This window comes from Paraburkholderia sp. SSBN10T (assembly GCF_056619545.1).
In genome coordinates this window covers 167,992-224,027 of sequence record NZ_JBWQQI010000012.1, presented here as the reverse complement: position 1 = coordinate 224,027, position 56,036 = coordinate 167,992, and the positions used below count along the sequence as shown (strand labels likewise).

Sequence of the window (56,036 nt, the reverse complement as noted above, 5' to 3'; positions counted from 1 at the left end):
TTCCCACCTTAGTGACACAGCGCTCATCCACCCCACTCCGCACTGCGTGCGTCGCGGATGGGTCTGCATGGGAAAGCGGGTTTGCCTGAGAAAGCGGGCCTGTCAGGGAAAGGGGGCTATCAGGGTTTGAGGCCAATGGTCCGGTCGTGCAGCGGCACCAGGAACAATGGGATGGACTCCTCCTCACCTGGTTGGCACTCGGCATCAGCGACGTGGTTGACCGGTCGGCACGCCGCCGGCGCTACCGTACCGATAGCGGGCAAGCTAAAGATCGCTGGAATACCTACGGAGTATGCAGAAAGCGTTATGCCCCTCGGCGGGGCGCGCAGCGCAACGCTGGAACGAATGAGTGCCTTGTCACTAAGTAGGGTGGTGCGAGGGCCGGTCCTCGTGCGCACCACTCCGCGGCGGCCTGAGTGGTGGACACCTAAGAGCTAGCGGTTGTCAGCCCGCTTTCTTTTGCCTACTTTTCTTTGCGGCGGCAAAGAAAAGTAGGTGCCGCCCCGCACAGGGGCAACGCGAATAAACCAATAACACAGCAAGGAAAGGCCAAAACAGCAAGAACAACAACCAAAGCGCCGCACAGGCAAAAAAAAGCCTCAAACAACCACAGTCTGCGCCTCACCCTCAGCACTATTCCGAACAGTACCGATCTTCCAAACCTGCTCACCGGCGGCAGCCAACACCCCAACAGCCTTATCAGCATCCTCAGCCGCGACAATCACAGCCATGCCAATCCCGCAATTGAACACCCGATGCATCTCAGCATCGGCAACACCGCCATGCTTCTGCAACCACGAGAACAGCGGCGGCAGCGGCCAGGCCCGATGATCCAGTTCGGCCGTCAAGCCAGCACGCAAAACCCGCGGAATGTTCTCCACCAGCCCGCCGCCGGTGATATGCGCCATGCCCTTCACGGAAATCTGCTCCATCAACGACAGCAACGGCTTCACATAAATATGCGTAGGCGCCATCAGCGCATCGGCAAGCGAGCGGCCATCGAAGTCAGCCGAAAGATCCGGCTGCGCCCGCTCGATAATCTTGCGCACCAGCGAAAAACCGTTCGAATGAATGCCGCTCGAAGCCAGACCCAGCACAACATCACCCGGCGTAATCGTGCTGCCGTCGATAATCTTGCTCTTTTCGACCGCACCCACCGCAAAACCAGCCAGATCGTATTCGCCGTCGGGATACATGCCCGGCATTTCCGCCGTTTCGCCGCCAATCAGCGCACAGCCAGCCAGTTCGCAACCCTGTGCGATACCCTTCACCACCGTCGCGGCAGTGCCGACATCGAGCTTGCCGCAGGCAAAGTAGTCGAGAAAGAACAGCGGCTCGGCGCCCTGCACCAGGATATCGTTGACGCTCATCGCCACCAGATCCTGACCTACCGTATCGTGCTTGTTCAGATGAAACGCCAGCTTCAGCTTGGTGCCCACGCCGTCCGTGCCCGAGACCAGCACCGGTTCGCGGTATTTTTTCGGCACCTCGAAGAGCGCGCCAAACCCGCCGATGCCACCCAGCACACCGTCACGCAACGTCTTTTTGGCAAAGGGCTTGATCGCGTCGACAAGGGCGTCGCCCGCGTCGATGTCCACGCCGGCGTCGCGATACGACAGACCTTGGGCCGACTCAGTTGAATGCTGGGCGGATTTCGGTTGATTCATGGGGAAGAGCTCGAAGGTCGGTAAAATGCGATTTTACCCGATGCCGATCCAGAGTTGACGCTTTAGCGCTTACTCTGGTCCCATACAGAGCTGCCGGCCGCCTGGCTGGACTTTCCCCGCGCAACACCTCAGGAAACCCATTTTGCAGCAGAACTCCTCGATTCTGACACCGTATCAGCGCCGCGCCTTCGTCTGGGTCGCCATCGCGCTCGGCCTCGGCATCCTGCTCTGGCTGCTCAGCCCAGTGCTCACGCCGTTCCTGCTCGGGGCGATCCTCGCCTACATCCTGCAACCGGGCGTTGCGTGGCTGGTCCGGCGGCGCGTGCCGCGCGGCCTCGCCGCCCTGTTGATGATGCTGGTCTTCACGCTCCTGCTCACCATCATGATCCTGCTCGTGCTGGTGGTGATCCAGAAGGAGGGCCCGCAGCTCAAGCAGCAGGTGCCGGTACTGTTCGCGCACGTCAGCGCCTGGCTGCAACCCAAGCTCGCCCTGCTCGGCCTCGCCGATTCGCTCGACTTCGCCAGCATCCGCGACCTCGTGATGGGTCAGCTCGAAGGCAGCGCCCAAACCGTCGCGCTCTATGCGTGGACTTCGATCCGCACCAGCGGCAACGTGATGATCACCTTGATCGGCAACGTCGTGATGGTGCCGCTCGTGCTGTTCTACCTGCTGTACGACTGGAACCGCATGCTCGAGCGCGCCGAAAGCTTCGTGCCGCGCCGCTGGCTCGCCAAGACCGTGCAGCTCGCCCGCGACATGGATCAGATGCTCTCGCAATACCTGCGTGGCCAGTTGCTTGTCATGGGCGTACTCGCCGTGTTCTACGCGGTCGCGTTGACCATCGCCGGCTTCGAGATCGCGCTGCCGGTCGGTATTTTTACCGGCGTGGCGGTCTTCATTCCCTATATCGGCTATGCCACAGGTCTCGCGCTGGCGCTGCTCGCAGCGCTGCTGCAATTCGGCGACTGGTACGGTTTTGGCGCGGTCGCCATCATTTACGGTGTCGGACAGATTCTCGAGAGCTTCTTCCTGACGCCGCGCCTCGTCGGCGAACGGATCGGCCTGCACCCGCTCGCCGTGATCTTCGCCTTGCTCGCGTTCGGCCAACTGTTCGGCTTTTTCGGCGTATTGCTGGCGCTGCCCGTTAGCGCGATCCTGTCGGTGGCCCTGCGCGAGCTGCGGCAAGGCTATCTGTCGAGCACGCTCTACAAGAACTGACTATTTACCGGCTAACTCGCTCACCGACTGCTAGCGGTTCCATTTCCGGCTTCTACTACTGTGCTTCGTCAACTGACGCTCGATCTCGGCACCCCGCCGCCATCGACATTCGACAATTTCTTCGCCGGCGCCAACGCCGAGCTGGTCACGCGGCTGCGCGAGCTGGAAGGCGCGCTTGCGGCCGGCCCCGTGGCCGACCGCAGCTTCTACATCTGGGGCGAGGCCGGCAGCGGCCGCACCCACCTGTTGCAGGCGCTGGTCCATGAGGCGCAGCCCGGGCACGCCCGCTTTGCAAGCCCGCAGAGCAGCCTCGCCGCCTTTGCCTTCGATCCGCGCATCGCGCTATACGCGATCGACGATTGCGACGGCCTGTCCGGCGCACAGCAGATCGCCGCGTTCAACCTCTTCAACGAAGTGCGCGCCCACCCCACCAGCGCGCTGGTGGCGGCCGGCAATGCCGCGCCGATCGGGCTGGCGGTGCGTGAAGACCTGCGCACGCGGCTCGGCTGGGGTCTCGTGTTCCATCTCGCGCCGCTGCCGGACGAAGGCAAGGCCGCCGTGCTCAAGCACGCCGCCCGCGAACGCGGCATCGCGCTTGCCGACGACGTGCCGGCCTATCTGCTCACGCACTTCCGGCGCGACATGCCGAGCCTGATGGCCTTGCTGGACGCGCTCGACCGCTTCTCGCTCGAACAGAAACGGGCGGTCACCCTGCCGCTGTTGCGCACCATGCTGGCATCCCCGGCTGGCACTGAAGAATTGAGAACGGCAACCGTTTCACCCGCTTCAAGTAAAATGAGCCCCCATGGCTAATCTCGCTCTCTTCGACCTCGACCACACGCTCATCCCCACCGACAGCGACCACGAATGGGGCCGCTTCATGGTGAAACACGGCATGGTCGACGCCGAAAATTTCGCGCGTGAAAACGACCGCTTCTTTGCCGACTACAAGGCCGGCAAGCTCGATATTCACGCCTACCTCGTCGCCATGCTGACGCCGCTCGCAAAGTACTCGCGCACGCAGCTCGCCGAGTACCACCAGATGTACATGCACGAAGTGATCAAGCCCGCCATCGTGCCGGCCGCGCTCGAACTGGTGCGCCGGCACCGCGATGCGGGCGACCTGTGCTGCGTGGTCACCGCCACCAACGAATTCATCACCGGCCCGATCGCCGCCGTGTTCGGTGTCGACAAGCTGATCGCCTGCGAAGCGGAAACCGTCGACGGCCAGCCGCACTCGGACTACACCGGCCGTCCCACCGGCACGCCCAGCTACAAGGAAGGCAAGATCGTCCGTACCGAGGCCTGGCTCGCCTCGCTCGGCAAGACATGGTCTGACTTCGAGCACAGCTATTTCTATAGCGATTCCCACAACGACATCCCCCTGCTCGAAAAGGTCACCGACCCGATCGCGACCAATCCGGACGACACGCTGCGCGCCCACGCGCAAGCACACGGCTGGCGCATCCTAGAACTCTTTCAACCCACGTGATCAAAAAACTTATCCGCAAACTGTTCGGACAGGATCCGGCACCCGCTGACGCTACCGCACCCTCCGAAGCAGACCAGGCTGCACGCACGCAAGCCGGGGCCGCCCGCAGCGATGCCACTCCCGCCAAACCGCGCCGCAAGCCCGCCGCGCGCGACACCGCCAAGGCCGCACGCGATCCGGAAGCGCCGGTGATCATTTCCGCGGATGTGCACGGCATCAACCCCGCGCTGATCTCGCGCAATGCCATTCGCGTCACCGAAGGCCTGCAGCAGGCCGGCCACCGGGCGTTTATCGTCGGCGGCGCCGTGCGCGACCTGCTGCTCGGCATCGCGCCGAAAGACTTCGACGTCGCCACCGACGCCACCCCCGAACAGGTGCAGAAGCTGTTCCGCCGCGCGCGCATCATCGGCCGGCGCTTCCAGATCGTGCATGTGCAGTTCGGCCAGGAAATCATCGAAACCTCGACGTTCCGTGCGCTCGTCGATCCGCCCGCGGCCGACGCGGCGCCGCCGCGGCGCCTCAAACGCGACGAGCTCGATCGCCGCACTCACGCCGTCGACGCGAGCGGCCGCGTGCTGCGCGACAACGTCTGGGGCGAGCAGCACGAGGACGCCACCCGCCGCGACTTCACCATCAACGCGATGTACTACGATCCGGCCACGCAGACCGTGCTGGACTATCACAACGGCATGGCCGACATGCGCACCCGCCTGTTACGCATGATCGGCGACCCCGCCACGCGTTACCGCGAAGATCCGGTACGCATGCTGCGCGTGGTGCGTTTTGCCGCCAAGCTCGGCTTCGAGATCGAAGACGCCACGCGCGCGCCGATCAAGGAGATGGCCGACCTGATCAACAACGTGCCGGCTGCGCGTCTGTTCGACGAAATGCTCAAGCTGTTGCTGTCGGGCCACGCGCTCGCCTGCCTGCAACGTCTGCGCCAGGAGGGCCTGCATCACGGCCTGTTGCCGCTGCTCGACGTGGTGCTCGAACAGCCGCATGGCGAGAAATTCATCACGCTCGCGCTCACCAATACGGATAAACGCGTGCGCGCCGGCAAGCCGGTCTCGCCGGGCTTCCTGTTCGCCACGCTGCTCTGGCACGACGTGCAGCAGCGCTGGCAGGCATTCGAGGCGCAGGGCGAATATCCGGTGCCCGCGCTGCACCGCGCGATGGACGAGGTGCTCGACATGCAGACCGAGAAGCTGGCGATCCACAAGCGCTTCTCGTCGGACATGCGCGAGATCTGGGGCCTGCAGCTACGCCTCGAAAAACGTTCGGGCCGCAGCGCGCTGAAGCTGCTGGAACACCAAAGATTTAGAGCGGGGTATGATTTCCTCCTGTTGCGCTGCGAATCGGGCGAACTCGAGGAGTCGGTCGGTGCGTGGTGGACGGAGTTCATCGACGGAGACGCCGCTGCGCGCGAGACGCTGCTCACGCAAGGCGGGAGGGACCGGAGCCCCAAGAAACGCCGGCGGCGCAGTAGCAGCGCCAGAAACCGCAAGCCGGGCGACGGAATGGAGGGCGGTGCAGCCGTGGACCGCGCAGCAGACGACGTGAGCCATGGCGGCTCGCACGAAGACTGACGCGGCCGCGTTGCGGGCCGTCGAACGATAGTCGCAGGAAGTGATGCCATGACGGTTGCTTATCTCGGCCTCGGCGCAAATCTCGGGGACGCGCGCCAGACCCTGAAAGACGCGGTGGTGTGCCTCGCTCAACAGCACACCATCACCGTGCTCGCCAAGTCGAGCGTGTATCGCACCGCCCCGATCGACGCGGGTGGTGACGACTACTACAACTGCGTCGTGAAGCTCGAAACGACGCTGCCGGTTCGGCATTTGCTCTCGCTGTGCCACAAGATCGAGCTGCACTTCGGCCGCGAGCGGCCGTTTCGCAACGCGCCCCGCACGCTCGATCTCGATATCCTGCTCTACGGCGATCACTCGATCGACGAACCCGATCTGATCGTGCCGCACCCGCGTCTCATCGAGCGCGCGTTCGCTCTGGTGCCGCTGGTCGAACTCGACCCGGCTCTCACGATTCCCCAGCACGGCCGCGCGGACGCGTTCCTCACGGCCGTCGCCGATCAGCGCATCGAAAAGATGAGATCGCCGTGCCAGTGCCCGGTGCTCAATGCGCTCGGCGGTGGCGACAGGGAAGCCACCAAGGTCACCAAAGGCCCTTGCTCATGAACGCCTCCCCGCTGACGGTCACGGCGCCTCAGCTACACCCGCCGTTCCGCTACATTGCGATTGAAGGGCCGATCGCCGTCGGCAAGACTTCACTGGCGCGCCGTCTGGCCGAACGATGGTCGATGCACGCGTTGTTCGAGCGGCCCCAGGACAATCCGTTTCTCGAGCGCTTCTATCGCGACACCGCCCGGTACGCATTGCCCGCGCAACTGCATTTCGCGCTGCAGCGTGCGCAACAGGCACAGGAGGTGATGGCGCTGTACGCGTCCGGTACGCCCCTGATCGCCGATTTCATGACGCAGAAAAACGAGATCTTCGCGCGGCTCACGCTGCCCGAAGACGAATGGCAACTGTACCGCGCGCTCGCGAGGCGCATCGACGCGGGCACCGATCCCCAGGCGCCCCGAGCGGGCGCAGCGGGCAACCCGGGCGCGGCACCGGCACCGGATTTCGTCGTGTACCTGCAAGCCAGCCCGGAAGTGCTGTTCGCACGCATCCAGCGGCGCGCCGTACCGATGGAACTGCAGATTTCGGATGCGTACCTGCACGCCCTGTGCGATGCGTATAACGAGTTTTTCTATCACTACGACCGCACCCCTGTGCTGACGGTCAACGCCGAACACCTGAATCCGCTCGACTCGGACGCGGACCTTGCACTGCTCGTCGAGCGCATCGGGACGATGCGCGGGCGCAAGGAATACTTTGTCAAAGGCACCTCGCTTTAAGCGACGTCGCCGTCCTCTTTCTTCAACGGATGACCTCATGACCTATTTGCAGGAAACGAGCCGCAACGCCATTACGGTACCGAAGCTGCAGGCGATGCGTGATGCCGGCGAGAAGATCGCCATGCTCACCTGTTACGACGCGAGTTTTGCGGCGCTGCTGGATCGCGCGGGGGTCGACGTATTGCTGATTGGCGACTCGCTGGGCAACGTGGTGCAAGGCCAGACCACGACGCTGCCGGTCACGCTCGCCGAGATTGCTTATCACACCGCCTGCGTGGTGCGGGCGCGGCCGTCGGCGCTGGTCGTTGCCGACCTGCCGTTCGGCACCTACGGCACGCCGGAGGCGGCGTTCGCCAGCTCGGCGGAATTGATGCGCGCCGGCGCCCAGATGATCAAGCTGGAAGGCGGCGAGTGGCTGGCCGATACAGTGCGCTTCCTGGTGGAGCGGGCGGTTCCGGTGTGTGCTCACATCGGCCTCACGCCGCAATCGGTGCACGCGTTCGGCGGCTTCAAGGTGCAGGGCAAGACGGAAGCCGCCGCCAGCCAGTTGCTGCGCGATGCGCTCGCCGTCCAGCAAGCGGGCGCGCAACTGCTGGTGATGGAAGCGATCCCCACCCTGCTCGCCGCCGAAGTGACCAAACAGTTGCGGATTCCCACCATCGGCATCGGCGCGGGCGTGGATTGCTCGGGTCAGGTGCTGGTGCTGCACGACATGCTGGGGATTTTCCCCGGCAAGCGGCCGCGCTTCGTGAAGGATTTCATGCAAGGGCAGCCGAACATCGGCGCCGCCATCGAGGCGTATGTCCGCGCCGTCAAGGATGGTTCGTTTCCGGGACCGGAACATACGTTTTGAGATCGCTGCCGGGCGACCGCCGCGGTCGCCCATCGAGGTAACGCATGTCGAAATACTGCGGCACGCGTGTGATCTACCAGGACTAACCGCGGCTCATGTGAGCCGCGCCGTACGCTACAGGACGCGCGCCTGCACGGCGCCGCGCAAGGCGTTGCAAACGAGCAGCGCCTCGCCATTCAGGATGTCGGCGCGCGTTAGCACACGCTCAGCCGCATTTAGATCCGCATCTTCCAGCAGCACGCCGCGCATCACGCCAGGCAACACCCCCGACGACAACGGCGGAGTCCACCAGCGTCCGGCCAGCTTCACGAACACATTCGAGCGGCCGCCTTCCGTCAATTCGCCGCGCTCATTGAAGAACAACGTGTCGAAGGCGCCGAGCGCCTCCGCATTGCGCCAACCGCGGTCGTAGTCCGCGCGGCGCGTGGTTTTGTGACGCAACAGCGCATCGCCGGCCTGGGTCGCGGCGAAGCCGTGATCCGGTGCGAGCAGCACGCCGACTACGCTGTCGGCGAGCGGCGTCAATGGTGCAGCGCTAAGTTGCACGGCGCCGCTCTTGGCGAGCGCGAGCCGCACGCGATGCGGCATTCCCGCCGGGAGTTCCGCGCACTGCGCTTCGACGCGCGCCCGCAAGCCGGCTTCGTCGAAACGGAAACCGAGCCATGCCGCGCTCGTCGCGAGCCGCGCGAGATGGCGTGCAAGGTGCCGGACGCCGTCCTCATGCGTCGCGTACATTGTCTCGAATAGCTCAAAGCCGGGATCGGCATCGGTCAGGAAGCTGGCTTTCAATTGGCACTCCGCATATTCATCGGCAGCGACACTATCCAGTACGATCCCCGCACCCACGCCCATGCTGCCCCGGCGCTCGCCGGCGCTGCGCGCCGGCGCATCGAGCACCAGGGTTCGAATCGCGACGGACAGGCAGAAATCGCCGCAAGCGTTCTGGGTTGCGTTGGACAGAGCGGGAGCGCTCGTCTGGGACAAGCCTTCCGGCAGATCCGGGGAGCCGGGGGCGGCCGCTACGTCTGCTACGGCCGCTGCGTCGAGCCAGCCGATCGTACCGGTATAGAGGCCGCGCGGCGTGCTTTCGAGCGTGTCGATCAACTGCATCGTGCGATGCTTCGGCGCCCCGGTGATCGATCCGCAGGGGAACAAGGCGCGCAGCATGTCGGCAAACGAGGTTCGCGCGCGTAACGTCGCTTCCACCGTCGACGTCATCTGCCACACCGACGCATACGGCTCGACCGAAAACAACGCCGGCACCTTGACCGAACCTGTCTCGGCGACCCGCGAGAGGTCGTTGCGCAACAGGTCGACGATCATCACGTTTTCGGCGCGATTCTTGGGATCATTGGCAAGAAATTCCGCAGCGCGCCGATCGGCGACGGAGTCGTGCGGCGCACGCGGCGCGGTGCCTTTCATGGGACGCGCGCGCAGCCTCGCCCCCGCCTTCTCGACAAACAGCTCCGGCGAGCACGACAGCACCCAACGGTCGCCGGGCAACGCGATCAGCGCGCCGAACGGAACCGGCTGCCGCTCCCGCAGACGCCGGTACAGCCCAGCTGGCGTGCCAAAAACATCGAATCCGAGCCGGTAGGTGTAGTTGACCTGGTAGGAATCGCCGATCCGCAGCGCTTCATGGATCGCGCCGATCGCTGCTTCGAATTGCGCCCGATCGACGCTGCTGCGCACGCCAGCCGTCCCGGCCACTGACGGCTGCGCGGCGCCGCCGTCGCATTGCATCAGCCATGCATCGGCTTCGTCACGCGAGAGCTTCTCGCAGCGTTCGAACAATAAAAAACGCAGCGTGGCATCGCCACACTGCGTTTTCTGTTCACAAACCGACTCGCTATCGGGTAAAGGCGAGGCGTCGCCCGGCGAAGCGTCGCCCGGCGAAACCTCATCGCGGCCCGAAGCCAACCCCTCGCGAGGCCGCGGCTGCCCGGCACACCCGGAGGTCTCTGCCGCACGCTCCAGTACAAGCTGACGGCCGAACTCATAATTGCCCAGCACCACAGCGTGCAAACCACGACGCAGATCGGCCGCGACGGCAGCGCACACCGCATCGAGCTGCGCCTCGTCCGCGCAGACCCGTTCATGCAAAAACCGCGTGTAGAGACGGCTCGAGCGCCGCGCCGCCGTCGCGTCGCAATCGTCGAGCAATGCGAACACGGCGCCGCGATCATCAACCATCTTGCCTGCCGCCGACTTCAAACTGCCATTAATCGAAGAAGCTCTTCACGCGATCAAACCAGCTCTTGCTTTGCGGACTATGGCGCGCACCGCCCTCGACCAGCGATTTCTCGAACTGCTGCAGCAACTCGCGCTGCGGCTCAGTGAGCTTGACCGGCGTCTCGACCTGCACGTGCACGTACAGGTCGCCGGCAATGCTCGAACGCAGCCCCTTGATGCCCTTGCCGCGCAGACGGAACGTCTTGCCCGACTGGGTGCCTTCCGGCACGGTGAAGCTCGCGCGGCCCGCCAGCGTCGGCACTTCGATCTCGCCGCCGAGCGCCGCGGTGGTAAACGGAATCGGCATCTGGCAATGCAGGTCGTCGCCGTCGCGCTCGAACACCGAGTGCTGCTTGATATGAATCTCGACGTACAGGTCACCCGACGGACCGCCGTTGATGCCCGGCTCGCCGTTGCCGGCCGAGCGGATGCGCATGCCGTCGTCGATACCTGCCGGAATCTTCACTTCCAGCGTCTTGGTTTCCTTCACCTTGCCCGCGCCGTGGCAATGCACGCAAGGCTCGGGAATGTGGCTGCCGGTACCGTGACACTTCGGGCAAGTCTGCTGGATACTGAAAAAGCCCTGCGACATCCGCACCGAACCCGCGCCGTTACAGGTGGGGCAGGTTTCCGGCTTGGTGCCGGGCTTCGCGCCCGAGCCATGACAGATTTCGCACGATACCCAGCTCGGCACGCGGATTTGCGTGTCGTAGCCGTGCGCGGCCTGTTCCAGCGTGATTTCCATGCTGTAGCGCAAATCAGCGCCGCGATACACCTGCGGACCGGCACGGCCACCGCCGCGCGCGGCGCCGCCGGCCGCCTGGCCGAAAATGTCGCCGAAAATATCGCCGAATGCATCGGCAAACCCGCCGAAGCCCTGGGCGCCGGCGCCGCCCATGTTCGGGTCGACGCCTGCGTGGCCGTACTGGTCGTACGCCGCACGCTTCTGCGAGTCCGACAGCATTTCATAGGCTTCCTTCACCTCTTTGAAATGCTCTTCCGCATCCTTGTTGCCCGGATTGCGGTCAGGGTGATGCTTCATCGCAAGCTTGCGATAAGCCTTCTTGATTTCGTCGTCGCTCGAGTTCTTTGCGACGCCCAGAACCTCGTAGTAATCCCGTTTCGCCATATCGGTTCAACGCCCTCCGCGCAGCAAGGCACGGCGGCTCCTCTTGAATGCTGGAGTCTCGCGACTCGTCCGGCCGCCGCTCGCCCGTCATTTATACGGTTCGAGCAACGCCTCCATAAAACAAATGTGCCCGGAGAGCCCAAAAGGCTCACCAGGCGCGATAACCGCTTTGCAGGCTGACGCACCCGAAACGGGTGCAGACCGTTTTTCTGCCAGGCCGCACACATTGCTGTGTGCGGCTTTACGGTCAAATTGCAACCTGGCTTTAGTCCTTCTTCACTTCCTTGAATTCGGCGTCGACCACGTCGTCTTCCGGCTGGCTGGCGCCACCGGCCGAAGCACCGCCGCCCGGTGCAGCGCCCGCGGCACCTGCCGCCGCGCCTGCTGCACCTTGCGCAGCCTGCATGTCGGCGTACATCTTTTCGCCGAGCTTCTGCGAGGCCGTTGCCACAACTTCGATCTTCGCTTCGATCGCCGCCTTGTCGCTCGAACTGCTCTTCAGCGTTTCTTCGAGGTCCTTCAGCGCAGCTTCGATCTTGTCCTTCTCAGCCGCGTCCAGCTTGTCGCCGTATTCGGTGAGCGCCTTCTTCGTGCTGTGCACCAGCGCATCGCCCTGGTTGCGGGCATCGGCCAGCTCACGCAGCTTGTGATCTTCTTCCGCGTTCGCTTCGGCGTCCTTCACCATCTTTTCGATCTCGGCTTCCGACAGACCCGAGTTCGCCTTGATGACGATGCGGTTTTCCTTACCCGTCGCCTTATCCTTCGCGCCGACGTGCAGAATGCCGTTCGCGTCGATGTCGAAGCTCACTTCGATCTGCGGCACGCCGCGCGGTGCCGGCGGAATGCCTTCGAGGTTGAACTCGCCCAGCAGCTTGTTGCCGGCTGCCATTTCGCGTTCGCCCTGGAACACCTTGATCGTCACGGCGCCCTGGTTGTCATCGGCCGTCGAATACACTTGCGCGTGCTTGGTCGGGATCGTGGTGTTCTTGTTGATCATCTTCGTCATCACGCCGCCGAGCGTTTCGATGCCGAGCGACAGCGGAGTCACGTCGAGCAGCAGCACGTCCTTGCGGTCGCCCGACAGAACCTGGCCTTGAATCGCGGCGCCCACGGCCACGGCTTCATCCGGGTTCACGTCACGGCGCGGGTCCTTGCCGAAGAATTCCTTAACCTTTTCCTGCACCTTCGGCATACGCGTCATACCGCCGACGAGAATCACGTCGTCGATCTCGCCGACCTTCACGCCCGCGTCCTTGATAGCCAGACGGCACGGTTCGATGGTGCGTTCGATCAGTTCTTCCACCAGTGCTTCGAGCTTTGCACGCGTAATCTTCAGGTTCAAGTGCTTCGGACCCGACGCGTCTGCCGTGATGTACGGCAGGTTGATTTCGGTTTGCTGGCTCGACGACAGTTCGATCTTCGCCTTTTCAGCCGATTCCTTCAGGCGTTGCAGCGCCAGCACGTCCTTCGACAGGTCGACGCCCTGTTCCTTCTTGAACTCGCCGATGATGTAATCGATGATGCGCTGGTCGAAGTCTTCGCCGCCGAGGAACGTATCGCCGTTCGTCGAGAGCACTTCGAACTGCTTTTCACCGTCGACGTCTGCGATTTCGATGATGGAAATGTCGAACGTGCCGCCACCGAGGTCATACACCGCGATCTTGCGGTCGCCCTTTTCGTTCTTGTCGAGACCGAACGCGAGCGCTGCGGCGGTCGGTTCGTTGATGATCCGCTTGACTTCCAGACCGGCGATGCGGCCGGCGTCCTTGGTAGCCTGACGCTGGCTGTCGTTGAAGTACGCGGGAACCGTAATCACCGCTTCGGTGACCGGCTCGCCGAGGTAGTCTTCAGCGGTCTTCTTCATCTTGCGCAGCACTTCCGCCGAGATTTGCGGCGGAGCGAGCTTCTGGTCGCGCACTTCGACCCATGCGTCGCCGTTGTCAGCCTTGACGATCTTGTACGGCATCAGGCCGATGTCTTTCTGCACTTCCTTTTCTTCGAAGCGGCGGCCAATCAGGCGCTTGACCGCATACAGCGTGTTGCGCGGGTTCGTGACCGACTGACGCTTCGCAGGCGCGCCGACGAGAATCTCGCCGTCTTCCATGTAAGCAATGATCGACGGCGTGGTGCGCGCACCTTCCGAGTTCTCGATCACCTTGACCGAATTGCCTTCCATGATCGCCACGCACGAGTTGGTCGTGCCGAGGTCGATGCCGATAATTTTGCCCATTTTCACTAATCTCCTGACTTTGATCGCTGCAGTAGGTTGCCTTGTGCCCTTCTGGCGGCAAGGCAACCCGCCTTCAATTCAAACCTGCACTCAACATAAGTGCGTCTGTATCGTTTTCAAGACCTTGAACCCAATACGGTCTTTAATTTTTTTCAATCGCCTGCAACTTCGGAATGGGTAGGGCCGCGATCGGCGCTGCCGGCTGCTGTGAGCGCCGCGTCGAACGAGTCGGCGCTCAACTCCTGCATCCCGAACACGGCAAAAGCCGTGGCGTCGACGGGAAGGTTGGCCATGATAGCGGGGTGCCGGCCCGGGAGCGCCTGAGCTATGCCTTACGCTTACTTCGGCTGGGAGACGGTGACAAGCGCCGGACGCAGGACGCGGTCGGCAATCACGTAACCCTTCTGCAGCACGGAGACGACTGTGTTCGGATCCTGCTCGGCCGGCACCATCGAAATAGCCTGGTGACGATGCGGGTCGAACTTCTCGCCGGCCGGCGGATTGATCGCGACCACACGGCCCTTCTCCAGCGCACCGCTCAACTGACGCAGCGTCAGTTCGACGCCTTCGCGAACCTTCTGCAGATCGTCGGACGAGTGGGCAACGGCCGCCTCGAGACTGTCGACCACCGGCAGCAGATGCTCGGCAAAGCTTTCGATGGCGAACTTGTGGGCCTTGGCGACGTCTTCCTGCGCACGGCGGCGCACGTTTTCGGTTTCGGCCTTGGCACGCAGGAAGCTCTCCTGCAATTCCGCGATCCTGGCCTGCGCTTCGGCCAGGGCGGCTTCGGCGCCAGCCGGCGCGGCAGCCTCAGACGCAGCTTCAGCCGGGTTGGCTTCCGGCTGGGCCGCGGCGGCCTCGGCGGCCTGGCGCGCGGCTTCTTCGGCGGACGTGGGATTCTGGCTCGTCGGATTCTCTTGCGTGTTTTCCATGTCGCTGAAAGTCTTTAAAAATTAAAAGCCAAAGGGTGGCCGCACGGGTTTCCGAGGGGCTCGCTCGAGCGTTGCGGAAACGCCACACACCACCGCTCATCGTCGCTGCAGTTGGGGGCTCAAACCACGATTTCAAGGCGTCAAAAGGAACTTTTTGCACCGCAGCAGTGCGGTAGAAATGCCTCGTTACAACCATTACTCTGACTTCATCAGAATGAGATTGAGCGTGCTCGTGGACTGACCTACACTCCAGTTATCGTCGGGAAACGCACGTTAACCCTAACCCGGCATATACCACTCCATCTAGCTCAACGCGCGGGTTCGTACTGCATCCTTTCGGGGGAGTACCGTGAAACTGACCTTTGCAATATCCGTGGTCGCCTTGGTGCTCATCGCGGGAACCACGACTATCTGCATGTCCGGCGCCGTCAACGACAATACGACGGAGTATGGCGGCGTGCATGCCACCATGGAACAACTGTTCAATCCCCACCTGAAAGTTTGTCGATAATGCGCCGGTCGCGCTTGGTCGGGCGCCCGTGCAAAGCGGCGGCCGGTTCGCGAAAAGTCTTGCGCCGCTCCTGCTCCACCTGCCGCTTCAGCTTGCTGTCCTCAGTCTCTGCATAAAGCGTCTGCGCCACACTCGCCGGACCGCGCACGTCGCACACGCCCAGCACCTCCACCTGCCAGACGATCCGTTCGATCTCGATCTCAACGAGGTCGCCCACCCGCACGTCCTTGGCCGGCTTGACCGCCGCGCCGGCAATCCGCACATGGCCTTTGTCGACGGCGTCGGCCGCGAGCGAGCGAGTCTTGAAGAAACGGGCAGCCCATAGCCATTTGTCGATGCGCAAACGCGCACCGGGTTCAGTTGAAATCTTGTAGTTCATCGGTCAGTCCGGCGCCGCAAGCGGCGCACCAAGCGCTTTGAAACGATGCCGCACGGAAAACTCACGCCGTCACCGCACCTTGCACAGCCGCTGCCTGCACCGGCCAGCCCTGCAGATTCTGGGCGACGATCTCGCCCAGCGCGGCAATCCAGGCCTGCGAGGCGTTCAGGCAGGGAATCCGGTGAAACTCCTTGCCGCCGGCATGCATGAACTCGTCGCGAACCTCCATACCGATTTCCTCAATAGTTTCGAGGCAATCGGCAGTAAAACCCGGACAAAACACATCCGCACGGCGCACACCCGCCGCGCCGAGCTCCTTCAGTGTCGGCGCAGTGTAAGGCTGCAGCCACTCGGCCTTGCCGAAGCGCGACTGGAACGTGACACGGCACTCCACCGGCGTCAGCTCGAGCGCCTGCATCAGCAGCGCGCCGGTTTGCTGGCACTGGTCGTGGTACGGATCGCCCAGATCGAGCGTGCGCTTGGGTACGCCGTGGAAACTCAGCACCAGCTTATCGCCGGCCGCGAAGTCCGGGCGGCCGTGCGTGTGCCAGTAATGGTGCACTTGCGCGGCCAGCGCCGCGATATAGGCGGGATGGTCGGCGTATTGGCGGATGGTGCGGATTTCCGGCTGGTTGCGCATGCGCTTGAGCGCGGAAAAAGCGTCGTCGAAGGCCGTCGCCGTGGTGGACGACGAGTATTGCGGGTACATCGGCACCAGCAGCACACGCTCGGCGCCGGCCAGCTTCAACTGGTTCAGCATGGCCGGGATGCCCGGCATGCCGTAGCGCATGGCGTACTCGACGATCACCGTGTAGTCGTTCACCTGCAGCAGATGCCTCAGCCCTTCCACCTGCTTCTCCGTGAACACGCGCAAGGGCGACCCCTCCGGCGTCCACACCGCGGCATATTTCTTCGCCGACGAGAGACCGCGCGACGGCAGGATCAAAAGCCGCAGGATCACCTGCCAGATGACGGCCGGAATCTCGACCACCCGCGGGTCGGACAGAAACTGCGCCAGATAGCGGCGCACGGCCCGCGGCGTCGGGGCGTCCGGCGTGCCTAGATTGATCAGCAAGACCGCAACACGATGGGATGTGGCGGGCTGCGAAGGCCGCTCTAGATCGAAACGCATAGGCAACAGGGTTGGCCGCGTGCAGCCGGGAAACGGTTCAGGTGGAACCCATTATAGCGGGGCGGTCCGCCACGCATACCTGGCCATTCGGCCGATTGGCAAGCTCCCCGCCGCCCTGCATCATTGACGCCATGGCGTTGCGGCACGGGCCGGGCGGTTTGCACCGCCGGCGGCGCGCCAGCGCGGGCGGCTAGCCGGCCGCCGCTCGCGAGAACCGGCGCTTACTGCTGGCTGAGCGTCAGCGAGAGCAGCCGTGCCGTAATGTCGACGATCGGAATCACGCGGTTGTAGGCCATCCGCGTCGGCCCGATCACGCCGAGCGTGCCGACGATCTTGCCGTTCACTTCATACGGCGCGGTCACCACGCTCATTTCTTCGATCGGCACGAGATTCGATTCGCCGCCAATGAAAATCTGCACGCCCTGGGCGTGACTCGATACGTCGAGCAACTGAAGGAGGCTGGTCTTTTGGTCGAATACATCAAACAGCTTGCGCAGCCGCGCCATGTCGGAGGACAGGTCGGCGACTTCGAGCAGGTTGCGCTCACCCGAGATCAGCACGGTCTCGCCGGTGTCGGCTTCGTCGGTGCTCGCCGTCACGGCGGCGTGCATCAGCGTGGTCATGTCGCCGCGCAATGCGTCGATCTCTTCGCGCAGGCGCCGGCGCACTTCGTCGAACGACAGACCGGCGAAGTGGGCATTGATGTAATTGGAGGCCTCCACGAGCTGCGACGGCGAAAAATCGCGCTGGGTAGCCATGATGCGGTTCTGGACGTCGCCCTCAGGCGTAACGATGATGAGCAGGATGCGCTTGTCGGACAGGCGCATGAACTCGATCTGCTTGAACACGTGGCTGCGCCGCGGTGTCAGCACCACGCCGGCAAACTGCGACAGGTTGGACAGCACGCTCGCTGCCGCCGCTACGATCTTCTGCGGCTCGCCCGCCTGCAGCGTGGTCTTGACAGTGCGCGTGACGGCTTCTTCGTCAGCGGCCGACTCCACCGTCAGCATCGTGTCGACGAACAGGCGGTACCCACGGGGTGTCGGAATCCGGCCCGCCGAGGTATGCGGACTGATGACGAGCCCCAGCTCCTCCAGGTCGGACATCACGTTGCGGATAGTCGCCGGGCTCAGCTCGAGGCCGGAGTAGCGCGACAACGTGCGCGAGCCGACCGGCTGACCCTCGGCGATGTAGCGCTCGATCAACGTTTTGAGGAGGGTTTGTGCGCGGGGATCTAGCATGACGGAAAATTTTAGCCTAACGACGCAACGACCGCGAGCGCTAACAATTCTAGCGTTTCTGGCCACCTTACCCGAGCAGCGCGGACCGGGTGGGCCGCCCACCGCCTCGCACAAACCCGCTACTGCGGAAAGTGCGGGTTCGGCACGGCCTACGCCGCCTCCAGTCCCACGCAATTTGCTTGCGGTCATCAGGACTTCACCATTCTAACGACAATCCTGCGCTGACCGGACGGCGTACCGCTCACCCGCCCCGCGCCCGCCACCCAAGTGGCCGCGGACGGTTCTTTTCAGCCCCCACCTATGGTGTAATGCCGGCATGCAAGTTACCAGCCAGTTCAAGACCGTCGCGCTCGTCGGGCGCAGCAATACGCCAGGCATCGGCGAGCCGCTGACCGCGCTTGCCTCGTGCATCGCCAGGCGCGGCTTCGAGGTGGTGTTCGAAGCGGAAACCGCCGCGGAAATCGGCGTGACCGAATACCCCGCCTTGCGCCCGGCGGAGATCGGCGCGCGCGCCGACGTGGCTGTGGTGCTGGGTGGCGACGGCACGATGCTCGGCATCGGGCGTCAGCTTGCGCCCTACCGCACGCCGCTGATCGGCATCAACCACGGGCGAGTCGGCTTTATTACCGATATCCCGATTTCCGACATGCAGGAAATCGTCCCGCAAATGCTCGGCGGCCACTTCGAGCGCGAGGAACGCATGCTGCTGGAAGCGCGCATCATGCGCGACGGCAATCCGATCTACCACGCGCTGGCGTTCAACGACGTAGTGGTGAACCGCAGCGGCTTCTCGGGGATGGCGGAACTGCACGTGGCCGTCGACGGCCGCTTCATGTACAACCAGCGTTCGGACGGGCTGATCGTCGCCACGCCGACGGGCTCGACCGCGTACGCCCTGTCGTCGTCCGGGCCTATCCTGCATCCGCAGTTGCAAGGCATCGTGCTGGTGCCGATTGCGCCGCACGCGCTGTCCAACCGCCCTATCGTGCTGCCGGACGACTCGAAGGTCAGCATCCAGATCGTCTCCGGGCGTGACGTGAACGTCAATTTCGACATGCAGTCGTTCACCGCGCTCGAACACGCCGACACGATCGAAGTACGCCGCTCGCGCCATACCGTGCCGCTGCTGCACCCGATCGGCCACAGCCATTACGCGACGCTGCGCAAGAAACTGCACTGGAACGAATACCCGTCGCACGAAGACGACATCAAGCCCTGAACGGATCCCGAGCACCTGGCCGCAGCCGGTAACCCAAGCCACCACAGAACCTCCATGCTTCGCCACCTCTCGATACGCGACTTCGTCATCGTCGCCGCGCTCGATCTCGAATTCGACAGCGGCTTTACGGTTTTTTCGGGTGAAACGGGCGCCGGCAAGTCGATCCTGATCGACGCCCTGGCGCTGGCGCTCGGCGCCCGCGCCGACGCCGGCGTCGTGCGCACCGGCGAAGCTCGCGCGGACATCACCGCCGAATTCGAAACCCACGCGCAGATCGACCAGTGGCTCGACGAGCAGGCATTCGCCACGCCGGGGTCCACGGGTGCCTCAAACGGCGCCGGTGCTGCAGACGGCGCCGACCCGCACGGCAACACCGTCATGCTGCGGCGCGTGGTGGATGCGAACGGCCGCTCGCGCGCCTTCATCAACGGCACCGCGGCGACGCTTGCGCAACTGCGCGAGGTCGGGGAAATGCTGGTCGATATCCACGGGCAGCACGCCCACCAGTTGCTGATGCGCCCGGACGCGCAGCGCGAGCTGTTCGACACCCACGCCGGCCTCGTCGACAAGGCCGCCGTCGTGAGCCGCGCATGGCGCGCGTGGCGCGACAAGGTGCAGGCGGTGGAAACCGCCAGGACGCGCGACCGCGAACTGCAGCTCGAGCGCGAGCGTCTCGCCTGGCAATTGGCCGAACTCGACAAGCTCGCCCCGCAACCGGGTGAATGGGAAGAGGTCAACGCCGAACACAATCGCCTGTCGCATTCGGCCAATCTGATCGACGGCGTGCAAGGCGCGCTCAACGCGCTATCCGAGTCGGACGAGGCGATGATCACGCATCTCGCGTCGATCGTCTCGAAGCTGCGCGACCTGGCGGAGATCGATCCCGCGCTGAACGACGCCCTCGCCGCGCTCGAGCCGGCCGAGATCCAGTTGCAGGAAGCAGCCTATTCGCTGAGCCACTACGCGCAGCGGCTGGAACTCGATCCTGAGCGCCTCGCCCAGATCGAGAAACGCGTCGACGCCTTGCATTCGGCCGCGCGCAAGTTCCGCCTGCAACCAGAAACGCTGCCCGAGGAACACGCGGCCCGGCGTGCGCAGTTGGCTGCGCTCGATGCCGCCGCGGATCTGGAAGGTTTGCACGCCGCCGAGGCGAAAGCGAAGGAAGCCTATCTGGCCGAAGCCAAGCTGCTCTCGAAGGCACGCGCCAAGGCAGCCAAGGCATTGGGGACGGCGGTCACGACCGGCATGCAGGAACTGTCGATGAAAGGCGGCAGCTTCGAAGTCGCCCTGGTCGCACTGCCGGAAGGCGGCGTACACGGTCTGGAGCAGGTCGAGTTCCGCGTGGCGGGCCATGCCGGCGTGCCGCTGCGGCCGCTCGCCAAGGTCGCCTCGGGCGGCGAACTGGCGCGCATCAGCCTCGCGCTTGCCGTGATCGCCAGCGCCGCCAGCCCGACGCCGACCCTGATCTTCGACGAAGTGGATACCGGCATTGGCGGCGGAGTCGCGGAAGTGGTCGGACGGCTGCTGCATCAGCTCGGGCAGGCTCGCCAGGTGCTGTGCGTGACGCACTTGCCGCAAGTGGCCGCGCGCGGCGACCATCATTTCCAGGTGGCGAAAGCGTCCGATAATAAAGGCGGCACGGTCAGCAGCGTGACCTCGCTCGACAAGACAAGCCGCATCGAGGAAGTGGCGCGCATGCTGGGCGGGCTGGAAATCACCGCGACCACCCGCAAGCACGCCAGGGAAATGCTGGCGGCATAGGCCGCGGCTGGCTGCGGGCCGTAGCCGGCGCGCCCCTGCCATCAAGACAGCCCCCAAGCATCACCCAAACACACGCTTCCATAGTGCGAGTACTGCCTGCCGCTCCGCCTCGACCACGGCGGGCTCGACCCGCGCCTTTTCCATGCCGTCCAGGCGCAGCTTGTGCTGCAGCTTGCGATAAGTGCGATACGCCGCGCCGACCGTCTCGGCCTCTTGCTCGCTCATCATCCCGAAGCGCGATACCTCGCGCAGCAACGCAATATTGCCGGTATTGCGGATCAGTTCAGGGTCCCGCGCCGCGTGCAGCAGCACCCAGTACTGCACGGTGAATTCGATATCCACCATCCCGCCGCGATCGTGCTTCAGGTCGAATAGCTCGGTGCGGTTCGGATGCCCGGCTTCGACGCGCTCGCGCATCTCGACAATCTCTTTCGCGAGCGGCCCGGCCTCGCGCGGCGTGGTCAAGACCTGCTCGCGGATCGCTTCGAAGCTGGCGCCGATCTCGGCATCGCCCGCGCAATAGCGCGCCCGCGTCAGCGCCTGGTGCTCCCAGACCCATGCGGTATTGGCCGCATCGCCTTCGCGCAACTGGTAACGCCGGAACGCATCCAAGTCCGTGACGAGCAGGCCCGATTCGCCGTTTGGCCGCAGCCGCAGGTCCACGTCGAACAGCGTGCCGGCGCCGGTGGCCATCGTCAGCCAGGTGATGAGGCGCCGTGTGAAGGTCGAATAGACGTCCGCCGCCGCATCGTCCGGATCGTCGTAGAGGAAGATCAGGTCGAGGTCGGACGCATAGCCCAGCTCCTTGCCGCCCAGCTTGCCATACGCGATCACGGCGAAGCGCGGCACTTCGCGATGCCGTTTGGCCAACTGATTCCAGACCGCTTCGAGCGTCACGTCGAGCACGGCGTCCGCGAGTTCGGAGAGCCGGTCGCTCACGTGCTCGACGCTCAGCTTGCCGGCCAGATCGATCAGCAGGATGCGAAACACTTCGGCCTGGTGAGCGTGGCGCAGCAGGTCCATCTGCTGTTCGACGCCGTCCGCCGCCGCGAGGCGCAAGCGCAGCGTGCGCTTGAACTCGGGCCAGTCGAACGGGCTGGCGATCACCTCGTCGTCGAGCAGTTCGTCGAGCAGTTGCGGATGCCGGATCAGATAGCCGGCTGCCCAGTGCGAGGCGCCCAGCACCGACAAGACGCGGTGCAACGCCTGCGGATATTCGGTGAGCAACGCCAGATACGCGCCGCGCCGGCTCACGGCTTCGAGCAGGTCGAACAGGCGCGCCACGGTAACGCCGCGCCGTGCGGGCGGCTCGAGCGTGCGCGCGGCTTCGAGCGCACGCTGCGCGACGATGTCGAAGCGCTGCCTGCTGCGCTCGGCAAGCCCCGCGTAGCGCGACGAATTCCAGATGGCGCGTAGCCGCGCGAGCAGCTCGTCCGGCTCGGCAATCCCCAGCTCGACCAGACGTGCACGCAGGGCAGCGTCTGCGCTGTCGTCGGCAAGCGCGCTGCTCCAGATCCAGGCCGCCGCACCGTCTTCCGGCGCAGCGCAGCCGCCGCGGCCGTTCACCTTGTCGGCGAAAATCTGGTCGAACTGCTGCTCGACCAGTTCGCGATGCGCGTCGAGCTTCGTCATCAGCGCCGCGTAATCACTGAAGCCCATGGCATGTGCAAGTGCAGCACGTTCGTTTGGGTCGACCGGCATCGCGTGGGTCTGCGCGTCATTGCGGTACTGCAGGCGATGCTCGAGTTCACGCAGAAAGCGGTAAGCCTGCGAAAGCGCCACGCACACGGCCGGCGCGATCAGGCCGTGGGTTGCGGCGTGGCGCAGCACAGCCAGCGTCGGCCGCACCCGAAAGCCCGCGTCCTGGCCGCCGCGGATCAACTGGAACACCTGGGCACTGAACTCGATCTCGCGGATACCGCCGCGGCCGAGCTTGATGTCGTCGGCCTTGTCCGGCCGCATCGAGGCGCGGCGCTGTGCTTCCTGGCGGATCTGCAGGTGCAGGGCGCGAATCGCGCTAATGACGCCGAAGTCCAGATAGCGACGGTAGATGAACGGCGTGACGATCGCATCGAGCTGCTTGCGCAAGCGGCGCGCAGCGTCGCTGCCGCCTTCGGAGACGAGCCGCCCCTTGATCCATGCGTAGCGTTCCCACTCGCGGCCTTGCACGTAAAAGTATTCTTCCAGCATGCCAAGGCTACATACCAGCGGGCCGGAATCGCCGTTTGGGCGCAGCCGCATATCGACGCGAAACACGTAACCGTCGGCGGTCACCTCGGCCAGCGCGCCGATCAGCCGTTTGCCGAGGCGGGTAAAAAAGTCCTGGGTGGCGATCGGCGAACGCTGGCCGCCGGCGGTTTCGCCGTCTTCCTCATAAACGAAGATCAGGTCGATATCCGACGATACATTCAGTTCGCGGCCGCCCAGCTTGCCCATGCCGACCACCCCGAGCGTCAAGCGCTCGCCCTCGGGGCCACGCGGCTCGCCGTAGAGCACTTCGAGATCGGCGGACAACACCGCCATCGCCCGCTGGATCGTGGCTTCAGCGAGGTCCGTCATTGCGCCGGTCACCTCGGCGACGTCGGCCCGGCCAGCCAGATCGCGCTCCATCACGGCGCAGAACACCTCGGTGCGCAACTGGCGCAACGCGCGCTTAAGGGCGTCCTCGCTCAACGAGCCGCCGTCGGCAGCCGCCAGCGCCGCGCACAGATCGTCGAAGCGGGCCTCGATGCGCTCGCGCGTGAGCGGCGCCTGCGCCAGTTCCGCGATCCGCCCGGCAAGTTCGGGACGAGCTGCGAGCGCACGCGCCGCGTAGTGTGAATAGCTGGAACTCAGGAGGCAGGCGTCGGTCATCGAAGGTCTAAAGCGCTCATTGCAGCATTTGTCTTGTCATGGGCCAGGCGCCGCGTCGCGCAGGTCGCGAGGCGGCGTGGGCACTGGCTTTGACGGATATCGTCGGTGCAGGCCCGTGTGTTACATTTCGTGGTCAGATCGCAAAACTACCACACGCCTACCCCCGCCGCAGCATGTCCGAGCGAAACGAATCCGCCGAGCAACAGGAAGCCGGACAAGTCAGGCCCGTGAGCGGCGACCACCACGTGGTGCTGCGTCACACCCTGAGGGTGCTGCTGGCCATCGCGCTCGTCGTCTACTTCATTGCGGCGGGTCTGCTGGTGGGTCTGCGCTACGGCTTGCTGCCGCACGTCGATGCGCTCCGGCCGCGTATCGAAGCCCTCGTCTCCGAGAAAATCCACGCCCAACTCTCGATCGGCAAACTCGCGCCGCACTGGATCGGCTTCCAGCCCGGCATCGACGTCACCGATCTGACGATTCGCGATCACGACGGCAAGATCGGGCTGCACGTCCCGCACGCCACGGCGACCGTCTCGTGGAGCTCGTTGTGGCAGCTCAAACCGATTCTCTCCACCCTGATCGTCGATCAGCCCGACTTGCTGATCGAGCGCGGCTCCGACGGCTCGCTCTCGGTCGCCGGCGTCACCGTGCCGAGCACCCACACCGGTAACGACACCTTCACCTCCTGGTTGCTGCGGCAGCAGGCGATCGTGCTGCGCGGCGGCACGCTTCGCTGGCGCGACGCGAGCCACGACGCGCCCGAGCTCGCGCTGCAGAACATCCGCCTCGCCATCCTGAACGACGGCTACGAGCACCATTTCGCGCTGCAGGCGCCGCCGGACGGCAACGTGCTGCATGGCCCGCTCGATTTCCGCGCGCACTTCAAACACGCGCGGCTGTCGGCCATCGGCAAGCCGATCAACTGGACCGGTCAGGCCTATATTTCCACCGGCCCCGTCGATCTGCCCGCGCTCGCGCACTACATGGATTTCCCGATCGAAACCTACGCGGGCCGGATCGACAACGCTATCTGGATCGACTTTGCCCAAGGCCAGATGAAGTCGGCGAGCGGCGAGTTGTCCGGCACCAATGTCTCGATGCGCGTACGTCCGACCCAGCCGCGCCTCGATGTGCCGGTCGCCAGCTTCTCGTGGAAGCTCGGCATGGAACCGGGCGACTACACGCTGCAGCTCGATCATCTGCACGCCGAACTGGGCCAGCCGCCGCTCGCGGACGGCACGCAGTTGACCCGCATCCTCGCGCTGACCACGCTGACCGGTCACTACCGCCGGGCGACCGTACAGCACGGCCAGTTGATCAGCGTGGCCGGCGACCGGGTCGACCTCGGGATACTCGCGGAGTTCAGCCGCGCCTTGCCGCTCTCGAGCCGCCTGCTCAACGAACTGGTGCGTTTCGATCCGCGCGGCCTGGTGACGAACTACCTGATCGAGGTCGAACGGGCCAAGCCGGATTCGGGCGAGGCGGCCAGCGAGCACAACGTGAGCGGCTCCGAGCCGATCGTGCGCTACCGCTTCAAGGCGGATCTGCAGGGCATCAGCGTCGCGGCCCAGGAACCGCCGCCCGGACTGACGCCGCTCGGCCACCCGCGGGCCGGCCTGCCGGGTGTCGAAAATCTCTGGGGTAGCGTGGATGCCGACGAGACCCACGGCGTCATGGCGATCGACACCAACAACGTCGCCGTCACGCTGCCGGGTGTGTTCGACGACCCGCGCCTCAAATTCGACCGCCTGCACGGCCGCGGCAGTTGGGCCGTCAAACCGGCCGCGCCGGGCGAGGCGCACAAGGCGTTTACCATTTCCGTGCCGGAACTGAGCGTCGTCAACCCGGACGCAGTCGCCACGGTCACGGCGGACTACAGCAATCCCGGTCACGGCCGCGGCTCGCTCGACCTGACGGCAAAGTTCGAACACGCCCAGGTCACGCGCATCACCCGTTACCTGCCCACCAGCATCGGCGAGAAGCTGCGCACCTACCTCGGTCACGGGCTGCAAGCAGGCGTCTCGCGCGGCGCGGTGATCGAGGTGCACGGCGATCTCACCAAATTCCCCTACTCGCGCGACCCGAGCGCCGGCGTGTTCCATATCGTCGCGCCGTTCAAAGGCGGCAAGTTCGACCCGTCGCCGTATCCGCCGCGCAAGATGAAGGACGGCGTGACGCCAAACGTATGGCCGCCGCTGGACGACATCGACGGGACCTTCGAGCTGAAGGAGAACCTGCTGCGCTTCGATATCGATCGGGCGCGCTACAAGCGGGTCGCGCTCAACAAGGTCAGCGGCAAGATCGACGATCTCGGCACCAAGGCCTCGAGCCTCGTGATCGAAGGCGACGGCCATGGGCCGCTCGCCGACATGATCGACTACGTCAATACGAGCGCGCTCGGGAGCCTCTCGAAGCACGTCGGCGAGAAAGTCCGCGCCGAGGGGCCCGCGTCGCTGGCGCTGAAGCTGACCGTACCGCGCACGCCGAAACCGCATATCACCGTCGAGGGTGCGGTGGGCTTCCAGAACAACCGTCTGAGCATGGACAACGTGCCGCCGCTGTCGCAACTGACCGGCAAGGTGCGCTTCACCGAACACACGGCCCAACTCGACCGGCTCGCCGGCCAGTTCCTCGGCGGCGACGTGCATGCCAACGGCGGCGTGCGGAACAACGGCAGCTATGCGCTCGATTTGAACGGCCATATTGCCGTCGACGCCGCCCGCGGTCTGAACCTGCATGGCCCGGCGGCCCAGGTGCTGACGCGCATGAGCGGCAGCGCGCCGTATGCCCTGAGCGTGAGCGGCGCCAAGGGCCGCCTGCCCGACGTCACCGCCAACTCCGACCTGAGCGGCCTCGCGCTCGACTTCCCGGCGCCGTTCGACAAGCCGCTCGGCAAGCCGATGCCGCTGCACTTCACCTTCAAGCCCGCCACCGCGGATAGCGACGCCGGCCTGCAGCGCGCCGATCTGCAATTCGGCCCGATCGCCGCCACCTATCTGCTGCGCCACACGCCGAACCAGCCGCCGGCGGTGGTGGTCGGCGCGGTCGGCGTCAACAAGCCCGCCGAGTTGCCGACCGAAGGCGTGATCGCCGCAGTCGACATCGACACCTTCGACGCCGACCAATGGCGCGCCCTGGTGACCCAGATGCGCAGCAAGGAAGCCGCCGCGTCCGCCACGCCGGCCACCCCGGCGAGCGCGCCCAGCCCGACGCTCACGCAGTTCCTGCCGAACCGCTTTGCCGTGCACATCGGCACCCTGACGCTGCTCAAACGTCACTGGGAAAGCGTGATCGTCGGCGCCTCGCGCGATAACGGCACCTGGCAGGCCAACGTCGCCTCGAACCAGGTGTCCGGGCACGTCGCCTGGCTGCCCGGCCCGACCAAGGGTTCGCCCGGCACGCTGCAGGCGCGCCTCGCCCGGCTGGTGATTCCCTCGGCCACCGAAAACGACCTGCTCGGTCAGGCGATCTCGGCGCCGGCGCAGAACATGCCGTCGATCGATCTGCTGGTGAACGAACTGATCGTGCGCGGCCACAATTTCGGCAGTCTCGAAGTCGACGCGCACAACTTCGAGGAAGACGGCGTACCGGTCTGGCAACTGGACAAACTCGACATCAGCAACCCGGCCGCGACGCTGACCGCCACCGCCAACTGGCGCACCTCCACCCGGCTCGGCGCCGGTGCCGACGAAGACACGCCGAAGCGCACCGTGTTCGATTTCAAGCTCGACATCAAGGATGCCGGCGCGCTGCTCGAACAGGCCGGCCAGCCTCGCACGCTCAAGGGCGGTAGCGGCACGCTGTCGGGCAAGGTGGTGTGGCGCGGCGGGCCGACCCAGATCGACTACCCGACGCTGAACGGCAACCTGTCGGTCGATCTGCGCCATGGCCAGATTCTCAAGGTCGATCCGGGCGTCGCCAAGCTGCTGGGCGTGCTGAGCCTGCAAAGCCTCGCGCGCTTTGCGACGCTGAATTTCCGCGACGTGATCGGCGAGGGCCTGCCGTTCGAGAGCGTGACCGGCACGGGACAGATCAGCGACGGCATCGGTCGCACGGACAACTTCAAGATGGTCACCGCCCCGGCGCGCGCCGAGATGTCGGGATCCGTGGACCTCGCCCAGGAAACCCAGGACCTGCACGTGCACGTCGTGCCGACGGTCAGCGCCGGTGCGGGTGTAGTCGCCGCCACGGTGATCAATCCGCTGTTCGGGCTCGCCGCGCTGGTCGCCGATTTCGCGCTGTCGAAGTCGATTTCGAAGGCATTCGCGCTGGACTACGCCATCACCGGTTCGTGGTCGAAACCGCACGTCGAGCGGGTGCGCGACGATCGCGGTAAGATGGACCTGCCGGCTTCGACCGTGGAAGCGCAGTGAGGCCTGAGTCAGCGAACTCAGCGAGCCCACGCCGCCCCCGGTGGTGGGCCGGCGAAGGTATCGCCTTGATCGACGTATGCAGCGCCTGCGCCTCACGCTGCCCAGCCGGGAGTCTTTCGAAACGCTCATGAGCGAACAACACGCCTACTCCACCTCTCCTAGCCCGTCCTTTCGCGTCGCCGCGTTGCAGATGGTGAGCACGCCGGATCGCGAGCGCAATCTTGCCGAAGCGCAGCGCCTGATCGCCGAGGCCGCCGCCGACGGCGCACAACTGGTCCTGCTGCCCGAATACTTCTGTTTCATGGGCTTCAAGGACACCGACAAACTCAGCATCCGCGAAGCCTATGGCGACGGCCCGATCCAGCGCTTTCTGGCGGACGCGGCGCGCCGCCACGGCGTCTGGGTGATCGGCGGCACGCTGCCGCTGACCGCCCCGGAGGCCACCCGCGTACTGAACACCTCGCTGGTGTTCGACCCGCAGGGCAAGGAAGTCGCGCGCTACGACAAGATTCACCTGTTCAACTTCGAAAAGGGTGACGAATCGTTCGACGAGGCGCGCACCATCCGCCCCGGCGACGAGGTCCGCACCTTCGAAGCGCCGCCCGGACGGGTCGGCCTGTCGGTCTGCTACGATTTGCGCTTTCCGGAGCTGTACCGCCGGATGGGCGATTGCGCGCTGATCGTGGTGCCGTCGGCCTTCACGTATACGACCGGCCGCGCGCACTGGGAAATGCTGCTGCGCGCCCGCGCCGTGGAGAACCAGTGCTACGTGCTCGCCGCGGCGCAAGGCGGCAAGCACGAGAACGGCCGCCGCACGTGGGGACACAGCATGCTGGTCGACCCGTGGGGCGAGATCGTCGCGGTGCGCGACGAAGGCGCCGGCGTGGTGGCCGGCAATCTCGAACGGGCCCGCATCGACGAAGTCCGGCAAAGCCTGCCGGCCTGGCGCCACCGCGTGCTGACGAGCTAACCCCGAACCTGACATTGAAAGTCCGACGCCGCCCACCCATGTATGCGATGCGCGTGCGCCAACCGAACCCCTTTGTATCGAGCAGAACACACTTCGCATGAACATCATCGAACCCGGTATCCGTAATCTCGCCACCGCCAAGGACGTGCTCCTGACGCCCTACGGCCTCGACGAAGCCCTGCTCACCCGCACGCTCGCCGAGATCTTCACGCACCGCATCGACTACGCGGACCTGTATTTCCAGGCCACCCGCAGCGAAGCCTGGAGCCTGGAAGAAGGCATCGTGAAATCTGGCAGCTTCAGCATCGATCAAGGGGTGGGCGTGCGCGCCGTCTCGGGCGACCGGACCGCGTTCGCGTACTCGGACGATCTGTCGCCCGAAGCGATCCGCCAGGCCGCGCTGGCCACGCGCTCGATCGCCAAGGCCGGCGGCGGCAAGCAGAAGATCAAGGTGGCCTCCTCGCTGACCGGCATCGCCGGGCGCGACCTGTACCTGCCGTCCGACCCGGTGCATTCGCTTGACGCGACCGCCAAGGTCAAGCTGCTCGAGCGCATCGAACAGATGGCGCGCAGCCGCGATCCGCGCATCACCCAGGTGATGGCAGGCCTTGCCGGCGAATACGACGTGGTGCTGGTCGCCCGCAGCGACGGCGCGCTCGCCGCCGACATCCGGCCGCTGGTGCGCGTCTCCGTCACGGTCATCGCCGAGCAGAACGGCCGCCGCGAGATCGGCAGCGGCGGCGGCGGCGGCCGCTTCGACTACGGCTATTTCACCGACGACGTGCTGTCGAAGTACGTCGACGACGCGGTGCATGCCGCATTGGTCAACCTCGACGCCCGCCCGGCCCCGGCCGGCGCGATGACCGTCGTGCTGGGACCGGGCTGGCCCGGCGTGCTGCTGCACGAAGCGATCGGCCACGGTCTGGAAGGCGACTTCAACCGCAAGGGCTCGTCGGCGTTCGCCGGACGCATCGGCGAACGGGTCGCGGCGAAGGGCGTCACGGTGGTCGACGACGGCACGCTGCCGAACCGCCGCGGCTCGCTCAACATCGACGACGAAGGCAATCCGACCCAGTGCACCACGCTGATCGAGGACGGCATCCTGAAGGGCTACATCCAGGACACGCTCAATGCGCGCCTGATGAAGATGCCGGTAACGGGCAACGCACGCCGCGAATCGTACGCCGCGCTGCCGATGCCGCGCATGACCAACACCTACATGCTCAACGGCGACAAGGACCCGCAGGAAATCATCGCCTCGGTGAAGAACGGCCTGTATGCGGTGAATTTCGGCGGCGGCCAGGTGGATATCACCAACGGCAAGTTCGTGTTCTCCGCTTCCGAGGCGTACATGATCGAAAACGGCAAGGTGACCTATCCGGTCAAGGGCGCGACGCTGATCGGCAGCGGACCGGAATCGCTCAAATACGTCAGTATGATCGGTAACGACATGGCTCTCGATTCGGGCGTCGGCGTCTGCGGCAAGGAAGGCCAGAGCGTGCCGGTGGGCGTCGGTCAGCCGACGCTGCGGATCGAGAAAATGACGGTCGGCGGAACGGCCTGACCCGCATAACGACGCACACTTCGCGCATCAGTTGCTTGAAGGGTGCGGATTATCCGCATTTTTATCACCCCCTGGTTGTCAATCGAGACAGCACGGGTTATAAAGTCAGTCACCCTTTTTGACCAGCGACCTTACTTTCGCCATGTCCGCCAAGTTTTACTTTTACTTTTTCTGGCATCTCAGACCGCTGGCGGATCGAGAGGGGTGTTAGTGCACGTAAGGCACCCAAAATTCCCGAAAAACCGCCAGCGAGTCTGGCGGTTTTTTTTCGCCCCGAATATCCAGGAGAACAAGCATGCCCCCGCACAACACCGACGATGTCCGTATTCGAGAATTGAAAGAACTCACACCGCCGGCCCACCTGATCCGCGAATTCGCTTGTGAAGAAGTGGTCTCGGACCTGATCTACCATTCGCGCCAGTCGATGCACCGCATCCTGCACGGCATGGAAGACCGCTTGATCGTGATCATCGGGCCGTGCTCGATCCACGATACCAAGGCAGCGCTCGAATATGCGGGACGCCTGGTCGAACAGCGCAAGCGCTTCGCCGGCGAACTCGAAATCGTGATGCGGGTGTACTTCGAAAAGCCGCGCACGACCGTGGGCTGGAAGGGTCTCATCAACGACCCGCACATGGACAACAGCTTCAAGATCAACGACGGTCTGCGCACCGCGCGCGAGCTGCTGTTGCACATCAACGAGCTCGGCCTGCCGGCCGGCACCGAATACCTCGACATGATCAGCCCGCAGTACATCGCCGACCTGATCTCGTGGGGCGCGATCGGCGCACGCACCACCGAATCGCAGGTGCACCGCGAACTGGCCTCCGGCCTGTCGTGCCCGGTAGGCTTCAAGAACGGCACCGACGGCAATGTGAAGATCGCCGTCGACGCCATCAAGGCCGCCTCGCAGCCGCACCATTTCCTCTCGGTGACGAAGGGCGGTCACTCGGCGATCGTCTCGACGGCCGGCAATGAGGACTGCCACATCATCCTGCGCGGCGGCAAGACGCCGAACTACGACGCGGATAGCGTCAACGCGGCGTGCGCCGATATCGGCAAGGCCGGCCTCGCGGCACGCCTGATGATCGACGCGAGCCACGCCAATAGCTCGAAGAAGCACGAGAACCAGATTCCGGTGTGCGCGGACATCGGCCGCCAGATCGCCGGCGGCGACGAGCGGATCGTTGGCGTGATGGTCGAATCGCATCTGGTCGCCGGCCGCCAGGACCTGAAGGAAGGTTGCGAGCTGACCTACGGCCAGAGCGTGACCGATGCCTGCATCGGCTGGGACGAAAGCGTCGCCGTGCTGGAAGGTCTTGCCGAAGCGGTCAAGCAGCGCCGCATTGCGCGCGGCAGCGGGAATTAAGCGCAAACCAGGCGGGGAAACGCACCCTCGCAACGCGGTCGCACGAATCATCCGCGCGCACCGCGTTCAGCCTCTATAAACACGGCCCAGCCGGCTTACGCCGGTTGGGCCGTTTCCTTTTCCGTTGGCCAATTGGCCGAATGTTCGTTCGTCTCACGCCCCTGTACCGTAACTCTCCATGGTGGGACAGGGAGCCTCTTGCCCTTCCCGGATGACTGGTATACAATTTTATACATGAAGGGCGTGCATGCAGCGTGATAAAGAAATTCGCTGGATGGGTTCCAGCTTTAACGACTTACTGACCTTTCCAGACGAGGCACGTCGGCAGGCTGGTTTTCAACTCGGTAAAGTCCAGGCCGGTCTCGATCCGGACGACTGGAAACCCTTTGATGCCGTTGGCGCGGGTACGCGCGAAATTCGCATCAAGGAGGCCAACGGTATTTACCGGGTGATGTACGTGGCGAAGTTTGTAGAGGCGGTTTATGTACTGCACTGCTTCCAGAAACAGAGCCAGGTCACGAGCCGGCATGACCGGGACATTGCCGAGGCGCGCTATCGCGCGGTGATTAACGAAAGAAGGACATAGCCATGACCATCGACACCAAAATCCGTCACGTGACGAAGCCGGGTGCAAATCTGTTCCAGGAACTGGGTTTCCCTGCCGAGGAAGCGACCCGGCTGCACGCCGCGTCGCAGAAACAGATCAACGACACGCGGCTGCTCAAGGAACAACTGATGACCGAACTGTCGAGCTGGATCGACGAGCACCATCTGAAGCAGGCTGAAGCCGCCGAGATCCTGATGGTGTCGCGCCCGCGCGTGTCGGACGTGGTCAACAAGAAAACCGCCAAGTTCACCATCGACACGCTCGTCGAAATGATGAGCCGGATCGGCAAGCCCGTTACGCTGGCGGTCGGCTGACGCGCCGCTGCACGGCTGGTTCGGCAGAACCCTCGCGCAACCTCCGCCGCACAGCTTCTCCGTCGCACAGCTTATTTCGCGCCGCGCTCGTGGTGCCAGAGCACATCGCTGCCGCCGTCCGCGCAGTTCAGCACCCGCGCCAGCACAAACAGCAGATCGGACAGGCGGTTCACATACTGACGAGGCGCGGCGTTGATGGCCTCGTTCTGGCCCAGCGCCACGATAGCCCGCTCGGCACGGCGGCACACGGTTCGGCAGACATGTGCAAGCGCGGCCGCGCGCGAACCACCGGGCAGAATGAACTCTTTGAGCGGCGGTAACGTCGCGTTGTAGTCAGCAAGCCAGCCGTCGAGCTGGGCAAGATGCTTGTCCGTGATCATCGTATGGCCCGGAATGCACAACTCGCCGCCCAGGTCGAACAGGTCGTGCTGAATGGCGGTAAGGGCCGAGCGCACGTTCTCCGGCAGGTTTTCGCACAGCAGCACGCCGAGATTCGAGTTGAGCTCGTCCACCTCGCCGATCGCCGCAATTCGCGCGTCGTCCTTGCGTACCCGGCGGCCGTCGCCGAGGCCCGTGGTGCCGTCGTCGCCGGTGCGGGTGGCGATCTTGCTCAAGCGGTTGCCCATGATAGATGCCGTCCTTTCAGTGGCGGATACGCGGCGCTGCCTGCCGCTCACGCGCATCCCGGTGTCGCCGTCATTATAGGTATAGGTTCGGCCCGCGGCTGCGCCGGGCTGGCGGTGTAAAGCCCGGGGATCGGCGTAAAATGAATTACAAGCTACAGACGCCATGCCCGTCATCAGGAGACACGTGTGAATCATCCCGCGCCGCCAGCCCCTCTGCGCCGTCCCTTCCCCGCTGAGCTGCTCACCTCGCTCAAGTCGGCTTTTGGCGAGCGCGTCTCGGTTGCCGAAGCCGTGCGTGCTCATCACGGGCGTGACGAATCGCCGTTCGATCCGCAATTGCCCGACGCCGTGGTCTTCGCGCGCACGACGGAAGACGTGCAAAGCATCATCAGACTATGTGGGCAGCACGACGTGCCCATTATTCCCTACGGCAACGGCTCTTCGCTGGAAGGGCATCTGCTGGCGGTCCAAGGCGGCGTCTCGATCGACCTGTCGGAGATGAACCGCGTGCTGTCGATCAACGCAGAAGACCTCACCGTCACCGTCGAGCCGGGCATCTCACGCAAGCAACTGAACGAAGCGCTGCGCGATACCGGCCTGTTCTTTCCGATCGACCCGGGCGCGGATGCGAGCATCGGCGGCATGTCGGCAACGCGCGCCTCGGGCACTAACGCCGTGCGCTACGGCACGATGCGCGAAAACGTGCTCGGCCTTACCGTGGTGCTGGCGGACGGGCGCGTCATCAAGACCGGCACCCGGGCCCGCAAGTCGTCGGCGGGATACGACCTGACGCGCCTGTTTGTCGGCTCGGAAGGCACGCTCGGCGTCATCACCGAAATCACCTTGCGGCTCTATCCCCAACCGGAGGCGGTCTCGGCAGCCATCTGCGCGTTTCCGTCGATGGGCGATGCGGTGCGCGCCGTCATCGAGACCATTCAGATAGGCGTGCCGATCGCGCGCGTGGAGTTTGTCGATGCGCTCGCCATTCGCTCGATCAACCGTCACTCGAACCTCACGCTGCGCGAGGCGCCCACGCTGTTCTTCGAATTCCACGGCACGCAGGCCGGCGTGCAGGAACAGGCGGAAACGGTGCAGGAGATCGCTGCGCAGAACGCCGGTGAGGGCTTCGAATGGGCCACCCGTCCGGAAGACCGCAGCCGTCTGTGGAACGCGCGGCACAACGCCTACTTCGCCATGCTGCAACTGAAACCCGGCTGCCGCGCGGTCACCACCGACGTCTGCGTACCCATCTCCCGGCTCGCGGAATGCGTGGTCGAAACCGAACAGGATCTGCTGGCTTCCCCGCTGCCCTGCCCGATCGTCGGCCATGTGGGCGACGGCAATTTCCACGTCGCGATCCTGATCGACCCGGCCAGGCCCGAAGAACTCGCCGAAGCCGAACGGCTCAACCACCGCATCGTGCAGCGCGCGCTGCGCATGGACGGCACCTGCACGGGCGAACACGGCGTCGGCCTGCACAAGATGGGCTTTTTGCTGGAAGAGCACGGCGAGGTCGCCGTCGATACCATGCGTTCGATCAAGCACGCACTCGATCCGCGCAATCTGATGAACCCCGGCAAGATTTTCTCGTGGGCGGCCTAGGCCGCGCCCACTGGCATCTGTCATACCTCGCGCGGCACGACCGCGCGCCCGGCGCCACGGAGTACGAGGAGAGCAAAGATGAATGCACCCGCCGAGCTGTCGGCTGAAGTGCTCGCACAGCGCCAGCGCGAGGTCGTGCAGGCGCTGATGGCCGTGCTGCCGACCCACTGCCTGCTGTACCGGGAGGAAGACACCGTCGCCTATGAGTGCGACGGGCTGGCCGCCTACCGCCGGCTGCCGCTGGCGGTGGCCTTGCCGGAAACCGAATCGCAGGTACAGCGCATCGTGCAGATCTGCCACCGGCTCGACGTGCCGATCGTCCCGCGCGGCGCCGGCACGGGCCTGTCGGGTGGCGCCATGCCGATCCGCCACGGCGTGGTGGTGTCGCTGGCGCGCTTCAGAAAGATCGTCGAAGTGGATTCGTACGCGCGCACGGCAACGGTTCAACCGGGCGTGCGCAACCTCGCGATCTCGGAAGCCGCCGCGCCTTACGGGCTCTACTACGCCCCGGACCCCTCCTCGCAGATTGCCTGCACGATCGGCGGCAACGTCTCGGAAAATTCCGGCGGCGTGCACTGCCTGAAATACGGCCTCACCGTGCACAACGTGCTGCGCGTGCGAGCCATTACGATGGAAGGCGAAGTGGTCGAATTCGGCTCGCTCGCGCCCGACGCACCAGGGCTCGATCTGCTGGCCGTGCTGATCGGCAGCGAAGGCATGTTCGCCATCGTCACCGAAGTCACCGTCAAGCTGATCCCCAAGCCGCAGACCGCCCAGGTCATCATGGCGAGCTTCGACGATGTGGTGAAAGGCGGCGACGCGGTCGCCGGCATCATCGCGTCGGGCATCATTCCGGCGGGGCTGGAAATGATGGACAAACCCGCGACCCGCGCCGTCGAGGAGTTCGTCAACGCCGGTTACGACCTCGACGCCGCGGCCATCCTCCTGTGCGAATCGGACGGCACACCTGAAGAAGTGGCCGACGAAATCGTGCGCATGACGGCGGTGTTGCGCGAACACGGCGCGACGCGCATCCAGATCTCGCGCTCCGAGCAGGAACGGCTGCGCTTCTGGTCCGGGCGCAAGAACGCTTTCCCGGCTGCGGGCCGCATCTCGCCGGACTACTACTGCATGGACGGCACGGTTCCGCGCCGCAGTATCGGGCCGCTGCTGGCGCGCATCGAGGTCATGGAGAAAAAGTATCAGTTGCGCTGTATCAACGTCTTCCATGCCGGCGACGGCAACATGCACCCGCTGATCCTCTTCAACGGCAACGATCTGGACGAGTGGCACCGGGCCGAGGCGTTCGGTTGCGACATCCTCGAAACCTGCGTCGAGCTGGGCGGGACGGTGACCGGCGAACACGGCGTGGGCATCGAGAAGATCAATTCGATGTGCGTGCAGTTCTCGCCCGAAGAGCGCGACGCGTTCCATGCGGTCAAGCGCGCCTTCGACCCGCCCGGCCTGCTGAACCCGGACAAGGGCATCCCGACGCGGGCCCGCTGCGCCGAGTACGGCAAGATGCACGTGCGCGGCGGCTTGCTGCCGCATCCGGATCTGCCGCGCTTCTAGGCGCAATTTCGCGGCGCGGGCGGGGCGGGCGTGGCGGACGCCTCGTCTGCCCGCGGCCGCCCGAGCCCGTTCCCTGCCGCCTCCGCCCGACCAGCCGCTAGGGGTCCGCTCCGGGTTGTCAGTACGTCCCCGCCCGGTACAATCAAGCGAAACACAACGACGCAGGACACCATGGAAGAGGACGACATCGTCGCCGCATGGTCCGAACGCATCCGTTCGGCCACCGCCGAAAGCCGCCCGCTACGCATCCGCGGCGGAGGCACCAAGGACTGGTACGGGCAGACGCTGGAGGGAGACATCCTCGACACGCGCGCGCATCGCGGCATCATCGCCTACGATCCTGCCGAACTGGTCATCACCGCGCGCGCCGGCACGCCGTTGCTGGAAATCGAGGCGGCGCTCGCCGATCACGGCCAGATGCTCGCCTTCGAACCACCCCATTTCGGGCCCAACGCCACCTTCGGCGGCTGCATCGCGGCCGGCATCGCCGGGCCGCGCCGGCCGTCCGCCGGCGCCCCGCGCGACTTCGTGCTCGGCGCGGTGCTCATGAACGGCCATGGCCAGGTGTTGCACTTCGGCGGCCAGGTCGTGAAGAACGTGGCCGGCTACGACGTGTCGCGGCTCTTGGCCGGCTCGCTCGGTACGCTCGGGCTGATCCTCGAGTTGTCGATCAAGGTCCTGCCGCTGCCAAAGGCTGAAGCCACGCTCAAATTCGACATGAACGGCACCGACGCGGTCCGCAAGCTCAACGAATGGGGCGGCCGGCCGCTGCCGATCACGGCCAGCGCCTGGCGCCACGGCACGCTCGTGCTGCGCCTCGCAGGCGCCGAAGCGGCGGTCAAAGCGGCGCGCTCCACGTTGGGCGGCGAAGTGGTCGACGCGGTCGAAGCCGAACGTTTCTGGGCCGGCCTGCGCGAACAAACCGACCCGTTCTTCGCCGCCATTGCGCCGAAAACAGCCCTGTGGCGCCTCGCGCTGCCGTCGATCACCGAGCCGCTGCAATTGCCGGGCGCCCAGTTGATGGAATGGGGCGGCGGCCAGCGCTGGTGGATCACCGATACGGACGCGCAGACCGTGCGCATCAGTGCCAAGCAGGCCGGCGGCCACGCGACGATTTTCCGCACCGGGCATGGCTACGACCGCAGCGCCGGTGTGTTCACGCCGCTGCCCACGCCGCTGATGAAAATCCACCGCGGCCTGAAGGCCGCGTTCGACCCAGCCCGGATCTTCAACCGCGGCCGGCTGTACCCCGACTTCTGAGCGCGCGATGCAAACCAACCTCGCCGACTTCATTCGCGACACCGCCGACGGCGCCGAAGCCGACGCCATTCTGCGCAAGTGCGTGCATTGCGGCTTCTGCACGGCCACCTGCCCCACCTACCAGTTGCTCGGCGACGAGCTCGACGGACCGCGCGGGCGCATCTATCTGATCAAGCAGATGGTCGAAGGCGCGGAGGTGACGCGCAGCACGCAGACGCATCTGGACCGCTGCCTGACCTGCCGCAACTGCGAGACCACCTGCCCGTCCGGCGTGCAGTACGGGCGGCTGGTGGAAATCGGCCGCAAGATCACCGAAGAGAAAGTCGCCCGACCCTTCGGCCAAAGGCTGCTGCGACGGTTGCTGGCGAGCTTTGTGCCGAACAGCGCGCTGTTCACGCCGACGATGCGCCTCGGCCAGCATGTGCGCGCCTTCCTGCCGAAGAAGCTGCGCGACAAGGTGCCGGCGCGCCAGCGACCGCTCGAATGGCCGGACGCGAAGCACGCGCGCAAGATGTTGATGCTCGCAGGGTGCGTGCAGCCGTCGATGATGCCGAACGTCAATATCGCCACCGCGCGCGTGCTCGATGCGCTCGGGGTCGAGACGATCGTGGCCCCCGAAGCCGGTTGTTGCGGTGCGATCCGCCTGCATCTCGGCTACAACGAGGAGGCGCTCGACGACATCCGCGCCAACATCGACGCCTGGTGGCCGTACGTCGAGCAAGGCGTGGAAGCGATCGTGATGAACGCCTCCGGCTGCGGCGCGACCGTCAAGGAATATGGGCACCTGCTGCGCAACGACCCGGTGTACGCCGGGAAAGCGGAGCGCATTGTCGCGCTGACCCGCGATATCGCCGAGATCCTGCCCGAGTTCGAGGAAGCGCTTGCCGCGGTGACGCGCCGCCGCGCCGTGCACACGGTGGCGTTCCATCCACCGTGCACCCTGCAGCACGGCCAGCAGTTGCGCGGCAAGGTCGAGCACATCCTCACGGCGCTCGGTATCGAAGTGCGCCTGCCGGCCGACAGCCATCTGTGCTGCGGCTCGGCCGGCACCTATTCGCTGACGCAGCCGACGCTGTCGTATGCATTGCGCGATCAGAAGCTCGAAAAGCTGCAGGCACAGGAGCCGCAGGTGATCGTGTCGGCCAACGTCGGTTGCATCGCCCACCTGCAAAGCGGCACCTCGACGCCGGTGGCGCACTGGATCGAACTGGTCGAGCACATGTTGTATGCGTGAGGGGCAAGCCGGGCGGCCGTCCGTATAATCCGGTACATCGCCCCTGTGCAGATTTCTTCAGACGTCGCCTCATGCCCGATATCGCCCACAACCTCGCCGAGGTCCAGCAGCGCATCGCCGTTGCCGCGCAGCGCGCTTCCCGCGACCCGCGCTCCATCACGCTGCTGGCGGTCTCGAAAACGTTTCCCGCCGAGGCTGTGCGCGCCGCGCATGCGGCCGGTCAGCACGCGTTCGGCGAGAACTACGTGCAGGAAGCGGTGACGAAAATCGCGGCGCTGGCGGACCTGCGCGCGTCGCTTGAATGGCATTTCATCGGACCGCTGCAATCGAACAAGACTCGCCCGGTGGCGGAAAACTTCGACTGGGTGCATTCGATCGACCGCCTGAAAATTGCGCAGCGGCTGGCGGAACAGCGTCCGCCGGATTTGCCGCCACTCAACGTGTGCCTGCAGGTGAACGTCAGCGGCGAAGCGTCCAAGGCCGGTGTCACGCCGGCCGAAGCCGCCGAGGTCGCACAGGCGATCGCCGCACTGCCCCAGTTGCGCCTGCGCGGCCTGATGTCGATTCCGGAGCCGGCCGAGACCATCGACGCTCAACGCGTCCCGCATCGCCAGCTACGCGAACTCTTCGAACAGTTGTGTGCCGGCGGACTCGCACTGGATACGCTTTCGATGGGCATGTCGGCCGACCTCGAAGCGGCGGTGCTCGAAGGCTCGACTATTGCGCGCGTCGGCACGGCGATTTTTGGCGCCCGCGACTACTCCCACTGAACTCTCCCGGAACATCATGAAAATTGCCTTTATCGGCGGCGGCAACATGGCCGCTGCAATCATCGGCGGCCTGATCAAGCACGGCGTCGCGCCGGCCGACCTGTACGCAATCGACCCGAACGAAGACGCATGCCGGCGCAACGAGCAGCAATTCGGCATCCGCACCGGTGCCGCGGCAGATGCCGCGCTCGCGCCGTTCGACGCGATCGTGCTGGCCGTGAAGCCGCAGGTTCTCAAAGCCGTGGCGCAAGGACTGGCGCCGCATCTGGGTGCGGCACAAGTGGTCATCAGCATCGTGGCCGGGATTCGCACCGCCGATCTGGCGCGCTGGCTCGACGGCCATCAACGCATTGTCCGCGTGATGCCGAATACGCCTGCGCTGATCGGCATGGGCGTAGCGGGCCTGACGGCGACGGCCAGCGTCGATGCAGCCGACCGGGCGCTGGCGACGCAAGTGCTGGGCGCCGTCGGCGAGACGGTCTGGTTCGACGACGAAGCGAAGATCGACGCGGTCACCGCCATCTCGGGCAGCGGGCCAGCCTACGTGTTCTACTTTATCGAAGCCCTGCAGGAAGCCGCGCGCCAACTCGGCATGGATGAAGCACAAGGCCGCGCACTCGCCGTCGCGACTTTCACCGGCGCGGCGCAACTGGCGGCGCAATCGGACGAGCCGCCGGGCATCTTGCGCGAACGCGTGACCTCGAAGGGCGGCACGACTGCGGCGGCGCTCGCTTCGTTCGACGCAAGCGGCATCAAGGACGCGATTGTGCGCGGTGTGCTGGCGGCCGATGCGCGCGCGAAGGAAATGGGCGACGAATTCGGCCAGCAGTAAGGCGCGCCCGCCAAGCTCTCAAGGAAACGCCGGGCCGCCCCAAGTTTCCCGCCCCGGTAGGAAGTCCCCCGCCCCGAAGGAAGTCCCCTTGGGGGATTGCCCCCTCGGAGGGCCTGACGCGCAAGCGGCAGGTCTGGGGGCGCTCAGAACGAAGCAGCGGCGTAGTGCGCCGCAATCCCCACAAACAGCGCCCCGCCGAGCCAGTTGTTATGGCGGAACGCCGCAAAACACGCCATGCGCTCGCGGCCGCGGATCAGCGTGTAGTGGTAAATCGCGCAGCCCGCAGCGGCTGCCCAGCCGAGCCAGTACGGCCAGCCGAACCCAAGCGTCAGGCCGATGCGGATATAGATGCCGAGCGTCAGCGCATAGCACAGCATGATCGCGAACACGTCATAGCGGCCGAACGTCAGCGCGGAGGTGCGGATGCCGATCTTGATGTCGTCGTCGCGGTCGACCATCGCGTATTCGGTGTCGTACGCCACCGACCAGAACACGTTGGCCAGCAGCATCAGCCAGGCGAGCATCGGCACATGGTCCTGCACGGCGGCGAACGCCATCGGAATGCCGAAGCCGAAGGCGATGCCCAGATACGCCTGCGGAATCGCAAAGAAACGCTTGGTGAACGGATACGAACCCGCGACGAACAGCGCCGCCACCGACAGTTCCTTGGTCAGCGTATTGAGCGGCAGGATCAGCAGAAACGACACCAGCGCGAGCGCAGCGGCCAGCACAATCGCCTCCCACGCCTTGATCTTGCCCGAGGTGATCGGCCGGTTTTCGGTGCGCTTCACGTAGCGGTCGAAATCGCGGTCGGCGTAGTCGTTGATCGCGCAGCCCGCCGAGCGCATCAGCACCGTGCCGAGCGTGAAGATCACCAGCAGCGACAGCGAGGGATGCCCGTCCGAGGCAATCCACAGCGCGTTGAGCGTCGGCCATAGCAGCAGCAGGCTGCCGATCGGCTTGTCCATGCGGACGAGACGCAAATACAGTGGGAGTCGGGCGAACATGGGCGGGTGTCGTCAAATGCGGGCAGTGGCGACATTTTAAGGTATGTGCGCGGAGGGAATCGCACAAGCGCACAAGGTGCGCCCGGAAAAAACAAAACCTCCCGTGCGGGAGGTTTTGGTTACGTCAAGCCAGCATCGAACGCAGCATCCACGCCGTTTTTTCGTGCGTCTGCATGCGTTGCGTCAGCAGATCGGCGGTCGGTTCGTCGTTGGCGGCTTCGGTTGCCGGGAAAATGCCGCGTGCGGTGCGCACCACCGCTTCCTGGCCTTCCACCAGTTGGCGAATCATGTCTTCTGCCACAGGCACGCCATCCGCTTCCGGAATCGACGACAGCTTCGCGAATTCCTTGTAGCTGCCCGGCGCATGCACGCCCAGTGCACGGATACGTTCGGCGATCGAATCGACCGCCAGCGCCAGTTCGTTGTACTGCGTCTCGAACATCAGGTGCAGCGTGTTGAACATCGGACCCGTGACGTTCCAGTGGAAGTAATGCGTCTTCAGGTACAGCGTGTACGTGTCCGCCAGCAGATGCGAGAGGCCGTCTGCGATCTTCTTGCGATCCTTGTCGCTGATACCGATATTGATGTGTTGTACGGCTTCTTTCTTGGCCATGAAGACTCCTTTGAAGAGTGTGCGAACCGGCAGGCAGAGCATGACTCGCTCATGCGCAAACCATCAACCTGAGAACGGCCGCTAGTTTATCGTACAAATATGCAAACTTTGTGCGGCCGCTGGTCACGACTCGCGCATGCGCAACACTGCTTCAGCAGTCAGGATCAGCGTCCCGGCAAGTGCTGCAGCGCGTGCGAGGCGATCAGCGCGTAGCCGGCCGCGACGATCGCGAAACCAATCACCTTGCGCGCGGCATTGCCGCCAAAAACAATCTGTGCGTCACGTGCGAGCCGTGCGCCACCGCTACTCAACATCTGGACCATGATCGTTCTCCTTCAGTTCGTTTTCGAACAGGCGAGACACCCATGCGCCCGCCATGACTATCGACTCAGGCTCAAGCGGTCTGCTTGAACCGCTTGAGCCCGCTGCTGCACCTGCCTCGTCAGCCGGCCTGGTAATGCACCGGCTTACTTCGCCTTCCCGTTGAGCGCCGCCAACGCGGCGATCACCCCGTCTGCGTACGCCGGATCGATGCGGCGGAAATGCGCGAGCTGGCGCTCGACGATCTCCTGCGGCACGCCGTTGATATGGCGTGCGATGTTGCCGAAGAAGCGCTCGCGTTGCGCCGCATCGAACAGGCGGAACAGCGCAGCCGGCTGGCTGTAGTAGTCCTCGTCCTCACGATGGTCGTAACGGTCCACAGCGCCCGCGGCGAGCGGCGGCTCGGACGCGTTGCGGTCCTGCGCGAAGTCGCCGAAACGGTTCGGCTCGTAGTTCGCCGTGCTGCCGAGGTTGCCGTCCGTGCGCATCGCGCCGTCGCGGTGGAACGAATGCTGACGCTGCACGCGCGACGCGTTCACCGGGATCTGATGGTGGTTGATCCCGAGGCGATAGCGCTGCGTGTCGCCATACGAGAACAGACGCCCCTGCAACAGACGGTCCGGCGAGAAGCCGATGCCCGGCACCACGTTGGCCGGCGTGAAGGCCGCCTGCTCCACGTCCGCGAAGTAGTTCTGCGCGTTGCGGTTCAGCTCGATCGTGCCGACCTCGATCAGCGGATAGTCCTTGTACGGCCACACCTTGGTGATATCGAACGGGTTGTAGCGATAGGTCGCCGCATCCGCTTCCGGCATCACCTGAATGCAGAAGCGCCATTTCGGGAAGTTGCCGCGATCGATGTTGTCGATCAGGTCGCGCTGCGCGCTTTCCCGGTCTTGCGCCACGACCTGGGCCGCTTCGGCGTCGGTGTAGTTCTCGATGCCCTGCATCGACTTGAAGTGGAACTTCACCCAGAAGCGCTCGTCGTTCGCGTTGATGAACGAGAACGTGTGCGAGCCGAAGCCGTGCATCTGGCGGTAGTTCTGCGGAATGCCGCGATCGCTCATCAGGATCGTCACCTGATGCAGCGATTCCGGATGACGCGACCAGAAGTCCCAGGCGGCCACATTGCTGCGCAGGTTCGTGTACGGATCGCGCTTTTGCGTGTGGATGAAGTCCGGGAACTTGAGCGGATCGCGGATGAAGAACACCGGCGTGTTGTTGCCGACGATGTCCCAGTTGCCCTCTTCCGTGTAGAACTTGATCGAGAAGCCGCGCACATCGCGTTCGGCGTCGGCTGCGCCGCGCTCGCCCGCCACCGTCGAAAAGCGCATGAAGAGCGGGGTTTCCTTGCCGACTTCGGCAAACACTTTCGCCTTCGTGTACTTCGAGATGTCGTGCGTGACCTTCAGCGTGCCGAACGCGCCCGAGCCTTTCGCATGCACACGGCGTTCCGGGATCACTTCACGATCGAAGTGCGCGAGCTTTTCGAGCAGCCACACGTCTTGCAGCACCACCGGGCCGCGTACGCCGGCGGTCATCGAATTCTGGTTGTCGGCGACGGGCGCGCCGGCTGCCGAGGTGAGTTTGCTTTCGGACATCGTGTACTCCTGTTGAGGGGTTTCCTGGTGGACGGAAATCAGGCGCTCAGCGCGCGGTCGACCAGCAACGCGACCGCAACGGTGCGCACGCTGCTGATCGAGGCGGCGAATCGGGACACCGGTGCGGTGCGTTGGGTAGAAACCTGCTGGGGCTGCTGCGCTTGAGGCTGGCTCATGATTTCCTCCGTGTTCTATTGGATCGGGCGATCCATGGAGGAAACTATATCAATGCTATCGAATTTTCGTGTTTGATTAATTTTATCTATTCGATAGAGGCCGGCGCTATCGGCCCTTCATGCGGACAAGGCCGGCGCACATGGAGTGCGGGCGGCCTTGTCTTGTACTGCGTGACGCTACTTCTGTGAGGCTTTCGGTATATGGGGCTACCTTGGCCTTGCAAACCTCAGTTCACCGCCACCGGCAGATCGAGCTTGCTCACGCCCGGCAGATCGCAGGCGTTGATGGCATCGCAAATCGCGTCGATGGCCGGCATGCGGGTGAAACTCTTGCGCCACGCCAGCACAACGCGGCGATCCGGCACCGGTTCGTCGAAGGCCACATAGCTGAGCAGCCCCGAATCGATGCCGCCCGCCTGCGGCTTCACTTCCTGCACCGACATGCGCGGCAGCACCGTAATGCCGACGCCGCTCGCCACCATATGGCGAATGGTCTCGAGCGAAGAACCTTCGAAGGTCTTCTGGATGCCGTCCGCATTCTGCGAGAAACGCATCAGTTCGGGGCACACGCCCAGCACGTGATCGCGGAAGCAATGGCCGCTACCGAGCAGCAGCATGGTTTCCTGCTTGAGATCGTCCGGGTCGATCTTCGAGCGGTGTTCCCAGGCATGGCCGGACGGCAGCGCGACGACGAACGGTTCGTCGTAGAGCGGGCGCAGCATCAGCCCGGTTTCCGGGAACGGCAGCGCCATGATCGCCACGTCGATCTCGCCCTGCTTGAGCAGTTCGATCAGCTTGAGCGTGTAATTCTCTTGCAGCATCAGCGGCATCTGCGGAACTCGCTTGATCATCTGCTTGACCAGCGTAGGCAGCAGGTACGGTCCGATCGTATAGATCACGCCGAGGCGCAGCGGACCGACCAGCGGGTCCTTGCCCTGCTTGGCGATTTCCTTGATGGCGAGCGTTTGCTCGAGGACGCGTTGCGCCTGGGTGACGATCTGCTCGCCAATCGGCGTCACGCTCACTTCGCTCGTGCCGCGCTCGAAAATCTGCACGTTCAGTTCGTCTTCGAGCTTCTTGATCGCCACCGACAGCGTCGGCTGGCTGACGAAACACGCCTCCGCCGCACGGCCAAAGTGCCGCTCGCGGGCAACCGCGACGATGTATTTCAATTCAGTGAGCGTCATTGGGGACCAATCAGTGCGATGAATTCGATAGGTTTCAGTTATACACCTATGGGGCCAATTCGCCAACCTCCCCCCGCACAGGGAATGCCCGGAAACGTTACAGTCGTAACGCGGCATTGCTGCAAACCTTGGCGCGACGCCCGCAATGACGCGCTGGTCAGGCTTTCAGGTACTGCTCCCGGGCGCCGAGCCAACGCGCCAGATGTTGGGTGACGACCTCCGGGTACTTCTCCAGCAGGTGCGCAGCCGCTTCGCGCGCCGGCTCGATCAGCCAGCCGTCCTGCTGCAGATCGGCAAAGCGCAGCATCGCCGCGCCGGACTGACGCGCGCCGAGAAACTCCCCCGGACCGCGGATTTCGAGGTCGCGGCGGGCGATTTCGAAGCCGTCGGTGGTTTCGCGCATGGTTTGCAAACGGGCGCGAGCGGTCATCGACAGCGGCCCGGTGTAGAGCAGCACGCACACCGATGCGGCGCTGCCCCGCCCGACCCGGCCGCGCAACTGGTGCAACTGCGCGAGGCCGAAGCGCTCGGCGTGCTCGATCACCATCAGCGAGGCGTTCGGCACGTCCACACCGACTTCGATCACGGTCGTCGCCACCAGCAATTGCACCTCGTTGCGGGTGAACGCGTCCATCACCGCGGCTTTCTCCGCCGGGGCGAGGCGCCCGTGCACCAGGCCGACTTTCAATTCGGGTAACGCGGCGACCAGCGTTTCGTAGGTTTCGACGGCGGTCTGCAGTTGCAGCGTCTCGCTTTCTTCGATCAGCGGACAAACCCAGTAGACCTGGCGCCCGGTCAGCGCCGCCTCGCGAACCCGGCCGATCACCTCCTCGCGGCGCGCGTCGGAAACGAGCTTGGTGAGAATCGGCGTGCGGCCGGGAGGCAGCTCGTCGATGGTCGAGACGTCGAGATCGGCGTAATAGGTCATCGCCAGCGTGCGCGGGATCGGCGTGGCGGACATCATCAACTGGTGCGGCTGAAAATCGCGCGCGCCGTCGGCCGCGTTGCGGGCCTTGGCGCGCAGCGCCAACCGCTGCGCGACGCCGAAACGGTGCTGTTCGTCGACGATCACGAGGCCAAGCCGCGCGAACTCCACCGAATCCTGGATGATCGCGTGGGTGCCGATCACCAGTTGCGCGGTACCGAGCGCCGCGGCTTCGATAGCGGCACGCTTTTCTTTGGTTTTCAGGCTGCCGGCCAGCCACGCGACACTCACACCGAGCGGCTCCAGCCAGCCGCGCAGCTTGCGCGCGTGCTGCTCGGCGAGGATTTCGGTCGGCGCCATCAGGGCCGCCTGATAGCCGGCGTCGATGGCTTGCGCTGCGGCGAGCGCCGCGACGATGGTCTTGCCGCTGCCGACGTCGCCCTGCAGCAGGCGCTGCATCGGATGCGGCTGGGTCAGATCCAGCGCGATTTCCCCGCCCACGCGCTGCTGGGCGCCGGTCAGCGAAAACGGCAGCGCGTTCAGCAGACGCGCCACCAGCGAAGCCGGATCATCGGCGGTACGCCGCGGCATGCTCGGCGCCGCGCGGGTGCGCCGTTCGTCGTGGGCGCGCTTCAGGGACATCTGCTGCGCCAGCAATTCCTCGAACTTGATGCGCACCCAGGCCGGGTGCGTGCCGTCCATCAACGCGGTTTCGTCGGAATCGACGCCCGGATGATGCAGCATCCGCACCGCCTGCATCAGCGGCGGCACGCCGAGCGGCTCCAGATAGGTCCGCGCGACCGCTTCCGGCAACAACTCCGGCAGCGCCGTGCGCGAAAGCGCGTTATCGATCGCCTTGCGCAGATACGCCTGACTCACGCCCGCAGTGCTCGGATAGATTGGCGTCAACACCTGTGGCAAGGGCGTGTCTTCATCCACCACGCGCACGGCCGGGTGCACCATCTCCATGCCGAAGAAGCCGCCGCGGACGTCGCCGCGCACCCGCAGCCGCGCGCCGAGCGCCATCTGCTTGACCTGCGAGCCGTAGAAGTTCAGAAAGCGCAGCACCAGCTCGTCGCCGGCGTCGTCGCGCAGTTTGACCAGCAACTGGCGGCGCGGACGATAAGCGATTTCGTTGTCGAACACCACGCCTTCGGTCTGCGCCATGCCGCCCGGCAGCAGATGGCCGATCGGCGTCAGCGAGGTTTCGTCCTCGTAGCGCATCGGCAGATGCAGGACCAGATTGATGTCGCTCGTGAGGCCGAGTTTGGCGAGCTTGTCGGCGGTTTTGGCGAGCGCCGGCGCGGCCGTGCCGGCCTTTTTATCGGTCTTTTTGTCAGTCTTTTTGCTGGCCTTTTCATCGGCCGCCACGCCGGCTTCGGCATCTGTAGCCGCCTTGGCCGGCCTGGCTGAGCGCGTTCCTTTGGCTGCATTGTCCGGACCGGACCTGAGCAGTTCGCCGCCCTTGCCGCGAGCGGCAGGGCGCTTCGGCTCGGCGCTCACTTCGTCGGTAGCGGAGGGCAAACGGCGGTCGGACAAAGGCATGAGTTGCTTCGCAAGTACAATATCGGCTTTCAAAGGTTTCGCGGCGCCGCAGCGGCGTCCCGCAATCATAGCCGCACGCCGTGAGGCTTCGGTGCAAATCCGCCCGGCTTCGGGCCAATTCAGTTTCGTTTCACCTCCAGCATCCAGTCAGTCCGCATGTTCACGCTTTCCGATTTCGATTTCGATCTGCCGCCCGAGTTGATCGCGCAAACCGCGTTGCCAGAGCGCAGCGCAAGCCGTCTGCTGGAAGTGGACAACCTCACCACGCCCGCGCGTTTCACCGACCGCCGCTTTGCGGAGCTTCCCGAATGCATCGCGCCCGGCGATCTGCTGGTGTTCAACGATACCAAAGTCCTGAAGGCGCGCTTCCTCGGCCAGAAGGCCAGCGGCGGCAAGATCGAAGTCCTGGTCGAGCGTCTGACCGGCGCGCGCACGGCGCTCGCGCAAATCCGCGCCAGCAAGAGCCCCGCGCCCGGTACGACGCTGCGTCTGGCGGATGCCTTCGATGTGACGGTCGGCGAGCGCGTCGAGCCGTTCTATACGCTGCACTTCCCCAACGACTGCCTGACGCTGATCGAACAATTCGGCCGTCTGCCGCTGCCGCCCTACATCGAGCACGACCCCGACGCGACTGACGAAACCCGCTACCAGACGGTGTTTGCACAAAATCCAGGCGCGGTGGCCGCGCCGACCGCAGGGCTGCACTTCGACGACGCGCTGCTGGCGCGCCTCGCCGAACACGGCGTCGAGCGCGCGACGCTCACGCTGCATGTCGGCGCCGGCACGTTCCAGCCGGTGCGGGTGGAGAACCTCGCCGAGCACAAGATGCACAGCGAGTGGTATCAGTTGCCGCAGACGCTGGTGGAGCGGATCGTCGAAACGAAGGCGCGCGGCAACCGCGTGATTGCGGTAGGCACGACCTCGATGCGCGCGCTCGAAGCCGCCGCGCGTGACGCCGAAGCTGCTGGCCGGCCGCTCGCCGCGACCGCCGCCGAAACCGATATTTTCATCACGCCGGGCTACAGGTTCCGCGTGGTGGACCGTCTGGTGACGAATTTCCATTTGCCGAAATCGACGCTGCTGATGCTGGTGTCGGCGTTCGCCGGCGTCGAGACGATCCGCGCGGCTTACCGGCACGCGATCGAGGAGCGCTACCGCTTTTTCAGCTACGGCGACGCAATGCTGCTGACGCGCAACGACGGCTGAACCCTGTTGCGTCGCATGGCGGACATATCGTGCGATAGCGTTGCGTACCGCCCGCGCTCAGGGTAGTCTGCCGCACCTCGTTTTTTCTTTACCCAGCCGCCGTGCCTTGCCCGGCGGCGCTCATCATTTGCGCCGGACTGTTCTCCGGTGGCACAGGAGTCCCCATGACCGAAGGTCATAGCCACGATACGGGCGCCTCGAGCGCCAACTGCGCAATTTGCGCCAATCACACCGACAACAGCGCCGAACGCCCAGCCAACGGCCTCGAATTCGAGCTGCTCGCCACCGACGGCCAGGCTCGTCGCGGGCGCCTGAAGCTGAACCACGGCGTGGTCGAAACGCCGATCTTCATGCCGGTCGGCACCTACGGCACGGTGAAGGCGGTGCAGCCGCGCGAGCTCGAAGAGATGCAGGCGCAGATCATCCTCGGCAACACCTTCCACCTGTGGCTGCGCCCGGGGCTCGAGACGATCGGCGCGCACGGCGGCCTGCACCGCTTCATGGGCTGGAACCGGCCGATCCTCACCGACTCCGGCGGATTTCAAGTGTTTTCTCTGGGCGATCTGCGCAAGATCACCGAAGATGGCGTCACGTTTGCCTCGCCGATCAACGGCGACAAGCTGTTCCTGTCGCCCGAAGTGTCGATGCAGATCCAGAAGGTGCTGAACTCGGACATCGTCATGCAATTCGACGAGTGCACGCCGTACGCCACCAACAACGTGCCCACTTCGCACAAGGACGCCGCCGATTCGATGCGCATGTCGATGCGCTGGGCACAGCGTTCCATCAATGAATTCAACGCTCTGGGCAATCCGAACGCGCTGTTCGGGATCGTCCAGGGCGGCATGTTCGAAGACCTGCGCGACGAATCGCTGGCGGGGCTGGCGGAGATGGACTTCCACGGTCTGGCGATCGGCGGCCTGTCAGTGGGCGAGCCGAAGGAAGACATGATGCGCGTGCTCAACCACATCGGTCCGAAGCTGCCGGCCCACAAGCCGCACTATCTGATGGGCGTCGGCACGCCGGAAGACCTGGTGGCGGGCGTGGCCGCGGGCGTCGACATGTTCGACTGCGTGATGCCGACCCGCAACGCGCGCAACGGCTGGCTTTTCACCCGCTTCGGCGACATCAAGATCCGCAATGCGACCCACAAGAACTCGCTGCGTCCGCTCGACGAAAGCTGTGGCTGCTACACCTGCCGGAATTTCACCCGCGGCTACCTGCATCATCTGCATCGGGTTGGCGAAATCCTTGGCGCGCAGCTCAACACGATCCACAATCTCCATTACTACCTCGAGCTAATGAGCGAGATCCGCGCATCGATCGAGACGCAGTCGTTCGAGGCGTTCCGCAAACGCTTCCACGAGAACCGGACACGGGGTGTCGAGCAGGCCGCCTAGAGGGCTCTTACGAGAAACCATCAAAAAAGAGCATTTAAATGCCGCATTGAAGGCCCACAATAGCGCCCGCCGAAGGATTCTGCCGAAGAATCCTTCAGCCCAACACGCAAGACATTACAATCACATTGCGACGCTACCCAAAGAGGCTTTAACAGCTTGATCGGAAAGCCCATTTGCCGCGCCGTCGTAGCCAAATGCCGGTGGTAGAATAATCGGCTGATTTTTTTGATCGTTATAACGGAGAGACCAACGTGTCGTTCATTTCAAGCGCCTTCGCTCAAGGCACAGGCGGTGCAGAATCGAGCCTGATGAGCTTCCTGCCGCTGATCCTGATGTTTGGCGTGCTGTACTTCATCATGATTCGCCCGCAAATGAAGCGCCAGAAGGAACATCGCAACATGCTCGCCGCGATGGCCAAGGGCGATGAAGTGGTCACGAACGGCGGCATCGTCGGCAAGGTGACCAAGGTTAGCGACGCGTATGTCGGCGTCGAAATCGCTGAAGGCACGGAAATCACCGTGCAAAAGGCATCGGTCACGACGATTCTCCCGAAGGGCACGATCAAGTCGCTGTAAGGCCTGCTCTCTCGCGTCCGGCGCGGCCTCGCGGAACTGAAGCCAGCATGCCTGCCATGTCATCCATGCAAACAGGTGCGCGGCTTCTGCCGCGCTCATCGCCGGACGCATCGCTTCCAAGCCAACCTTCCCGTTGGACCACCCCATGAATCGTTACCCCCTCTGGAAATATGTCGTGATGGTCGTGGCGCTTGCCATCGGCCTCATCTACACGCTGCCCAATTTCTTCGGCGAAGCGCCGGCGGTGCAGGTGTTGAGCGGCAAGGCAACGGTCAAGCTCGATTCGACGACGCTGTCGCAAATCGAAGCCGCACTGGCTGCCAATCAGATCACCGCTTCCGATGTGACGTTCGACAACTCGTCGAGCAACGCGAATATCCGCGTGCGTCTGTCGGATACCGATACGCAGTTGCGCGTGAAGGACCTGCTGTCGAAGACGCTGAACAGCGACCCGACCGATCCGAACTTCGTCGTCGCCCTGAACCTGCAAAGCGCGTCACCGCGCTGGCTCACCGCGCTGCGCGCACTGCCGATGTACCTCGGCCTCGATCTGCGCGGCGGCGTGCACTTCCTGCTGCAGGTCGACATGGCCGGCGCGCTGAACAAGAAGCTCGACTCCGACGCCTCGGACGCGCGCACCTTGCTGCGCGACAACAACATCCGCGACGGCGGCGTGAACCGCGTCAACCAGACGGTGGTGATCAATTTCGCCGACAAGGACACGGCGGACGCGGCCTCGAAGCAACTGTCGCGCAGCGTCAGCGAACTCCAGTGGGCCACGCAAACGGCGCCTGACGGCAGCTATCAACTGGTCGGCACGTTCACGCCAGCGGTGCAGAAGACCGTCGAAGACGCCGCGCTCAAGCAGAACATCACCACGCTGCATAACCGGGTCAACGAACTTGGCGTAGCCGAACCGGTGATCCAGCAGCAAGGCTCCGACCGCATCGTGGTCGAACTGCCGGGCGTGCAGGACACCGCGAAGGCGAAGGACATCATCGGCCGCACGGCGACGCTCGAAGCGCGCCTCGCCGATCCGGTGAACACGCATCCGCAACCGGGTGAAGCGGTACCGCCGGGTGACGAACTGTTCACCGAAGGCAACCAGGCGCCGGTGCTGCTGAGGAAGCAGGTGATCTTCACCGGCGACCGCATCATCGACGCCTCAGCCGGCTTCGACGAACACCAGCGTCCGTCGGTCAACATCCGCCTCGACTCGGCCGGCGGCCGCGCCGTGGCCGCCGTCTCGCGCGACAACATCGGCAAGCCGATGGCGATGGTGCTGTTCGAAAAGGGCAAGGGCCAGGTCCTGACGGTCGCGACAATCCAGTCGGAACTGGGCGACCGCTTCCAGATCACCGGCCAGCCGACCCCGCAAGCCGCCGCCGACCTCGCGCTGCTGCTGCGCGCCGGCTCGCTGGCGGCGCCGATGGACATCATCGAAGAACGCACAATTGGCCCGAGCCTCGGCGCCGATAACATCAAGAAGGGCTTCCACTCGGTGGTCTGGGGCTTCGTCGCGATCGCCGCCTTCATGATCGCGTACTACATGCTGTTCGGCGTGATCTCGATGATCGGCCTGTCGGTCAACCTGTTGCTGCTGGTGGCCGTGCTGTCGATGCTGCAGGCCACGCTGACCTTGCCGGGTATCGCCGCTATCGCGCTGGCGCTCGGTATGGCGATTGACGCGAACGTGCTGATCAACGAACGGGTGCGTGAAGAACTGCGCAACGGCGCGCCGGCCCAACTGGCGATCCAGAACGGTTATGCGCATGCCTGGGCGACGATTCTCGACTCGAACGTGACGACCCTGATTGCCGGCCTGGCGCTGCTTGCGTTCGGCTCGGGTCCGGTACGCGGCTTCGCAATCGTGCACTGTATCGGCATCCTGACGTCGATGTTCTCCGCGGTGTTCTTCTCGCGCGGCCTCGTGAACCTCTGGTACGGCGGCAAGAAGAAGCTGAAGTCGCTGGCAATCGGCCAGGTCTGGCGGCCGGCAGCGGTTGAAGGTGCAGGCGCGGCTGCCGGTGGGTACCCCCTCGGCATCGAGGACGCCGCGACCGACACGGCGCGTGCGCTCAGTGCTGCCACCGCCAAGCCGAAGACGACCGCGGGCCAGGCTCGCGCCGGCAAGCCGACGGTGCGCCGCCGCAACAGCCCCGGCAATACGCCGCAGAAACCGGGTTCATCCCGCTGAGTCCCGGAGAACAAGACCATGGAATTTTTCCGCATTCGCAAAGATTTGCCGCTCATGCAGCGCGCGTTGGTATTCAACGCGATCTCGCTGCTGACGTTTATCGCTGCCGTGTTTTTCCTGCTGCATCGCGGGCTGCATCTGTCGGTGGAGTTCACCGGCGGGACGGTCATCGAAGTCCAGTATCCGACCACCGTGCCGCTCGAGCCGGTGCGCGGCACGCTCGCCAAGCTCGGCTATCCGGACGCTCAGGTGCAGAACTTCGGCACTTCGCGCGACGTGCTGATCCGTCTGCCGGTCAAGACCGGCCTGACCTCCGCGCAGCAGAGCGATCAGGTGATGGGCGCACTGAAGACTGAAGACGCCAACGTGCAATTGCAGCGCGTCGAGTTCGTCGGCCCGCAGGTCGGCAAGGAACTCGTCACCAACGGCCTGCTCGCGCTCGCCTGCGTGGTGGCCGGCATCGTGATCTACCTGTCGTTCCGCTTCGAATGGAAGTACGCCGTGGCCGGCGTGATCGCCAACCTGCACGACGTGGTGATCATCCTCGGCTTCTTCGCCTTCTTCCAGTGGGAGTTCTCGCTGTCGGTGCTGGCCGCCGTGCTGGCGGTGCTCGGCTACTCGGTGAACGAATCCGTGGTTATCTTCGACCGGATTCGCGAAACCTTCCGCCGCGAGCGCAAGATGACGGTCATCGAGGTCATCAACCACGCCATTACCAGCACGATGTCGCGGACCATCATCACCCACGGCTGTACGCAGATGATGGTGCTGTCGATGTTCCTGTTCGGCGGCCCTACCCTGCACTACTTCGCTCTCGCGCTGACGGTCGGTATTCTGTTCGGTATCTATTCGTCGGTGTTCGTTGCGGCGGCGCTGGCGATGTGGCTGGGCGTGAAGCGTGAGGACCTGATCAAGGACAAGAAGGAACGCCACGATCCGAACGACCCGAACGCAGGCGCGCAGGTCTGAGGTTCGAGGCAGTCGGCAGCAGTCGAAAAAGCAAAGGCCGGTTCAGTCGAACCGGCCTTTGCCGTTTACCGCACGCCGCTCAGCGAAACCCAAGCTTGCGGCGCGCCGCGCGCAGTGCAATCAGACTCACCAACGCAGCGAATATCAGGTAGAAGCTCGGCGCCTCCTTCGACCCCGTCGCGCCAATCAGCCACGTGATGATGAACGGGCCAAAGCCGCCGAAGATCGTCACCGCAATGTTGTACGCGAGGGACATGCCGGTGGTGCGTGTCTGGACCGGGAAAATCTCCGACAGCAAACCCGGCAACGCAGCGAAGTAACCGGTCATCAGAAAGCCGAGCACGATCTGCACGACAATCAGCGTGCCGAAGCTCGGATGCGCGACGAGGTAGACGAACGCCGGGTAGATCAGGACGAGCAGCAGCAGCGCCGAAACCAGCATGATCCGCGTACGGCCATGCCGGTCCGACAGATGGCCGACCAGCGGCGAAAACAGCATCTGGATCACGCCGGTCAAAGCGATCGCGGCAAACGCGACCCACGGCGCGAGGCCCAGTTGCTTGACGCCGTAAGTCGGCATGAAGAGCACCAGATAGGTCGACACGGTGCCCAGCACCACCACCCCCACCGCGATCAGCAGACGCAGCTTCTGACCGGCGAAGGTATCGCGCAGCGGCGTCGTGGTGGTCTCGGCGGCAAGGAACTCCGGCGTCTCGTCGAGCCGGGTGCGGATATACCATGCGACCGGCCCGATCAGCAGGCCGAAGAAGAACGGCACGCGCCAGCCCCACGCCGCCATCTGCTCGCCCGACAGGTTGCCCGTCAGCACGACCCCGAAGCCGGCCGCCAGCAGCGTGGTCAGCCCTTGGCTCGCCACCTGCCAGCTCGCGAAAAAGCCGCGCCGACCGGGCACGTGCTCGGCGAGAAAAGCCGTCGCGCTGCCGAACTCCCCGCCTGCGGAAAAGCCCTGCATCAGGCGCGCGGCGACCAGAATCAGCGGCGCCGCGAGGCCGATGCTCTGGTAAGTCGGCAGGACCGCGATAATCAGCGTGCCGCCCATCATCAGCAGGATCGACAGCGTGAGCGCGGCCTTGCGCCCGGCGCGGTCCGCGTAGGCGCCGATCACGATCGCCCCGAGCGGCCGCATGAAGAACGACACCCCGAAGGTGCCGAGCGTCAGCAGCAACGACACGGTGTCGTTGCCGGTGGGAAAGAACAGCTTGGCGATCAGCACCGCGAAAAAGCCGTAGACCACCAGATCGAACCATTCCAGCGCGTTGCCGATCGAAGCAGCCGCCACCACCCGCCACGAGTTGGGACGGCTCGCGGCGAGGCTTGCAGACGTCGTTGCGTTCATGCAGATCTCCGTTGCGCGTGTCGTAGTCGTGTGGGCGCTCAATCCCGCCCTTGTAAGGCCGGACTGGATGCACGCACAACCAGTCCGATGCCGGAGCCGC

General features: G+C 64.6%; 46 protein-coding genes. 27 read left to right on the top strand and 19 right to left on the bottom strand.

Annotated features, from left to right (window positions below; all coding sequences use genetic code 11):
- Positions 1-599: 599 nt before the first annotated feature.
- Positions 600-1,667 carry a phosphoribosylformylglycinamidine cyclo-ligase gene (purM, locus tag AC1ECK_RS20070; RefSeq protein WP_480321950.1) on the bottom strand — a complete coding sequence of 356 codons (1,068 nt, stop codon included), beginning with the start codon at positions 1,665-1,667 and terminating at the stop codon, positions 600-602.
- A 142-nt stretch (positions 1,668-1,809) separates the two neighbouring features.
- Between purM and AC1ECK_RS20065 the strand changes: the two genes are divergently transcribed.
- Genes AC1ECK_RS20065 through panB form a run of 7 tightly spaced genes read left to right on the top strand, consistent with a single transcriptional unit; the run spans position 1,810 to position 8,148 of the window.
- Positions 1,810-2,886: an AI-2E family transporter gene (locus AC1ECK_RS20065; protein ID WP_480321949.1), complete on the top strand. Its 1,077-nt coding sequence runs from the start codon at positions 1,810-1,812 to the stop codon at positions 2,884-2,886.
- A 60-nt stretch (positions 2,887-2,946) separates the two neighbouring features.
- Entirely contained in the window at positions 2,947-3,699 is a 753-nt protein-coding gene (gene hda / locus AC1ECK_RS20060; RefSeq protein ID WP_480321947.1) for a DnaA regulatory inactivator Hda, read from the top strand.
- Complete coding sequence (locus AC1ECK_RS20055) at positions 3,692-4,378, top strand: histidinol-phosphatase (protein ID WP_480321945.1); 687 nt, start codon at positions 3,692-3,694, stop codon at positions 4,376-4,378. The genes hda and AC1ECK_RS20055 overlap by 8 nt, the downstream gene beginning before the upstream one ends.
- The gene (pcnB, locus tag AC1ECK_RS20050) at positions 4,375-5,964 is read left to right on the top strand and encodes a polynucleotide adenylyltransferase PcnB (protein ID WP_480321943.1); all 1,590 of its coding nucleotides are present in this window, start codon (positions 4,375-4,377) and stop codon (positions 5,962-5,964) included. Before AC1ECK_RS20055 ends, pcnB begins: the two co-directional genes overlap by 4 nt.
- A gap of 48 nt (positions 5,965-6,012) precedes the next feature.
- Positions 6,013-6,570 (top strand): 2-amino-4-hydroxy-6-hydroxymethyldihydropteridine diphosphokinase, encoded by a 558-nt coding sequence (folK, locus tag AC1ECK_RS20045; protein ID WP_480321941.1) that lies wholly within the window; start codon positions 6,013-6,015, stop codon positions 6,568-6,570.
- Positions 6,567-7,295, top strand: a complete 729-nt coding sequence (locus AC1ECK_RS20040; protein WP_480321939.1) for a deoxynucleoside kinase — start codon at positions 6,567-6,569, stop codon at positions 7,293-7,295. The genes folK and AC1ECK_RS20040 overlap by 4 nt, the downstream gene beginning before the upstream one ends.
- Before the next feature lie 37 nt (positions 7,296-7,332).
- On the top strand, positions 7,333-8,148 hold the full coding sequence (gene panB, locus AC1ECK_RS20035; RefSeq protein ID WP_480321937.1) for a 3-methyl-2-oxobutanoate hydroxymethyltransferase: 816 nt from the start codon (positions 7,333-7,335) through the stop codon (positions 8,146-8,148).
- Positions 8,149-8,262: 114 nt separating this feature from the next.
- Here panB and AC1ECK_RS20030 read toward each other — a convergent pair whose 3' ends face one another.
- From AC1ECK_RS20030 to grpE, 5 genes are all read right to left on the bottom strand, one after another.
- Positions 8,263-10,341: a chorismate-binding protein gene (locus AC1ECK_RS20030; RefSeq protein ID WP_480321935.1), complete on the bottom strand. Its 2,079-nt coding sequence runs from the start codon at positions 10,339-10,341 to the stop codon at positions 8,263-8,265.
- Positions 10,342-10,369: 28 nt separating this feature from the next.
- The gene (gene dnaJ / locus AC1ECK_RS20025) at positions 10,370-11,509 is read right to left on the bottom strand and encodes a molecular chaperone DnaJ (RefSeq protein ID WP_480321933.1); all 1,140 of its coding nucleotides are present in this window, start codon (positions 11,507-11,509) and stop codon (positions 10,370-10,372) included.
- 265 nt (positions 11,510-11,774) lie between these two features.
- Positions 11,775-13,739, bottom strand: a complete 1,965-nt coding sequence (gene dnaK / locus AC1ECK_RS20020) for a molecular chaperone DnaK (RefSeq protein ID WP_480321931.1) — start codon at positions 13,737-13,739, stop codon at positions 11,775-11,777.
- A 152-nt stretch (positions 13,740-13,891) separates the two neighbouring features.
- Entirely contained in the window at positions 13,892-14,032 is a 141-nt protein-coding gene (locus AC1ECK_RS20015) for a hypothetical protein (RefSeq protein WP_480321929.1), read from the bottom strand.
- 45 nt (positions 14,033-14,077) lie between these two features.
- Positions 14,078-14,671 (bottom strand): nucleotide exchange factor GrpE, encoded by a 594-nt coding sequence (gene grpE, locus AC1ECK_RS20010; protein WP_480321927.1) that lies wholly within the window; start codon positions 14,669-14,671, stop codon positions 14,078-14,080.
- A 349-nt stretch (positions 14,672-15,020) separates the two neighbouring features.
- Here grpE and AC1ECK_RS20005 point away from each other — a divergent pair, with 349 nt between their 5' ends.
- Entirely contained in the window at positions 15,021-15,182 is a 162-nt protein-coding gene (locus tag AC1ECK_RS20005) for a hypothetical protein (RefSeq protein WP_480321925.1), read from the top strand.
- Here AC1ECK_RS20005 and AC1ECK_RS20000 read toward each other — a convergent pair.
- The 3 genes from AC1ECK_RS20000 to hrcA all read right to left on the bottom strand — a co-directional run bounded on the left by AC1ECK_RS20000 (position 15,154) and on the right by hrcA (position 17,934).
- Complete coding sequence (locus AC1ECK_RS20000; RefSeq protein ID WP_480321923.1) at positions 15,154-15,561, bottom strand: RNA-binding S4 domain-containing protein; 408 nt, start codon at positions 15,559-15,561, stop codon at positions 15,154-15,156. The two genes, AC1ECK_RS20005 and AC1ECK_RS20000, sit on opposite strands and share 29 nt — an antisense overlap.
- 61 nt (positions 15,562-15,622) lie before the next feature.
- Positions 15,623-16,693 carry a ferrochelatase gene (gene hemH, locus AC1ECK_RS19995; protein WP_480321921.1) on the bottom strand — a complete coding sequence of 357 codons (1,071 nt, stop codon included), beginning with the start codon at positions 16,691-16,693 and terminating at the stop codon, positions 15,623-15,625.
- A 221-nt stretch (positions 16,694-16,914) separates the two neighbouring features.
- On the bottom strand, positions 16,915-17,934 hold the full coding sequence (gene hrcA, locus AC1ECK_RS19990; RefSeq protein WP_480321919.1) for a heat-inducible transcriptional repressor HrcA: 1,020 nt from the start codon (positions 17,932-17,934) through the stop codon (positions 16,915-16,917).
- A 316-nt stretch (positions 17,935-18,250) separates the two neighbouring features.
- Here hrcA and AC1ECK_RS19985 point away from each other — a divergent pair, with 316 nt between their 5' ends.
- Both AC1ECK_RS19985 and recN read left to right on the top strand, forming a co-directional pair.
- Positions 18,251-19,153 carry an NAD kinase gene (locus AC1ECK_RS19985; protein ID WP_480321917.1) on the top strand — a complete coding sequence of 301 codons (903 nt, stop codon included), beginning with the start codon at positions 18,251-18,253 and terminating at the stop codon, positions 19,151-19,153.
- A gap of 54 nt (positions 19,154-19,207) precedes the next feature.
- Positions 19,208-20,914, top strand: a complete 1,707-nt coding sequence (recN, locus tag AC1ECK_RS19980; RefSeq protein ID WP_480321915.1) for a DNA repair protein RecN — start codon at positions 19,208-19,210, stop codon at positions 20,912-20,914.
- A 60-nt stretch (positions 20,915-20,974) separates the two neighbouring features.
- On the opposite strand, the gene glnE is transcribed toward recN, so the two are convergent.
- Complete coding sequence (glnE, locus tag AC1ECK_RS19975) at positions 20,975-23,767, bottom strand: bifunctional [glutamate--ammonia ligase]-adenylyl-L-tyrosine phosphorylase/[glutamate--ammonia-ligase] adenylyltransferase (protein WP_480321913.1); 2,793 nt, start codon at positions 23,765-23,767, stop codon at positions 20,975-20,977.
- Between the two features lie 173 nt (positions 23,768-23,940).
- On the opposite strand from glnE, the gene AC1ECK_RS19970 reads away from it, so the two are divergent.
- The 6 genes from AC1ECK_RS19970 to AC1ECK_RS19945 all read left to right on the top strand — a co-directional run bounded on the left by AC1ECK_RS19970 (position 23,941) and on the right by AC1ECK_RS19945 (position 32,964).
- Entirely contained in the window at positions 23,941-28,140 is a 4,200-nt protein-coding gene (locus AC1ECK_RS19970; protein ID WP_480321911.1) for a YhdP family protein, read from the top strand.
- A 127-nt stretch (positions 28,141-28,267) separates the two neighbouring features.
- Entirely contained in the window at positions 28,268-29,110 is an 843-nt protein-coding gene (locus AC1ECK_RS19965) for a carbon-nitrogen hydrolase family protein (RefSeq protein WP_480321909.1), read from the top strand.
- 97 nt (positions 29,111-29,207) lie between these two features.
- Entirely contained in the window at positions 29,208-30,674 is a 1,467-nt protein-coding gene (gene tldD, locus AC1ECK_RS19960; protein WP_480321907.1) for a metalloprotease TldD, read from the top strand.
- Positions 30,675-30,969: 295 nt separating this feature from the next.
- A complete protein-coding gene (gene aroG / locus AC1ECK_RS19955) occupies positions 30,970-32,043 on the top strand; it encodes a 3-deoxy-7-phosphoheptulonate synthase AroG (RefSeq protein ID WP_480321905.1) in 1,074 nt (357 codons plus the stop codon).
- A 247-nt stretch (positions 32,044-32,290) separates the two neighbouring features.
- Positions 32,291-32,629, top strand: coding sequence for a type II toxin-antitoxin system RelE/ParE family toxin (locus tag AC1ECK_RS19950; protein WP_480321903.1), 339 nt, complete (start codon positions 32,291-32,293; stop codon positions 32,627-32,629).
- A 2-nt stretch (positions 32,630-32,631) separates the two neighbouring features.
- Positions 32,632-32,964 carry a helix-turn-helix domain-containing protein gene (locus AC1ECK_RS19945; protein ID WP_480321901.1) on the top strand — a complete coding sequence of 111 codons (333 nt, stop codon included), beginning with the start codon at positions 32,632-32,634 and terminating at the stop codon, positions 32,962-32,964.
- Positions 32,965-33,035: 71 nt separating this feature from the next.
- On the opposite strand, the gene AC1ECK_RS19940 is transcribed toward AC1ECK_RS19945, so the two are convergent.
- On the bottom strand, positions 33,036-33,590 hold the full coding sequence (locus AC1ECK_RS19940; protein WP_480321899.1) for a cob(I)yrinic acid a,c-diamide adenosyltransferase: 555 nt from the start codon (positions 33,588-33,590) through the stop codon (positions 33,036-33,038).
- Positions 33,591-33,776: 186 nt separating this feature from the next.
- On the opposite strand from AC1ECK_RS19940, the gene AC1ECK_RS19935 reads away from it, so the two are divergent.
- The 6 genes from AC1ECK_RS19935 to proC all read left to right on the top strand — a co-directional run bounded on the left by AC1ECK_RS19935 (position 33,777) and on the right by proC (position 40,860).
- Positions 33,777-35,192, top strand: a complete 1,416-nt coding sequence (locus tag AC1ECK_RS19935) for an FAD-linked oxidase C-terminal domain-containing protein (RefSeq protein WP_480321897.1) — start codon at positions 33,777-33,779, stop codon at positions 35,190-35,192.
- 78 nt (positions 35,193-35,270) lie between these two features.
- Positions 35,271-36,764 (top strand): FAD-linked oxidase C-terminal domain-containing protein, encoded by a 1,494-nt coding sequence (locus AC1ECK_RS19930; RefSeq protein WP_480321895.1) that lies wholly within the window; start codon positions 35,271-35,273, stop codon positions 36,762-36,764.
- Between the two features lie 171 nt (positions 36,765-36,935).
- Complete coding sequence (gene glcE / locus AC1ECK_RS19925) at positions 36,936-38,024, top strand: glycolate oxidase subunit GlcE (RefSeq protein ID WP_480321893.1); 1,089 nt, start codon at positions 36,936-36,938, stop codon at positions 38,022-38,024.
- A gap of 7 nt (positions 38,025-38,031) precedes the next feature.
- Complete coding sequence (glcF, locus tag AC1ECK_RS19920) at positions 38,032-39,258, top strand: glycolate oxidase subunit GlcF (protein ID WP_480321891.1); 1,227 nt, start codon at positions 38,032-38,034, stop codon at positions 39,256-39,258.
- 71 nt (positions 39,259-39,329) lie between these two features.
- Positions 39,330-40,028 carry a YggS family pyridoxal phosphate-dependent enzyme gene (locus AC1ECK_RS19915; protein ID WP_480321889.1) on the top strand — a complete coding sequence of 233 codons (699 nt, stop codon included), beginning with the start codon at positions 39,330-39,332 and terminating at the stop codon, positions 40,026-40,028.
- 16 nt (positions 40,029-40,044) lie between these two features.
- Entirely contained in the window at positions 40,045-40,860 is an 816-nt protein-coding gene (proC, locus tag AC1ECK_RS19910; protein ID WP_480321887.1) for a pyrroline-5-carboxylate reductase, read from the top strand.
- A 143-nt stretch (positions 40,861-41,003) separates the two neighbouring features.
- Here proC and ubiA read toward each other — a convergent pair whose 3' ends face one another.
- The 7 genes from ubiA to recG all read right to left on the bottom strand — a co-directional run bounded on the left by ubiA (position 41,004) and on the right by recG (position 48,232).
- Complete coding sequence (ubiA, locus tag AC1ECK_RS19905; RefSeq protein WP_480321885.1) at positions 41,004-41,867, bottom strand: 4-hydroxybenzoate octaprenyltransferase; 864 nt, start codon at positions 41,865-41,867, stop codon at positions 41,004-41,006.
- Positions 41,868-41,991: 124 nt separating this feature from the next.
- Positions 41,992-42,480, bottom strand: coding sequence for a Dps family protein (locus tag AC1ECK_RS19900; protein ID WP_480321883.1), 489 nt, complete (start codon positions 42,478-42,480; stop codon positions 41,992-41,994).
- Positions 42,481-42,644: 164 nt separating this feature from the next.
- A complete protein-coding gene (locus AC1ECK_RS19895) occupies positions 42,645-42,803 on the bottom strand; it encodes a hypothetical protein (RefSeq protein ID WP_480321881.1) in 159 nt (52 codons plus the stop codon).
- Positions 42,804-42,947: 144 nt separating this feature from the next.
- Positions 42,948-44,399: a catalase gene (locus tag AC1ECK_RS19890; protein WP_480321880.1), complete on the bottom strand. Its 1,452-nt coding sequence runs from the start codon at positions 44,397-44,399 to the stop codon at positions 42,948-42,950.
- 38 nt (positions 44,400-44,437) lie between these two features.
- Positions 44,438-44,575, bottom strand: a complete 138-nt coding sequence (locus tag AC1ECK_RS19885) for a hypothetical protein (RefSeq protein ID WP_480321878.1) — start codon at positions 44,573-44,575, stop codon at positions 44,438-44,440.
- Positions 44,576-44,802: 227 nt separating this feature from the next.
- Positions 44,803-45,762 carry a LysR substrate-binding domain-containing protein gene (locus AC1ECK_RS19880; RefSeq protein ID WP_480321876.1) on the bottom strand — a complete coding sequence of 320 codons (960 nt, stop codon included), beginning with the start codon at positions 45,760-45,762 and terminating at the stop codon, positions 44,803-44,805.
- Between the two features lie 157 nt (positions 45,763-45,919).
- A complete protein-coding gene (gene recG, locus AC1ECK_RS19875) occupies positions 45,920-48,232 on the bottom strand; it encodes an ATP-dependent DNA helicase RecG (RefSeq protein WP_480321874.1) in 2,313 nt (770 codons plus the stop codon).
- 156 nt (positions 48,233-48,388) lie between these two features.
- Between recG and queA the strand changes: the two genes are divergently transcribed.
- The 5 genes from queA (at position 48,389) to secF (ending at position 54,579) form a co-directional block, all read left to right on the top strand.
- Complete coding sequence (gene queA / locus AC1ECK_RS19870) at positions 48,389-49,438, top strand: tRNA preQ1(34) S-adenosylmethionine ribosyltransferase-isomerase QueA (protein ID WP_480321872.1); 1,050 nt, start codon at positions 48,389-48,391, stop codon at positions 49,436-49,438.
- Positions 49,439-49,602: 164 nt separating this feature from the next.
- Positions 49,603-50,838, top strand: coding sequence for a tRNA guanosine(34) transglycosylase Tgt (gene tgt / locus AC1ECK_RS19865; RefSeq protein ID WP_480321870.1), 1,236 nt, complete (start codon positions 49,603-49,605; stop codon positions 50,836-50,838).
- 251 nt (positions 50,839-51,089) lie between these two features.
- The gene (gene yajC / locus AC1ECK_RS19860) at positions 51,090-51,413 is read left to right on the top strand and encodes a preprotein translocase subunit YajC (protein ID WP_090686642.1); all 324 of its coding nucleotides are present in this window, start codon (positions 51,090-51,092) and stop codon (positions 51,411-51,413) included.
- A 145-nt stretch (positions 51,414-51,558) separates the two neighbouring features.
- Positions 51,559-53,610, top strand: a complete 2,052-nt coding sequence (gene secD, locus AC1ECK_RS19855) for a protein translocase subunit SecD (protein ID WP_480321868.1) — start codon at positions 51,559-51,561, stop codon at positions 53,608-53,610.
- Positions 53,611-53,628: 18 nt separating this feature from the next.
- The gene (secF, locus tag AC1ECK_RS19850) at positions 53,629-54,579 is read left to right on the top strand and encodes a protein translocase subunit SecF (protein WP_480321866.1); all 951 of its coding nucleotides are present in this window, start codon (positions 53,629-53,631) and stop codon (positions 54,577-54,579) included.
- A 79-nt stretch (positions 54,580-54,658) separates the two neighbouring features.
- Here secF and AC1ECK_RS19845 read toward each other — a convergent pair whose 3' ends face one another.
- A complete protein-coding gene (locus AC1ECK_RS19845; protein WP_480321864.1) occupies positions 54,659-55,936 on the bottom strand; it encodes an MFS transporter in 1,278 nt (425 codons plus the stop codon).
- Between the last annotated feature and the right edge of the window lie 100 nt (positions 55,937-56,036).

Coding starts and splice junctions, on each gene's coding strand:
- secF (WP_480321866.1), top strand. CDS start 53,629: ATGGAATTTTTCCGCATTCGCAAAGATTTGCCGCTCATGCAGCGCGCG.
- AC1ECK_RS19880 (WP_480321876.1), bottom strand. CDS start 45,762: ATGACGCTCACTGAATTGAAATACATCGTCGCGGTTGCCCGCGAGCGG.
- AC1ECK_RS20040 (WP_480321939.1), top strand. CDS start 6,567: ATGAACGCCTCCCCGCTGACGGTCACGGCGCCTCAGCTACACCCGCCG.
- AC1ECK_RS19945 (WP_480321901.1), top strand. CDS start 32,632: ATGACCATCGACACCAAAATCCGTCACGTGACGAAGCCGGGTGCAAAT.
- glcE (WP_480321893.1), top strand. CDS start 36,936: ATGGAAGAGGACGACATCGTCGCCGCATGGTCCGAACGCATCCGTTCG.
- recN (WP_480321915.1), top strand. CDS start 19,208: ATGCTTCGCCACCTCTCGATACGCGACTTCGTCATCGTCGCCGCGCTC.
- AC1ECK_RS19950 (WP_480321903.1), top strand. CDS start 32,291: ATGCAGCGTGATAAAGAAATTCGCTGGATGGGTTCCAGCTTTAACGAC.
- tgt (WP_480321870.1), top strand. CDS start 49,603: ATGACCGAAGGTCATAGCCACGATACGGGCGCCTCGAGCGCCAACTGC.
- AC1ECK_RS19915 (WP_480321889.1), top strand. CDS start 39,330: ATGCCCGATATCGCCCACAACCTCGCCGAGGTCCAGCAGCGCATCGCC.
- queA (WP_480321872.1), top strand. CDS start 48,389: ATGTTCACGCTTTCCGATTTCGATTTCGATCTGCCGCCCGAGTTGATC.
- glcF (WP_480321891.1), top strand. CDS start 38,032: ATGCAAACCAACCTCGCCGACTTCATTCGCGACACCGCCGACGGCGCC.
- AC1ECK_RS19890 (WP_480321880.1), bottom strand. CDS start 44,399: ATGTCCGAAAGCAAACTCACCTCGGCAGCCGGCGCGCCCGTCGCCGAC.
- AC1ECK_RS19965 (WP_480321909.1), top strand. CDS start 28,268: ATGAGCGAACAACACGCCTACTCCACCTCTCCTAGCCCGTCCTTTCGC.
- AC1ECK_RS19845 (WP_480321864.1), bottom strand. CDS start 55,936: ATGAACGCAACGACGTCTGCAAGCCTCGCCGCGAGCCGTCCCAACTCG.
- AC1ECK_RS19940 (WP_480321899.1), bottom strand. CDS start 33,590: ATGGGCAACCGCTTGAGCAAGATCGCCACCCGCACCGGCGACGACGGC.
- AC1ECK_RS19930 (WP_480321895.1), top strand. CDS start 35,271: ATGAATGCACCCGCCGAGCTGTCGGCTGAAGTGCTCGCACAGCGCCAG.
- hemH (WP_480321921.1), bottom strand. CDS start 16,693: ATGCGTTTCGATCTAGAGCGGCCTTCGCAGCCCGCCACATCCCATCGT.
- aroG (WP_480321905.1), top strand. CDS start 30,970: ATGCCCCCGCACAACACCGACGATGTCCGTATTCGAGAATTGAAAGAA.
- tldD (WP_480321907.1), top strand. CDS start 29,208: ATGAACATCATCGAACCCGGTATCCGTAATCTCGCCACCGCCAAGGAC.
- dnaJ (WP_480321933.1), bottom strand. CDS start 11,509: ATGGCGAAACGGGATTACTACGAGGTTCTGGGCGTCGCAAAGAACTCG.
- AC1ECK_RS19970 (WP_480321911.1), top strand. CDS start 23,941: ATGTCCGAGCGAAACGAATCCGCCGAGCAACAGGAAGCCGGACAAGTC.
- secD (WP_480321868.1), top strand. CDS start 51,559: ATGAATCGTTACCCCCTCTGGAAATATGTCGTGATGGTCGTGGCGCTT.
- folK (WP_480321941.1), top strand. CDS start 6,013: ATGACGGTTGCTTATCTCGGCCTCGGCGCAAATCTCGGGGACGCGCGC.
- AC1ECK_RS19900 (WP_480321883.1), bottom strand. CDS start 42,480: ATGGCCAAGAAAGAAGCCGTACAACACATCAATATCGGTATCAGCGAC.
- proC (WP_480321887.1), top strand. CDS start 40,045: ATGAAAATTGCCTTTATCGGCGGCGGCAACATGGCCGCTGCAATCATC.
- AC1ECK_RS19885 (WP_480321878.1), bottom strand. CDS start 44,575: ATGAGCCAGCCTCAAGCGCAGCAGCCCCAGCAGGTTTCTACCCAACGC.
- AC1ECK_RS20055 (WP_480321945.1), top strand. CDS start 3,692: ATGGCTAATCTCGCTCTCTTCGACCTCGACCACACGCTCATCCCCACC.
- panB (WP_480321937.1), top strand. CDS start 7,333: ATGACCTATTTGCAGGAAACGAGCCGCAACGCCATTACGGTACCGAAG.
- recG (WP_480321874.1), bottom strand. CDS start 48,232: ATGCCTTTGTCCGACCGCCGTTTGCCCTCCGCTACCGACGAAGTGAGC.
- AC1ECK_RS20030 (WP_480321935.1), bottom strand. CDS start 10,341: ATGGTTGATGATCGCGGCGCCGTGTTCGCATTGCTCGACGATTGCGAC.
- grpE (WP_480321927.1), bottom strand. CDS start 14,671: ATGGAAAACACGCAAGAGAATCCGACGAGCCAGAATCCCACGTCCGCC.
- glnE (WP_480321913.1), bottom strand. CDS start 23,767: ATGACCGACGCCTGCCTCCTGAGTTCCAGCTATTCACACTACGCGGCG.
- ubiA (WP_480321885.1), bottom strand. CDS start 41,867: ATGTTCGCCCGACTCCCACTGTATTTGCGTCTCGTCCGCATGGACAAG.
- dnaK (WP_480321931.1), bottom strand. CDS start 13,739: ATGGGCAAAATTATCGGCATCGACCTCGGCACGACCAACTCGTGCGTG.
- purM (WP_480321950.1), bottom strand. CDS start 1,667: ATGAATCAACCGAAATCCGCCCAGCATTCAACTGAGTCGGCCCAAGGT.
- hrcA (WP_480321919.1), bottom strand. CDS start 17,934: ATGCTAGATCCCCGCGCACAAACCCTCCTCAAAACGTTGATCGAGCGC.
- AC1ECK_RS20015 (WP_480321929.1), bottom strand. CDS start 14,032: ATGGCCAACCTTCCCGTCGACGCCACGGCTTTTGCCGTGTTCGGGATG.
- AC1ECK_RS20000 (WP_480321923.1), bottom strand. CDS start 15,561: ATGAACTACAAGATTTCAACTGAACCCGGTGCGCGTTTGCGCATCGAC.
- AC1ECK_RS19895 (WP_480321881.1), bottom strand. CDS start 42,803: ATGGTCCAGATGTTGAGTAGCGGTGGCGCACGGCTCGCACGTGACGCA.
- AC1ECK_RS19985 (WP_480321917.1), top strand. CDS start 18,251: ATGCAAGTTACCAGCCAGTTCAAGACCGTCGCGCTCGTCGGGCGCAGC.